52 protein-coding genes and 2 pseudogenes (1 of these 54 running past the window's edge) are annotated in these 57,671 nt (G+C 56.4%); 41 read left to right on the top strand and 13 right to left on the bottom strand.

What is annotated here, in order from left to right; all coding sequences use genetic code 11:
• The 3 genes from E308F_RS01980 to E308F_RS01970 form a co-directional block, all read left to right on the top strand.
• Positions 1-684, top strand: the 3' portion of a protein-coding gene (locus E308F_RS01980; protein WP_172613505.1) for a tripartite tricarboxylate transporter permease. It extends 807 nt beyond the left edge of the window; only the last 684 of its 1,491 coding nucleotides appear in the window; its start codon lies off the left edge, out of view; the stop codon is at positions 682-684.
• A 170-nt stretch (positions 685-854) separates the two neighbouring features.
• Positions 855-1,994, top strand: a complete 1,140-nt coding sequence (fbp, locus tag E308F_RS01975) for a fructose-1,6-bisphosphate aldolase/phosphatase (RefSeq protein WP_141263077.1) — start codon at positions 855-857, stop codon at positions 1,992-1,994.
• Between the two features lie 257 nt (positions 1,995-2,251).
• Positions 2,252-3,751 carry an aminotransferase class I/II-fold pyridoxal phosphate-dependent enzyme gene (locus E308F_RS01970; protein WP_141263074.1) on the top strand — a complete coding sequence of 500 codons (1,500 nt, stop codon included), beginning with the start codon at positions 2,252-2,254 and terminating at the stop codon, positions 3,749-3,751.
• A gap of 25 nt (positions 3,752-3,776) precedes the next feature.
• Here E308F_RS01970 and E308F_RS16090 read toward each other — a convergent pair whose 3' ends face one another.
• A complete protein-coding gene (locus E308F_RS16090) occupies positions 3,777-3,965 on the bottom strand; it encodes a hypothetical protein (RefSeq protein WP_216364429.1) in 189 nt (62 codons plus the stop codon).
• Positions 3,966-4,197: 232 nt separating this feature from the next.
• Between E308F_RS16090 and E308F_RS01965 the strand changes: the two genes are divergently transcribed.
• The 13 genes from E308F_RS01965 (at position 4,198) to cimA (ending at position 21,111) form a co-directional block, all read left to right on the top strand.
• On the top strand, positions 4,198-5,349 hold the full coding sequence (locus E308F_RS01965) for an HD-GYP domain-containing protein (RefSeq protein ID WP_172613506.1): 1,152 nt from the start codon (positions 4,198-4,200) through the stop codon (positions 5,347-5,349).
• Between the two features lie 23 nt (positions 5,350-5,372).
• Entirely contained in the window at positions 5,373-5,591 is a 219-nt protein-coding gene (locus E308F_RS01960) for an FmdB family zinc ribbon protein (protein ID WP_141263071.1), read from the top strand.
• Positions 5,592-6,088: 497 nt separating this feature from the next.
• Positions 6,089-7,762, top strand: coding sequence for an L-lactate permease (locus E308F_RS01955; protein WP_141263068.1), 1,674 nt, complete (start codon positions 6,089-6,091; stop codon positions 7,760-7,762).
• Positions 7,763-8,030: 268 nt separating this feature from the next.
• Positions 8,031-8,909: a branched-chain-amino-acid transaminase gene (ilvE, locus tag E308F_RS01950; protein ID WP_141263065.1), complete on the top strand. Its 879-nt coding sequence runs from the start codon at positions 8,031-8,033 to the stop codon at positions 8,907-8,909.
• Positions 8,910-8,929: 20 nt separating this feature from the next.
• Positions 8,930-10,588 carry a dihydroxy-acid dehydratase gene (gene ilvD / locus E308F_RS01945; RefSeq protein ID WP_141263062.1) on the top strand — a complete coding sequence of 553 codons (1,659 nt, stop codon included), beginning with the start codon at positions 8,930-8,932 and terminating at the stop codon, positions 10,586-10,588.
• A 129-nt stretch (positions 10,589-10,717) separates the two neighbouring features.
• Positions 10,718-12,400: a biosynthetic-type acetolactate synthase large subunit gene (gene ilvB, locus E308F_RS01940; protein ID WP_172613507.1), complete on the top strand. Its 1,683-nt coding sequence runs from the start codon at positions 10,718-10,720 to the stop codon at positions 12,398-12,400.
• On the top strand, positions 12,400-12,918 hold the full coding sequence (ilvN, locus tag E308F_RS01935) for an acetolactate synthase small subunit (protein ID WP_141263060.1): 519 nt from the start codon (positions 12,400-12,402) through the stop codon (positions 12,916-12,918). Before ilvB (E308F_RS01940) ends, ilvN begins: the two co-directional genes overlap by 1 nt.
• Positions 12,902-14,584, top strand: a complete 1,683-nt coding sequence (gene ilvB / locus E308F_RS01930; RefSeq protein ID WP_141263057.1) for a biosynthetic-type acetolactate synthase large subunit — start codon at positions 12,902-12,904, stop codon at positions 14,582-14,584. The genes ilvN and ilvB (E308F_RS01930) overlap by 17 nt, the downstream gene beginning before the upstream one ends.
• Positions 14,585-14,609: 25 nt before the next feature.
• Positions 14,610-16,157, top strand: a complete 1,548-nt coding sequence (locus E308F_RS01925) for a 2-isopropylmalate synthase (protein ID WP_141263054.1) — start codon at positions 14,610-14,612, stop codon at positions 16,155-16,157.
• Positions 16,158-16,546: 389 nt separating this feature from the next.
• A complete protein-coding gene (gene leuC, locus E308F_RS01920) occupies positions 16,547-17,809 on the top strand; it encodes a 3-isopropylmalate dehydratase large subunit (protein WP_141263051.1) in 1,263 nt (420 codons plus the stop codon).
• 142 nt (positions 17,810-17,951) lie between these two features.
• Positions 17,952-18,452 carry a 3-isopropylmalate dehydratase small subunit gene (locus E308F_RS01915; RefSeq protein ID WP_141263049.1) on the top strand — a complete coding sequence of 167 codons (501 nt, stop codon included), beginning with the start codon at positions 17,952-17,954 and terminating at the stop codon, positions 18,450-18,452.
• Positions 18,445-19,518 (top strand): 3-isopropylmalate dehydrogenase, encoded by a 1,074-nt coding sequence (gene leuB / locus E308F_RS01910; protein WP_141263047.1) that lies wholly within the window; start codon positions 18,445-18,447, stop codon positions 19,516-19,518. The genes E308F_RS01915 and leuB overlap by 8 nt, the downstream gene beginning before the upstream one ends.
• A gap of 3 nt (positions 19,519-19,521) precedes the next feature.
• A complete protein-coding gene (gene cimA / locus E308F_RS01905; RefSeq protein ID WP_141263044.1) occupies positions 19,522-21,111 on the top strand; it encodes a citramalate synthase in 1,590 nt (529 codons plus the stop codon).
• A gap of 13 nt (positions 21,112-21,124) precedes the next feature.
• Here cimA and E308F_RS01900 read toward each other — a convergent pair whose 3' ends face one another.
• Positions 21,125-21,853, bottom strand: a complete 729-nt coding sequence (locus E308F_RS01900; RefSeq protein WP_141263041.1) for a DUF881 domain-containing protein — start codon at positions 21,851-21,853, stop codon at positions 21,125-21,127.
• Positions 21,853-22,587, bottom strand: coding sequence for a DUF881 domain-containing protein (locus E308F_RS01895; RefSeq protein WP_141263038.1), 735 nt, complete (start codon positions 22,585-22,587; stop codon positions 21,853-21,855). Before E308F_RS01895 ends, E308F_RS01900 begins: the two co-directional genes overlap by 1 nt.
• Before the next feature lie 156 nt (positions 22,588-22,743).
• Between E308F_RS01895 and cdaA the strand changes: the two genes are divergently transcribed.
• From cdaA to glmS, 5 genes are all read left to right on the top strand, one after another.
• Positions 22,744-23,577 (top strand): diadenylate cyclase CdaA, encoded by an 834-nt coding sequence (gene cdaA / locus E308F_RS01890; RefSeq protein ID WP_141263035.1) that lies wholly within the window; start codon positions 22,744-22,746, stop codon positions 23,575-23,577.
• A gap of 2 nt (positions 23,578-23,579) precedes the next feature.
• On the top strand, positions 23,580-24,545 hold the full coding sequence (locus E308F_RS01885; RefSeq protein ID WP_141263033.1) for a CdaR family protein: 966 nt from the start codon (positions 23,580-23,582) through the stop codon (positions 24,543-24,545).
• A 50-nt stretch (positions 24,546-24,595) separates the two neighbouring features.
• On the top strand, positions 24,596-25,930 hold the full coding sequence (gene glmM, locus E308F_RS01880; protein ID WP_141263030.1) for a phosphoglucosamine mutase: 1,335 nt from the start codon (positions 24,596-24,598) through the stop codon (positions 25,928-25,930).
• Positions 25,927-26,334: a hypothetical protein gene (locus E308F_RS01875; RefSeq protein ID WP_141263027.1), complete on the top strand. Its 408-nt coding sequence runs from the start codon at positions 25,927-25,929 to the stop codon at positions 26,332-26,334. Before glmM ends, E308F_RS01875 begins: the two co-directional genes overlap by 4 nt.
• 76 nt (positions 26,335-26,410) lie before the next feature.
• Positions 26,411-28,231: a glutamine--fructose-6-phosphate transaminase (isomerizing) gene (gene glmS / locus E308F_RS01870; protein ID WP_141263024.1), complete on the top strand. Its 1,821-nt coding sequence runs from the start codon at positions 26,411-26,413 to the stop codon at positions 28,229-28,231.
• A 192-nt stretch (positions 28,232-28,423) separates the two neighbouring features.
• Here glmS and hepT read toward each other — a convergent pair whose 3' ends face one another.
• The 6 genes and pseudogenes from hepT to E308F_RS16785 all read right to left on the bottom strand — a co-directional run.
• Positions 28,424-28,846: a type VII toxin-antitoxin system HepT family RNase toxin gene (gene hepT, locus E308F_RS01865; protein WP_141263021.1), complete on the bottom strand. Its 423-nt coding sequence runs from the start codon at positions 28,844-28,846 to the stop codon at positions 28,424-28,426.
• Positions 28,843-29,295 carry a type VII toxin-antitoxin system MntA family adenylyltransferase antitoxin gene (mntA, locus tag E308F_RS01860; protein ID WP_141263018.1) on the bottom strand — a complete coding sequence of 151 codons (453 nt, stop codon included), beginning with the start codon at positions 29,293-29,295 and terminating at the stop codon, positions 28,843-28,845. The genes hepT and mntA overlap by 4 nt, the downstream gene beginning before the upstream one ends.
• Before the next feature lie 51 nt (positions 29,296-29,346).
• Positions 29,347-29,994, bottom strand: coding sequence for a Uma2 family endonuclease (locus E308F_RS01855; RefSeq protein WP_216364428.1), 648 nt, complete (start codon positions 29,992-29,994; stop codon positions 29,347-29,349).
• Between the two features lie 29 nt (positions 29,995-30,023).
• Positions 30,024-30,476 (bottom strand): type II toxin-antitoxin system VapC family toxin, encoded by a 453-nt coding sequence (locus tag E308F_RS01850; protein WP_141263015.1) that lies wholly within the window; start codon positions 30,474-30,476, stop codon positions 30,024-30,026.
• Positions 30,473-30,742 carry a type II toxin-antitoxin system Phd/YefM family antitoxin gene (locus E308F_RS01845; RefSeq protein ID WP_141263013.1) on the bottom strand — a complete coding sequence of 90 codons (270 nt, stop codon included), beginning with the start codon at positions 30,740-30,742 and terminating at the stop codon, positions 30,473-30,475. Before E308F_RS01845 ends, E308F_RS01850 begins: the two co-directional genes overlap by 4 nt.
• Before the next feature lie 118 nt (positions 30,743-30,860).
• A pseudogene (locus tag E308F_RS16785) lies at positions 30,861-30,974 on the bottom strand (IS3 family transposase); the annotation flags it as partial.
• A gap of 243 nt (positions 30,975-31,217) precedes the next feature.
• On the opposite strand from E308F_RS16785, the gene E308F_RS01835 reads away from it, so the two are divergent.
• Complete coding sequence (locus E308F_RS01835) at positions 31,218-31,772, top strand: hypothetical protein (RefSeq protein WP_141263008.1); 555 nt, start codon at positions 31,218-31,220, stop codon at positions 31,770-31,772.
• A gap of 111 nt (positions 31,773-31,883) precedes the next feature.
• On the opposite strand, the gene E308F_RS15695 is transcribed toward E308F_RS01835, so the two are convergent.
• Positions 31,884-32,024: a hypothetical protein gene (locus E308F_RS15695; protein ID WP_172613509.1), complete on the bottom strand. Its 141-nt coding sequence runs from the start codon at positions 32,022-32,024 to the stop codon at positions 31,884-31,886.
• Between the two features lie 386 nt (positions 32,025-32,410).
• On the opposite strand from E308F_RS15695, the gene E308F_RS01830 reads away from it, so the two are divergent.
• From E308F_RS01830 to E308F_RS01760, 15 genes are all read left to right on the top strand, one after another.
• Positions 32,411-35,665 carry an ATP-binding protein gene (locus E308F_RS01830; protein WP_141263005.1) on the top strand — a complete coding sequence of 1,085 codons (3,255 nt, stop codon included), beginning with the start codon at positions 32,411-32,413 and terminating at the stop codon, positions 35,663-35,665.
• Between the two features lie 2 nt (positions 35,666-35,667).
• Positions 35,668-36,279: a DUF7680 family protein gene (locus E308F_RS01825; RefSeq protein ID WP_141263002.1), complete on the top strand. Its 612-nt coding sequence runs from the start codon at positions 35,668-35,670 to the stop codon at positions 36,277-36,279.
• Between the two features lie 11 nt (positions 36,280-36,290).
• Positions 36,291-39,503, top strand: coding sequence for a DUF1156 domain-containing protein (locus E308F_RS01820; RefSeq protein ID WP_141263000.1), 3,213 nt, complete (start codon positions 36,291-36,293; stop codon positions 39,501-39,503).
• A 36-nt stretch (positions 39,504-39,539) separates the two neighbouring features.
• Positions 39,540-43,454 (top strand): helicase-related protein, encoded by a 3,915-nt coding sequence (locus E308F_RS01815; protein ID WP_216364427.1) that lies wholly within the window; start codon positions 39,540-39,542, stop codon positions 43,452-43,454.
• 154 nt (positions 43,455-43,608) lie between these two features.
• On the top strand, positions 43,609-44,769 hold the full coding sequence (gene truD, locus E308F_RS01810; RefSeq protein ID WP_141262998.1) for a tRNA pseudouridine(13) synthase TruD: 1,161 nt from the start codon (positions 43,609-43,611) through the stop codon (positions 44,767-44,769).
• Positions 44,770-44,814: 45 nt separating this feature from the next.
• Positions 44,815-45,576, top strand: a complete 762-nt coding sequence (locus E308F_RS01805) for a pseudouridine synthase (RefSeq protein ID WP_141262996.1) — start codon at positions 44,815-44,817, stop codon at positions 45,574-45,576.
• Positions 45,577-45,718: 142 nt separating this feature from the next.
• Positions 45,719-46,204, top strand: coding sequence for a flavin reductase family protein (locus E308F_RS01800; RefSeq protein WP_141262994.1), 486 nt, complete (start codon positions 45,719-45,721; stop codon positions 46,202-46,204).
• Positions 46,205-46,215: 11 nt separating this feature from the next.
• Complete coding sequence (locus tag E308F_RS16410; RefSeq protein ID WP_084785368.1) at positions 46,216-46,416, top strand: DUF6485 family protein; 201 nt, start codon at positions 46,216-46,218, stop codon at positions 46,414-46,416.
• Positions 46,417-46,677: 261 nt separating this feature from the next.
• On the top strand, positions 46,678-47,889 hold the full coding sequence (locus tag E308F_RS01790; RefSeq protein WP_141262993.1) for a DUF401 family protein: 1,212 nt from the start codon (positions 46,678-46,680) through the stop codon (positions 47,887-47,889).
• Between the two features lie 92 nt (positions 47,890-47,981).
• A complete protein-coding gene (locus E308F_RS01785) occupies positions 47,982-48,239 on the top strand; it encodes a YkoF family thiamine/hydroxymethylpyrimidine-binding protein (protein WP_172613510.1) in 258 nt (85 codons plus the stop codon).
• 161 nt (positions 48,240-48,400) lie between these two features.
• Positions 48,401-48,745 carry an ArsR/SmtB family transcription factor gene (locus tag E308F_RS01780; RefSeq protein ID WP_172613799.1) on the top strand — a complete coding sequence of 115 codons (345 nt, stop codon included), beginning with the start codon at positions 48,401-48,403 and terminating at the stop codon, positions 48,743-48,745.
• 193 nt (positions 48,746-48,938) lie between these two features.
• Positions 48,939-49,286 carry an ArsR/SmtB family transcription factor gene (locus E308F_RS01775; protein ID WP_277997627.1) on the top strand — a complete coding sequence of 116 codons (348 nt, stop codon included), beginning with the start codon at positions 48,939-48,941 and terminating at the stop codon, positions 49,284-49,286.
• Between the two features lie 11 nt (positions 49,287-49,297).
• Positions 49,298-51,394 (top strand): heavy metal translocating P-type ATPase, encoded by a 2,097-nt coding sequence (locus tag E308F_RS01770; RefSeq protein WP_141262988.1) that lies wholly within the window; start codon positions 49,298-49,300, stop codon positions 51,392-51,394.
• 265 nt (positions 51,395-51,659) lie between these two features.
• The gene (locus E308F_RS01765) at positions 51,660-52,829 is read left to right on the top strand and encodes a permease (protein WP_141262986.1); all 1,170 of its coding nucleotides are present in this window, start codon (positions 51,660-51,662) and stop codon (positions 52,827-52,829) included.
• 30 nt (positions 52,830-52,859) lie between these two features.
• Complete coding sequence (locus E308F_RS01760) at positions 52,860-53,105, top strand: thioredoxin family protein (protein ID WP_141262985.1); 246 nt, start codon at positions 52,860-52,862, stop codon at positions 53,103-53,105.
• Positions 53,106-53,422: 317 nt separating this feature from the next.
• Here the strand turns inward: E308F_RS01760 and E308F_RS01750 are convergent, their stop codons facing one another.
• Both E308F_RS01750 and E308F_RS01745 read right to left on the bottom strand, forming a co-directional pair.
• Positions 53,423-53,965 carry a permease gene (locus tag E308F_RS01750; protein ID WP_141262984.1) on the bottom strand — a complete coding sequence of 181 codons (543 nt, stop codon included), beginning with the start codon at positions 53,963-53,965 and terminating at the stop codon, positions 53,423-53,425.
• Positions 53,962-54,444 (bottom strand): permease, encoded by a 483-nt coding sequence (locus E308F_RS01745; protein WP_141262982.1) that lies wholly within the window; start codon positions 54,442-54,444, stop codon positions 53,962-53,964. The genes E308F_RS01750 and E308F_RS01745 overlap by 4 nt, the downstream gene beginning before the upstream one ends.
• 111 nt (positions 54,445-54,555) lie before the next feature.
• Here E308F_RS01745 and E308F_RS01740 point away from each other — a divergent pair, with 111 nt between their 5' ends.
• Positions 54,556-54,966 carry a PadR family transcriptional regulator gene (locus E308F_RS01740; RefSeq protein WP_141262980.1) on the top strand — a complete coding sequence of 137 codons (411 nt, stop codon included), beginning with the start codon at positions 54,556-54,558 and terminating at the stop codon, positions 54,964-54,966.
• Here the strand turns inward: E308F_RS01740 and E308F_RS01735 are convergent.
• Complete coding sequence (locus E308F_RS01735; protein ID WP_141262977.1) at positions 54,963-55,151, bottom strand: DUF5320 domain-containing protein; 189 nt, start codon at positions 55,149-55,151, stop codon at positions 54,963-54,965. The two genes, E308F_RS01740 and E308F_RS01735, sit on opposite strands and share 4 nt — an antisense overlap.
• Positions 55,152-55,487: 336 nt before the next feature.
• On the opposite strand from E308F_RS01735, the gene E308F_RS01730 reads away from it, so the two are divergent.
• From E308F_RS01730 to E308F_RS16405, 3 genes and pseudogenes are all read left to right on the top strand, one after another.
• On the top strand, positions 55,488-55,877 hold the full coding sequence (locus E308F_RS01730) for an ArsR/SmtB family transcription factor (protein WP_141262975.1): 390 nt from the start codon (positions 55,488-55,490) through the stop codon (positions 55,875-55,877).
• Positions 55,878-55,949: 72 nt separating this feature from the next.
• The gene (gene arsB, locus E308F_RS01725; RefSeq protein ID WP_141262972.1) at positions 55,950-57,023 is read left to right on the top strand and encodes an ACR3 family arsenite efflux transporter; all 1,074 of its coding nucleotides are present in this window, start codon (positions 55,950-55,952) and stop codon (positions 57,021-57,023) included.
• Positions 57,024-57,480: 457 nt separating this feature from the next.
• Positions 57,481-57,671 (top strand): annotated as a pseudogene (locus E308F_RS16405) (group II intron reverse transcriptase/maturase); the annotation flags it as partial.

The raw sequence follows: 57,671 nt of genomic DNA, 5'->3' as shown, positions 1-57,671 counted from the left end.
ACAGGTGGTCCTATCGCAGCCTTTCTCTCTTATGAAACAAATAAACGCATGTCTAAGAATCCGGAAAAGTGGGGAACGGGTATCCTGGAAGGGGTGGCAGCCCCGGAGGCGGCCAATAACGGCGTTACCGGAGGCGCCCTCATCCCCATGTTGACCCTGGGTATTCCCGGCGACCCGGGCACAGCAATTTTGCTAGGAGCCCTGCTTATTCACGGGTTACAACCAGGACCCCTGCTTTTCCAGAAAAATGCTGATATTGTTTATGGTATATTTGCCGCCTTGTTCATTGCCAATATCCTAACCTTAATTGTTCAATGGTTTGGCATTCGCCTTTTTGTAAAGATCTTGCAGATCCCCAAAACAATTTTGCTGCCAGTTATAATGGTATTAACCATAGTTGGCTCCTTTGCGGTGCGTAATAACCTTTTTGATGTCTATGTAATGGCGGTGTTCGGGGTAATAGGTTACTTTTTAGAGCGCTATGACTTTCCTACGACGCCGGTTATCCTGGCCATCGTCCTGGGGCCAACTCTAGAGACAGAAATGCGGCGGGCAATAATTGCAGAAGGGACTTATACTGCTTTCTTTACCCACCCAATTAGTGCTGTATTTATTTTCTTAACCCTGGTAATGCTATTTGGTCCTATTGTTAAAGATAAAATTGCTGCCAGGCGAGCGGCTTGAAGTTTGCAGTAATAACCATAGTAAATAGATAACATTTTTGCCCCGTATAAGGGGCATATTTTTTTGCCAAAAATGTTTACTTCAAAAGATAATTATGCTATTCTATTTCTAGTAAAACTACATATAGTATAACATAAATGCTTTATAACATAAAAAGGGGGACGTGTGCTTTGGGCGAGAAGATTACTTTAAGTGTCATTAAAGCTGATATTGGCGGCTATGTAGGCCATTCCAGCGTCCACCCGCGCCTTTTGGAGACAGCGGAACGTTACCTTGCCGCCAGCAAGCTGTTGATAGATTACCGGGTAACCCATGTAGGGGATGATATTAACCTCATTATGACTCATAAATATGGCGTTGACTGCCCGGAAATTCACCACCTGGCCTGGAATGTTTTTCTGCAATGTACCGAGGTGGCCCGGGAGCTGAAACTTTACGGTGCCGGGCAGGACCTCCTTTCCGACGCTTTCTCCGGCAACGTCAAGGGTATGGGCCCCGGGGTTGCCGAAATGGAATTTGAGGAACGTAAGAGTGAGCCGGTGATTGTCTTTGCTGCCGACAAGACAGAACCCGGCGCCTGGAACTTCCCCCTCTACAAGATGTTTGCCGATCCCTTCAATACCATCGGCCTGGTTATCGACCCCAAGATGCACCAGGGCTTCCGTTTTGAGGTTTACGACCTGATTAAAAATGAACGGGTGGAGTTTTCTTTACCCGAAGAACTCTACGATCTCCTGGTCTTCATTGGCGCGCCGGGGCGCTATTGCATCAAGGCCGTTTATTCTAAAACCACAGGCGAAATCGCCGCCGTGTCCAGTACCCAGCGCCTGAACCTCATGGCCGGGCGTTATGTGGGCAAAGACGACCCGGTGTGCATTGTCCGCTGCCAGAGCGGCCTGCCGGCCGTGGGAGAGGCCCTGGAACCTTTTGCTAATCCTCACCTGGTAGCCGGCTGGATGCGCGGTTCCCATATCGGGCCTCTGATGCCTGTGGGCCTTAATCAGGCAGCGCCGACACGCTTTGACGGTCCGCCGCGGGTGGTAGCCATGGGCTTCCAGCTGGCCGGCGGACGCCTGGTGGGTCCCCAGGATCTCTTCGCCGATGTAGCCTTTGATAAGGCACGCCAGACGGCCAACGAAATTGCCAATTACCTGCGCTCCCTGGGGCCCTTCGAGCCTCACCGCCTGCCCCTGGAGGATATGGAATACACCACCATGCCCGAAGTTATGGCAAAACTTAAGAGCCGCTTTGTTAAAGTGGACAGGGACGCGGACAGGAAAAGGATTGCTGCTGAACTGGGTGCGAAGTAGAAAAGGGGTAGGGGCAACCCGCTGTTCCGGATGCTGGGGAGGCCGTGGCGAAGCAGAAGAGCAGGGGGGACAGAGCCGCGTAGCGATGCCAAAACAAAACCTGCAAAAGCGGGAGTCACCTGGTGGCTCCCTTTATTTTTAGGGGTAACCCGGCATGGCTAAAGCCCATAGAAATATAAAGAAAGATTATGCTTGCATTCCAGCACCTTTTGTGGTGTAATAAATTCTGTTGCAGCGCGTGATAGGGGGCGTTTGCCATGCTGGACCAGACCAGGACACCGGTTTTTACGGCTATCAAGCAGTATATTGAAGAAGGGGTTATTCCCTTTCACGTTCCCGGCCACAAGCAGGGCCGGGCCCTGGCGGAATTAAAAGAGTATGTCGGCGAGCGGATCCTGGCCATGGACCTTACCTGTGTACCCGGGTTGGATAATATCTGCAATCCCCGCGATGTTATCCGGGATGCCGAGGCGTTGACGGCGGATGCCTACGGGGCGGATTATGCTTTTTTCCTGGTAAACGGTACAACCTCCGGTATCCAGGCCATGATCATGTCCGTTTGCCAGCCGGGAGAGAAAATTATTATCCCCCGCAATGCCCACCGCTCAGCCCTGGGCGGCCTTATTTTGAGCGGGGCTCACCCTGTTTATATCGAACCGGAGATTAACGAGGATTACGGTATTTCCATGGGGGTTACGCCGGAGAAGGTGGAAAGGGCGTTAAAGGAACATCCCGACGCCAGGGCGGTTTTTGTCATCAACCCCAATTACTACGGGACAGTACCGCCTTTGAAGGAAATAGTAGAAGTAGCGCATAGATATAACGTACCTGTTCTCGTAGATGAAGCCCACGGCGCCCATTTGCCGTTCCACCCGGCGTTGCCTCTGTCGGCCATGGCGGCGGGGGCGGATCTGGCGGCAGTGAGTGCCCATAAATTAGCTGGTTCTATGACTCAGAGTTCTTTTCTCCTTCTCCAGGGCGAAAGATTGGACGCCAAGCATATTAAGGCCGTACTCAATCTTTGCCAGACCACCAGTCCTTCGTATATTTTACTGGCCTCCTTGGATGTAGCCCGGAAACAAATGGCCCTCCGGGGACGGGAGTTTTTGGAGCGCACCTTAGAAATAAGCTGGTGGATACGCCGGGAACTTTCCCAAATCGAAGGCCTGAACATCATGGGCGAGGAAGTAACCTCCCTGCCCGGCTGTACCGCCCTGGACCCGACCAAAATCACCGTCAATGTCCAGGGGCTGGGCCTTACCGGATATGAGATGGAAGCCATCCTGCGCCGGGAATACAAGATCCAGGTCGAGCTTTCCGATCTCTACAATGTCCTGTTGCTCGTTTCCATTGGTGATGACTGGGAAACAGCCGGCCGCTTGGTTGCTGCCTTCCAGGATATTGCCAGGAAACGCTCTCTAAAAAACGTGGTTCGTTTTTGCCCGCCCCTGCCTGCCATCCCGCGGATGGCCGTGTTGCCCCGGGCGGCCTTCTACAGCCAGACGCGCAGCATAGAGCTGGAGTACGCCGAAGGGGAAATCAGCGCCGAAGCCATTACAGCTTACCCGCCGGGTATTCCCCTGGTCTGTCCGGGGGAGGTTATTACCCGGGAAATTATAGATTATGTCAATCTGCTAAAAAAAGAACATGCCGACCTCCAGGGCCCGGAAGACCCGGAAATGAAATACATCCGCATCCTGAAAGATACGGTGAGCCTTATGGAACACGAGAAGGCCAGCCGCGTCGGGCTGGCTTGAGCGTTGACACCAACCGGCAGGTTTTTTATACTAAAACCGGTGGTAGGATGCGGGAGGATATCATCCTTGTAGCGCCGGTGACAGGTAGCTGAAACAAAAGCGGGGGTGATCGGCAGTGATTTACGGGATAATAATCCTCGGCGGAGCGGTACTGGCTCTGGGCTATTACCTCTACCGCCAGCATAAAGACCCGGGTTATAGCATTTTCCCCCATAATCAGCAAGCTCGATAAAAAGCAACCACCCTGGTAAAGGGTGGTTAATTTTTACCGGGGTAAGCTGCCGGCCGCTGCCAGGTGTTGTTTTCCTGCTTAAGCCAGGACGTCTCCGGTCGATATTACATATTACCGGTTTTTTAGGCAGGCAAAGTATAGCCGCCCTGACAGGAAGGATTTTACTTTATTGGTGTCGAAATATCGGTGCGGTGGGAAAAGGGGAGTGCCGGTATTGCGCAAGCTATCGGTAGATAGTTTAAAACCGGGGATGGTGGTAGCCCGGGCTATTTACAGTGCCGACGGGCAGGTATTACTCAATAAAGGTGTAGTTTTAAAGCCCAGCTACATAATTCGCTTAAAAGAACTGGGTGTGCCGGCGGTATATATTCGTGATGAACTCCTGGGGGACCTGGAAGTAGAAGATATAGTCAGCGAGCAGACCCGCCTGGCGGCCGTTAGGGCTGTGAAGGAACTCTTCGGCAATTACCAGAGCCGGGGAATGGGCCATGTGCCCCTGCTGGTAGATTCGGCCCGCATCCAGCGGATAGTCATCAGCTTGCTTGAGGACCTTTTAGACCGCAAAGAGCTTATGGTTAATCTTACCGATATCCGCGCCCTGGATGATTATACCTTTGCCCATTCGGTTAATGTCTGTATTTTAGCCCTGGTTACTGGTTTAACCCTGCGTTACAGCCGTGAGGACCTGCTGCACCTGGGCGTAGGAGCCCTGCTCCATGATATCGGTAAGACCTGCGTGCCCCTGCATATATTGAATAAACCCGGAAAACTGACCATGGAGGAATATGAACTGGTCTGTCGCCATGCCCGGTGCGGTTTTGATATTCTCCGGATGCAAAAAAGTGTCAGCCTGGTTTCGGCCCGGGTGGCCCTTGAGCACCATGAGCGCTATAACGGCAGCGGCTATCCCCAGGGGTTGAAGGGTGAGGAAATCCATGAATTTGCCAGGATTACCGGCGTGGTGGATGTTTATGATGCCCTGACAGCCGACCGGGTCTACCGCCGCGCCTATCCGCCTCATGAGGCCTACGAAATGCTGGCCGGGTCGGGTAATTTTACCCATGATTTCGAGATAGTAAAAGCCTTTTTGGCCAATGTGGCTGCTTACCCGGTGGGCACCCTGGTGCAACTCAACAGCGGTGATGTCGGTGTAGTTACGGGCACGGCCCGGGGACATTCGCATCGGCCCCGGGTACGTCTTCTTTATCGGCCTTCCGGGGAACCTTACGGCGAACAACTGACCCTTGACCTGGCGGTAGAAATGCACTATTACGTAAGCCAGATCCTGCCGGCGGAAGATTTACCACCCATAACCTGTAAGCCTCAGGTTGCTGAGGGTGACAGGGAGGGTTACCGGGTGTTATAATTATTGGGGAAGGAGATGAAAACATGCCGACATATGATTTTAAATGCAAAGAATGCGGGCACCTGTTCAGTCAGTTTGTAGCCATTAAGGATAAAGATAAGGTTCGCTGTCCGGAGTGCGGCGGCCAGGTAAGCCAGCGGTTTACCGGTTTTTTATATGTCCGCAAAGGTGAACCGGGCGCGGCTATTTCCGGCAGCAGTTGCAGCGGCGGCAGCTGCAGTAGCTGTAGCGGTTGTCATTAAAAAAGCCCCGGTTAGGGGCGACCACCACACCCGGGTTTTTCCCGGGTTATTATCCTTGGTTTAACACTTACCCCCAAAATTTACGGGGTTACTTTTTCTTTAAGATTGCCTTAGGAAGAGCTACCTTTTCTGGATTAGATTTGCAGACTGCGGTTCATAGAAGGGTTGTTTGTATGTGGAGGGATAGTGAATGTTAGTACATAAACAATAGCAAGAAAATTTTTAATCAAAGAGGATTTTATGATTTAATGTTGAATATATTATTACTGGATGGTTTAATTGTCAGACCTGTCGATCATTAAACAGAAACAAGTCAATGGGGGTGAAATAGCGACTAAGAGAGGCTTAAAATGTAGCCATAGGCTAAGAGGCAATTCTGTTACGAAGCGCTAGTTGCATGAAATTTTTTAAAGAAAGGAGAGAGGCAAGAGGCGAAATAATATTGCAGGTAAAACACTAAAAAATACTTGCATTACTCATTACAAGGGGGATTGCGGATGAGCACATATGTTCTAGCTTTTTTAGCCTTTTTACCCATATTAGTCGCAATGTTCCTATTGGTAGGACTTGGATGGGGCGCTCGCCAGGCCATGCCTTTTGGTTATGTTACTGTCTTTATCATTGCCATAACTGTTTGGAAAATGAAATTAATTGACGTTTTGGCCGCAACAATCCAGGGGTTATGGATTGCAGCGACCCTGCTATGGATTATTTTTGGCGCTCTCCTGCTGCTTGCCACCCTGAAACACAGTGGCGCTATCGCCACCATACGGTCTGGCTTCATGAAAATCAGCCCGGACCGTCGTATCCAGGCCATTATTGTTGGTTTCTTATTTGGCAGCTTTATTGAAGGTTCTTCTGGGTTCGGTACCCCGGCAGCTATCGTCGGCCCTCTTCTCCTGGCCTTTGGCTTCCCGGCCTTTGCAGCCGTGATGGTGGGTATGATTACTCAGAGTGTGCCGGTTACCTTCGGCGCCGTGGGTACGCCGGTGCTCCTTGGTGTTAATGCAGGTTTGACCGGTGCCGCGGTGGTTGAGGCTCACGCTAAATCTTTGGGGTTGACCTGGCCCCAGTATATTGCCAGCATCGGGGCACGAGCCGGCACCCTCCATGCTATAATCGGTTTTGTTATGCCTCTTATAATCTGTATGATGCTGACGAGGTTCTTCGGCAAGAACAAGTCCTGGAAAGAAGGTCTTGAGGTTTGGCCCTTTGCCCTTTTTGCCGGCCTTGTCTTTGTTATTCCCTATGTCCTCCTGGCCAATTTTGTTGGCCCTGAATTCCCTTCCATGATTAGCGGTCTGCTGGCTGTTGCCATTACAAGTTTTGCTGCCAGCAGGGGTTTTCTCCAGCCGAAGAAGATTTGGGATTTCCCGCCGGAAAAAGAATGGGAACCCGGCTGGATGGGAACTGTTAGCGGCGACCCCGGAGAATTAAGGGCCAATATGCCTTTACTTAAAGCGTGGGTTCCTTATGTATTGGTCGGTATCTTCCTGCTCCTTACCCGGATGAACCCTGCCATTAAAGGTATATTAACTAAGATTACCATTGATCATAAAAATATCCTGGGAACATCTATCAGCCACAGCTGGCAGTGGGTTTATTCTCCGGGAGCAATAATTGGCTTGGTTGCTGTTATTACCTGGATTATATTCCAGATGAAGGGCGATGAAATAAAAGGAGCGGTAAAGGAATCCGCCTCGCAGCTACTTGGTGCTTCTGCTGCCCTCGTTTTTACCGTTCCTATGGTTCGTGTCTTCATTATGTCTAACCTCAACGCGGCAGGATATGACAGCATGCCTATCGTCATGGCCCGCGCCGTAGCTGATTTAGCCGGAGGCGCCTGGCCGGCCTTTGCTGCCGTTATCGGAGCTATTGGCGCCATGATCGCCGGTTCCAACACCATCAGTAACATGACGTTCTCTTTGTTCCAGTGGTCGGTTGCCGATTTTATCGGGGTTTCCCAGCGCCTGGTGGTCGCTATTCAGGCGGTTGGTGGTGCCGCCGGTAACATGATTTGCGTTCACAACGCTGTTGCCGCCGCCGCTGTCGTGGGCATGATCGGTAAGGAAGGTCTCATCCTCCGTCGTACGTTCTTGCCAACAATCTACTACTTGGTAGCAGTCGGCGTATATGGTATGTTAGCTATATATGTACTGGGACTCCAGTAACCATCGTTAAACGTTAATAAAAAAGTTAGGGGGGCGAAAACCGCCCCTCTTTTATGTGTGCCCGGTATGGGCGTTGAGCTGGCACAACACAGCGAAATCCCAGGCGGACTTGTGTTAGGGCCACTTTCGCGCCATGCGGTATAGGTAATTTTGAAAAATCCTTGACACTTAATTTACGGTTATTTATACTGAAACATAAACATATTTTGCGGCTTTTGTCGCCCGGCCTAAAAATGCCACTGACCGGTAGAAATGAGGAGGAAGAAGCGTGGGGCTCATTATCTATCTTGACGGCCAGTATGTGGATGAAGAAGAGGCAAAGTTGTCTGTTTTTGATCATGGTTTGCTCTATGGCGATGGGGTTTTTGAAGGGATACGCGCCTACCACGGGCGGGTCTTCCGCCTGAAGGCGCACATCGACCGCCTTTATGAGTCCGCACGGTCCATTAACCTCGATCCGGGTCTGACCAGGGAGGAAATGACGCAAGTAGTCCTGGAGACCTGCCGGCGCAATAATTTAAGGGATGCCTATATCCGCCTGGTAGTTACCCGGGGCAAAGGGGATCTGGGACTGGATCCCCGCAAGTGTCCCCGGCCCTCAGTATTTTGTATCGCTGCGGCCATAGAACTTTACCCGGCGGAATTATATGAAAAAGGTCTCGAGATGGTTACCCTGGGTACCCGCCGCAATGCTCCCGACGCCCTGGACCCGCGGATTAAATCCCTGAACTACCTGAATAACATCATCGCCAAAATGGAAGCTACGCGGGCGGGAGCCCCGGAAGGACTGTTTCTCAATAAAGAAGGCTATGTAGCCGAAGCTACAGGCGATAATATTTTTATTGTCAAAAACGGCCAGCTGATTACCCCGCCGCCCTTTGTGGGCTTGCTGGAAGGCATTACCCGTAATGCCGTTATGGAGCTGGCCGCCGGGGCCGGGATACCTGTTTATGAAAAGGTCTTTACCCGTCATGATGTTTATACTGCCGACGAATGCTTCCTCACAGGCACGGCGGCAGAGGTCATTCCGGTTGTCAAGGTAGACGGTCGCGCCATTGGAGATGGCCAGCCGGGCCCCATCACCAGGGATCTCATTGCAAGGTTCAGGGAACTGACAAAAACAGATGGCCCGGAAATCTTTGTTTAGTTAAGGTTAGGGGAGATACTATGCGCAGTGATGCTATGAAAACAGGACTGGCCAGGGCCCCTCACCGGTCGCTTTTGAAGGCCATGGGCCTCACCGACGCTGAAATTGAACGCCCGCTTATAGGTATTGTTAACGCCCATAACGAACTTATTCCCGGTCATATTCACTTAAATACCTTAGCCGAAGCAGTTAAAGCCGGGGTTCGCCTGGCCGGCGGGACGCCCCTGGAATTTCCCACTATTGGCGTCTGCGACGGCTTAGCCATGAACCATGTGGGCATGAAGTATTCCCTGGCCAGCCGGGAACTCATTGCCGACATGATTGAAGTAATGGCCATTGCCCACCCCTTTGACGCCCTGGTATTTATCCCTAACTGCGATAAAATCGTCCCGGGGATGCTCATGGCCGCGGCCCGTTTAAATATCCCATCTATTTTCGTCAGCGGCGGCCCCATGCTGGCCGGTCGCTACCGCGGCAGGGATGTCTCTCTAAGCACCATGTTTGAGGCTGTAGGCGCCGCTCAGGCGGGTAGAATGACGGAAACCGAACTGGCCGAGCTGGAGGAGTGCGCCTGCCCGGGTTGCGGTTCGTGTGCGGGGATGTTTACAGCCAATACCATGAACTGCATGACGGAAGCCTTAGGGATGGCCCTGCCGGGCAACGGTACCATCCCGGCCGTCAGCGCGGCCCGCGTACGGCTGGCGAAGCAGGCCGGAATGCGCATTATGGAATTGCTGGAGGAAAATATTCGACCCAGGGATATCATGACAACAACTGCTTTTCTCAATGCCGTAGCTGTAGATATGGCCCTGGGTGGCTCCACCAACACCTGCCTCCACCTGCCGGCCATTGCCAGGGAAGCAGGTGTGGAACTTGATTTGAGCACCTTCGACGCCATCAGCAGGCGGACGCCTCAGATCTGTAAACTGAGCCCGGCCGGCAGCCAGCATATCCAGGACCTGGATGAGGCCGGCGGCATCCCGGCGGTTATGCACGAGCTTTACCGCCATGGCCTGATTGATGGCAGCGCCCTGACGGTAACCGCTAAAACGGTGGCGGAAAACGTTAGCGGCCGGGAGGTAAGGCGGCGGGAAGTCATCCGGCCCGTCGAGGACCCCTACAGCCCTGAAGGAGGACTGGCCGTCCTGTACGGGAATCTCGCCCCGGAAGGAGCGGTGGTTAAAAAAGGTGCCGTCCTGCCGGAAATGATGCAGCATGAAGGGCCGGCCCGGGTCTTTAACAGCGAGGAAGACGCCTTTGCGGCTATTATGGGGCAAAGGATTAAGCCCGGCGATGTTGTCGTTATTCGCTATGAAGGGCCCAGGGGCGGGCCGGGCATGCAGGAAATGCTCAGCCCCACAGCCGCCCTGGCCGGTATGGGCCTGGATAGCTCCGTGGCTTTGATTACCGACGGTCGCTTCTCCGGTGCCAGCCGGGGCGCCTCCATCGGCCATGTCTCGCCCGAGGCGGCGGCAGGAGGCCTCATTGCCCTGGTGGAAGAAGGCGATATCATTGCCATTGATATTGAGGCCGGCAAGTTAGAATTGAAAGTGCCGGAAGAAGAAATTGCCCGCCGCCGGGCCAGGTGGCAGGCGCCGCCGCCGAAGATCACCAGCGGCTACCTGGCCCGCTATGCCCGGATGGTGGGCTCCGGGGCCAGGGGCGCGGTATTGGAGTAAAGTTCTGGTTGACCGCGAACCTGGAAGGTTTTATTTGGAAACGAGCGTAAAACAAACCCTTCCAAATCAGGAAAAAGTGAAAGAATCTATCTTAAAGCGCAAAGGAGTGCTTCAACCATTGGGGATCGCGTGGAAACAAAAAAATTAACCGGTTCCGAAATCATCATTAAAGCCCTGCAGGCGGAAGGTGTGGATACTGTATTTGGTATTCCGGGAGGAGCGGTTTTACCCCTATATCATGAACTGGCAGTATCCAGCATCCGCCATATTTTAACCCGCCATGAGCAGGCAGCCGCCCATGCCGCCGAAGGTTATGCCCGTGCCACCGGGAAACCCGGTGTTTGTATAGCCACTTCCGGACCGGGGGCTACCAACCTGGTAACGGGGATAGCTAACGCTTATATGGATTCTATTCCCATTATTGCCATCACCGGCCAGGTCGGTGTAGCCATGATCGGCCGGGATTCCTTCCAGGAAGCCGATATTACCGGCATTACCCTGCCCATTACCAAAGCCAACTACCTGGTCAAAAACGTCAGGGATCTGGCGGCAACCATCCATGAGGCCTTCTACGTGGCAACTACCGGCCGGCCCGGCCCGGTCCTCATCGATATTCCCAAAGATGTCACCACCCAGCGGGCGGCCTTTCACTACCCCCCCAGGTTACGCCTGCCCGGCTACCGTAGCCGGGTGGAACCCCATGCCCTGCAGGTGGCCCAGGCTGCTGCTGCCATTCTTGCTGCCGAAAAACCCCTGCTCTTTATCGGAGGCGGGGTGATTACATCCGGGGCCCATGAAGAAGTACGGCAGCTGGCTGAAGAACAGGATATTCCCGTAATCATGAGCATGATGGGCAAGGGGGCCTTCCCGGAAACCCATCCCCTCTTTGCCGGCATGGTCGGGATGCATGGTACGGTCGCTGCCAACTACGCCGTCTGTGAGACGGACCTGATTATCGGTGTCGGTGTCCGTTTTGACGATAGAGTAACGGGGAAAATCGAGGCCTTTGCCCCGCAAGCGAAAATCATTCATATCGATATTGATGCCGCCGAGATCGGCAAAGTTGTCCCGGCCCATATCCCCATCGTCGCCGATGCCAGGCAGGCCCTGCAGGCCTTGCTGGGAAGGCTCACTGAAAAAAGGGAGCACCCGGCCTGGCGCCAAAGAATTCGGCGCTGGCAGGAAGAGCATCCCTTACGCTATGATAAGTGCGGCCTGAAACCCCAGTATGTGATTGAAGAAATCTATCGCCTAACCCGGGGCCGGGCCATCATCAGCACCGACGTAGGCCAGCACCAAATGTGGGCGGTGCAGTATTATCCCGTGGACCGGCCGCGGGCCTTCCTCTCCTCCTGCGGCCTGGGGACCATGGGCTTTGGTGTCCCGGCAGCCATGGGGGCGGCTGTAGCCAGGCCTGATGAAACCGTCGTGGCCATCACCGGTGATGGCAGCTTCCAGATGAATATCCAGGAACTGGCCACCTTAAACCATTATCGTATCCCGGTAAAGATTATCCTTCTCAATAACGGTTATCTGGGAATGGTACGCCAGTGGCAGGAGTTCTTCTTTGAACGGCGCTATGCTTATTCCGAGCTGGCCGGTAACCCGGATTTTGTCAAGGTAGCTGAAGCTTACCGGCTGCCGGCCCGGCGGGTGGCTGCCCGGGAGGAGGTCGTCCCGGCCCTGCAGGAGGCCCTGGAGACAGATGGGCCCTTCCTGGTGGATATCTTAATCGACCCGGAAGAAAACGTCTTCCCCATGGTGCCCCCGGGTGGTACCCTGAACAAGATGGTGACGGGAGGTAGGCAGTAGTGAAACGTACCCTTTCGGTTCTGGTGGAAAATCGCCCCGGGGTTTTAACCCGGGTGGCCGGTCTCTTCAGCCGCCGGGGTTATAATATCGACAGCCTGGCTGTAGGCCGTACGGAGAACCCATCCGTTTCCCGCATGACCATTGTGGTGGATGGCGATGAGCAGATTATCGAGCAGGTCTGCAAGCAGCTCAATAAGCTCATCGATGTCATCAAGCTCAGCGATATAACCGATGATCCCCATGTGGGCCGGGAATTGATGCTCATTAAGGTTAATGCCGAGCCGGCGGTCCGGGGCGAGATTATGCAGATAGTTGACATTTTCCGGGCGCGGATCGTCGATATTGCTCGCAACAGCCTGATTATCGAAGCTACCGGCGATGCCGATAAGATTGATGCCCTGGAAAACTCCTTGCGCCCCTTTGGTATCCGGGAAGTAGTACGTACGGGTAAAATCGCCATGCTGCGGGGGGCGAAAACCAAAGGAATGGAGGCTAGCGGTAATGGGACAGGAGATTAGGGAACGCACCGGAGCTCGGGCCTTAATGGAGGTCCTCCAGGCTGAAGGCGTGGAACTGGTCTTTGGCTATCCTGGCGGTGCCGTCCTGCCCCTGTACCATGAGCTGGCGCAGACTCCCATTCGTCATGTCCTGGTGCGCCAGGAGCAGAATGCCGTCCACGCCGCCAGCGGTTACGCCCGCACCAGCGGCAGGACGGGCGTCTGCTTTGCCACCTCCGGTCCCGGGGCCACCAACCTGGTAACGGGAATTGCTACGGCCTATATGGATTCCGTCCCGGTAGTAATCTTTACCGGCCAGGTGCCCACAAGTATGGTCGGCAGCGATGCCTTCCAGGAAACCGATATTACCGGGATCACTATTCCCATTACCAAGCATAATTACTTGGTCAAGGATGTGGAGGAATTACCCCGCATTGTTAAAGAGGCCTTTTATATCGCCGGTACAGGCCGCCCCGGGCCGGTGCTGGTAGATATCCCTAAAGACGTAGCCCTGGCTCCCTGCCAGGCACCGGTTCCGGAGAAGGTTGAGCTGCGGGGCTATAAACCTACCTACCAGGGTCATCCGGGCCAGCTCCGTTCCCTGGCAAAGCTCCTCCAGGAAGCCGAGCGGCCGCTCCTGTTTGCCGGTGGCGGGGTGGTGGCTTCCGGGGCGGAACGATACCTGCAGGAACTGGCGGAAAAAATCCAGGCACCGGTGGCTACCTCCCTTACCGGCCTGGGGGCCTTTCCTGAAGATAACCCCCTTTCCCTGGGGATGGTCGGCCTGCACGGCAAACCCTATGCCAACCACGCCGTTATGGAATGCGACCTGCTGGTGGGCCTGGGGGTTCGCTTTGACGACCGGGTGACAGGGGCCATAGAAAAATTTGCACCCCAGGCTAAAATAGCCCATGTGGATATTGACCCGGCAGAAATCGGTAAAAACGTGCGGGTAGATCTGCCCCTGGTGGGGGATATCAGCTGTGTCCTGAAGGAACTCCTCCCCCTGGTAGAGACCGCCAGGCACCCGGAGTGGCTGGAGCGCATCAAGAGCTTACGCAATAATTATCCCCTCACCTACGGCCGGGGCGGTGAGGTGCGGCCCCAGTGGGTCATCGAGCGCCTGGGAGAAATGACCCGCGGCCGTGCCATTATTACTACCGACGTCGGCCAGCATCAGATGTGGGCGGCCCTCTTTTACGGCTATACCGAGCCCCGGACCTTTATTTCCTCCTGTGGCCTGGGCACTATGGGTTACGGCCTGCCGGCAGCCATTGGCGCCGCCCTGGCCCGGCCCGACAGGCAGGTGTGGGTCATTACCGGCGACGGCAGTTTCCAGATGGGAATGGCCGAGCTGGGTACGGCCGTGGAGCAGGGATTACCCTTAAAGATTTTGCTTTTCAACAACCAGAGCCTGGCCATGGTGCGCCAGCTCCAGCATTTTTACTACGAGCGCCGGTATACGGCGGTGAAATTTACGGCCAACCCCGATTTCGTCCGCCTGGCAGAGTGCTATGGGGCAACCGGCCTGCGTATTACTAAACAGGAAGAAGTGGTACCGGTGCTGGCGCGGGCAATGCAGGATGGTGGTCTCACCCTTATCGAATGCCTGATCAGCGAAGAGGAAATGGTTTACCCCATGGTCCTGAATGGAGCCGCCCTGAACGAAATGCTCCTGCCGGAATAAACTGGCCAAGGAAGGTTGATGTGACTTGACGGATACCAGCAAAAGGATTTATATCTTTGATACCACCCTGCGCGATGGCGAGCAGTCGCCCGGGGTAAGCCTCAACGTCGAGGAAAAGCTGAAAATCGCCCACCAGCTGGCCCGCCTGGGGGTTGACGTCATTGAAGCCGGCTTCCCTATTGCCTCCCCCGGCGACTTTGAAGCCGTACGGGCCATAGCCCGGGAAGTAGAAGGTCCGGTGATCGCCGGCCTGGCGCGGATCAATGACCGGGACATCGACCGCGCCTGGGAGGCGTTGCAGGAAGCCAGGCGGGCGCGGATTCATGTCTTTATTGCTACTTCCGACATTCATTTGCAATACAAGCTGCGCATGACGCGGGAAGAGGTCCTGGCCGCCGTCCGTAAAGGGGTGGCCCGGGCCAAAAGCTACTGCCAGGACGTGGAGTTTTCCCCGGAAGACGCTTCGAGAAGCGATATCGACTTCCTGTGCCAGGTGCTGGCGGCAGCCATCGAGTCCGGGGCCACCGTCCTCAATATTCCGGACACCGTCGGCTATGCCACCCCGGCCGAGTTCGGCCGCCTTATCGCCGAGATTCGCCGGCGGGTACCGGGGATTGACCGGGTGCAAATCAGCGTCCACTGCCATAACGACCTGGGGCTGGCGGTGGCCAATTCCCTGGCGGCCATTGAGAACGGTGCCCTCCAGGTAGAAGGGGCCATCAACGGCATCGGCGAGCGGGCCGGCAATACGGCCCTGGAAGAGCTGGTCATGGCCCTCTATACCCGCCGCGACTATTACGGCTGCCACACCGGCATTGTTACCGAGGAGATCTACCGCACCAGCAGGTTGGTGAGCAGCCTGACGGGCATGCCCGTCCAGTATAACAAGGCTATCGTGGGCAAGAACGCCTTCGCCCATGAAGCCGGCATCCACCAGGACGGGGTCCTGAAGGAGCGCACCACCTATGAGATTATGAACCCGACCATGATCGGCCTGGTGCAGAACAATATTGTTCTGGGCAAGCACTCCGGCCGCCATGCCCTGCGCAGCCGCCTGGAAGAACTGGGCTTTAAACTCAATGAAGCGGAACTCGACAAAGCCTTTGCCCGCTTCAAGGAACTGGCCGATCGCAAGAAGGAGATTACCGACCGCGACCTGGAAGCCATTGTCGAGCACGAAATCAAACAGATACCCGAAAAATTCGTCCTGGAGCATATCCACATTTCTACGGGTAACCGGGTGGTACCCACGGCCACCATCGGGCTCCGGATGGATCAGGAATTAAAGGAAGAGGCGGCCTGCGGCGAAGGACCGGTGGACGCCGCCTTCAAGGCCATCGACAAGATAACGCGCATTCCTGTTTGCCTTAAATCCTACGCCCTAAATGCCGTTACCGGCGGCAAAGACGCTGTGGGCGAGGTAACCGTCAAGGTTGAGTATGCCGGCCGGGTGTTCATCGGTCGGGGCATCAGCACCGACGTCCTGGAAGCCAGCGCCCGCGCCTACGTGAACGCCATTAATAAGGTCGTCTACGAGATTGGGGAAGAGAACCTGCAGGTTTTGGAAGCATGAAACAGGAAGTTTGAATCGGAGCACAGGAAGGAGCGAACCATGATAGTTCAGGACGGCTCTTGTTTGCAGCTGAGTATTGGGCTGATGGGTACAGGCGGAAGGCGACTTGGTTCGAGGCGTTAGCAAACTCAGCGAAGCCGCAGGGAGGCGGCGGTGAACGGGATGGGGAGCGCAACGTGACTTTAGGAACGAGAAGTATCGTGCTCCGTTATTATTGCTCAAATCGATAAAGCCGGGCCACCCCCGCCGCCGAGCAAGGCTGAGCGCATAGTTTGCTAGCCGAGAACCACCGGAGCCTGCCGCCTGTACCCGCCAGCCAGTAGCAAAGTGTGCGCCAGCAATAACCTTTTTTGAGTAGAACCCTATTTTCGGAGGAAGAAGGGAACGCCATGGGCATGACCATCACCGAAAAGATCCTGGCCGCCCACGCCGGCTTAGAGAAGGTGGAGCCGGGCCAGCTCATCAACGCCAGGATAGACCTGGCCCTGGGGAACGACATCACCGCACCGCTAGCCATCCAGGAGTTCAAGAAACTCGGCCTGAAGCGAGTCTTCGACCCGGAGCGGGTGGTCCTGGTGCCGGACCACTTCACCCCGGCCAAGGACATCAAGTCCGCCGAGCAGGCGAAAATCCTGCGCGATTTCGCCCGGGAGCAGGGGCTTGCCCACTACTTCGAAATCGGCCGCATGGGCATCGAGCACTGCCTGCTGCCCGAGGCGGGGCTGGTCGGCCCCGGGGACCTGGTCATAGGGGCCGACTCTCACACCTGCACCTACGGGGCCCTGGGGGCCTTCGCCACCGGCGTCGGCTCCACGGACCTCGCCGCCGCCATGGCCACCGGCGAGCTGTGGTTTAAAGTACCCGAGACCATTCTCTTCCGCTACCACGGCAAGCTTAAGCCCTGGGTCGGCGGCAAAGACCTCATCCTCTACACCATAGGACAAATCGGCGTCGACGGCGCCCGCTACATGGCCATGGAATTCACCGGCGAAGCCATAGCCGAACTTTCCATGGATGGCCGCTTCACCATGGCCAACATGGCCATCGAAGCCGGGGCCAAGAACGGCATCTTCCCGGTGGACGAAAAGACCATAGCATACATCCAGGGCCGGCTGCAAAGGGAATACCGCATCTACCAGAGCGACCCCGACGCCGGGTATGCCCGGGAAATAGACATCGACGTATGCAGAATCGAGCCCCAGGTAGCCCTGCCCCACCTGCCCGAGAACGCCCGGAGCGTAAGGGAAATAGGAGAGATCAAAATCGACCAGGTAGTCATCGGCAGCTGCACCAACGGCCGCCTGGAGGACCTGCGGGTGGCGGCGCAGATTTTAAAAGGGCAAAAGGTCCACCCGGAAGTAAGGCTCATCGTCATACCCGGCACCCAAAAGATCTACGCGGAAGCCCTGGCCGAAGGGCTCATCAACATCTTTATCGAAGCCGGCGCCGCCGTATCCACGCCCACCTGCGGCCCCTGCCTGGGCGGGCACATGGGGATCCTGGCCAAAGGCGAGCGGGCCCTGGCCACCACCAACCGCAACTTCGTGGGCCGCATGGGCCATCCGGAGAGCGAAGTCTATCTTGCCGGCCCGGCAGTAGCCGCCGCCAGCGCCGTTAAAGGGAGAATCGCCGCTCCCGAGGAGGCTATTTGAGAAGTGAGAAGTGTGAGGTGGGAAGTGGGAAGAGCAAGTGTACAGCTGATGCCGGCCCCCTATTGTCTGCCTATTTTGTGAAGAAGCACATCCCACCTCTAACTTTCCACATCTCACATCTCATTTACGGAGGATGATCCAGATGCTCATAGCAGGCAAGTGCCACACCTTCGGCAACGACATCGACACCGACGCCATCATTCCGGCCCGTTACCTGAATACCTCGGACCCCGAAGAACTCGCCCGCCACTGCATGGAGGACGCCGACCCCACCTTTGCCGGGCGGGTGCAAAAAGGGGAGATTATCGTGGCCGGGAAAAACTTCGGCTGCGGCAGTTCCCGGGAGCACGCGCCGGTGGCCATCAAAGCCGCCGGGGTGGCGGCGGTCATCGCCGCCTCCTTTGCCCGCATCTTCTACCGCAACGCCATCAACATCGGCCTGCCCATCTTTGAGTCCCCGGAGGCAGCGGCGGGGATCAAGGCCGGTGACGAGGTAAAGATTGATGCCGGAAAGGGAGAAATAGTCAACCTCACCAGGGGGGAGACCTATCCGGTGGCCTCATTCCCACCCTTTATGCAGGAACTCATAGCCGCGGGGGGGCTGATGCCCTACGTGGCCAGGAAGGTGAAGGTGCATGTATAAAATCGCCGTTTTGCCCGGTGACGGTATTGGTCCCGAGATTGTCCCGGAGGCGGTAAAGGTCCTGGAGGTTGTCGGCCGCCGCGCAGGGATAGAGTTTCAATTTACCGAGGCCCTGGTAGGGGGAGCGGCCATTGATGCCCGCGGCCAGGCTTTACCGCCGGAAACCCTGGACCTCTGCCGCCAGAGCGATGCCGTGCTCCTGGGGGCGGTGGGCGGTCCTAAATGGGATGCCCTGCCGCCGGAAGAGCGCCCGGAAACGGCCGCCCTCCTGCCATTGCGCAAGGAGCTTGGCCTTTATGCCAACTTAAGGCCGGCCTACCTCTTTGAACCCCTGGCGGAGGCTTCGCCTTTAAAACGGGAAATAGTCACCGGTACCGACCTGATTATTGTCCGGGAGCTTACGGGCGGCCTTTATTTCGGACCGAAAAAGCGGGAAAAAACGGATACAGGCGAGGTAGCCTACGACACTATGCTCTATTCCACGGCGGAAATAGAGCGCATTGCCCGCCTGGCTTTTGCGATAGCCCGTAGCCGTCGCTGCCACTTAACCAGCGTTGACAAGGCCAACGTTCTCACCAGCTCGCGGCTGTGGCGGGACACGGTAGAGAGGCTTAAGGGCGAGTTCCCCGAGGTCACCCTGGAGCACATGTATGTGGACAACTGCGCCATGCAGCTGGTCCGCCGGCCTACCCAATTTGATGTGATTGTGACCGAAAACACCTTCGGCGATATTTTAAGCGACCAGGCTTCCGTCCTGACAGGTTCCATCGGCATGCTGCCCTCGGCCAGCATCGGCGGGACGACCGCCCTTTATGAACCGGTCCACGGCTCGGCCCCGGATATTGCCGGGCAACAAAAGGCCAATCCCCTGGCGACCATCCTCTCGGCGGCCATGATGCTCAAGTACTCCTTCAAGATGGACGGGGCGGCGGCAGCCGTGGAGGCCGCCGTCGGCCGGGTGCTGGCCCAGGGTTACCGTACCGCGGATATCTACGTGCCGGGGACCACCCTGGTGGGCACGGCGGAAATGGGTGCCCTGGTGCGGCGGGAACTGCAAGAGGGATAGCCCATGGCGGAGAAGATCTACGTCTACGACACCACCCTCCGGGACGGCAGCCAGGGTGAGGGCATCAGCCTGTCGGTAGAAGACAAGTTAAAGATTGCCGCCCGCCTGGACCGGCTGGGTGTGGATTATATCGAAGGCGGCTGGCCCTGGGCTAACCCGAAAGATATGGAGTTTTTCTTACGGGCCAGGGAGATTGGATGGCAGCGGGCAAAACTCGCAGCCTTTGGCCGCACCCGGAAGCCCGGCGGGAAAGCTGAGGAAGATGCCAACCTGCTGGCCATCAAGCGGGCCGGGGTGAAGGCGGCCACCATCTTCGGCAAGGCCTGGGACCTTCATGTAACGGCGGCCCTGGAGACGACCCTGGAGGAAAACTTGGCCATGATTGCCGACAGTATCGCCTTCCTGGTGGCGGCGGGTCTGGAAGTAATCTTTGATGCCGAGCATTTTTTTGACGGCTTCAAGGCCAACCCCGATTATGCCCTGGCTACCTTAAAGGCCGCGGCGGCTGCTGGGGCGAGCTGGGTGGTCCTGTGCGATACCAACGGCGGCTGCCTGCCTGGTGATGTCGCCGCCGCTGTAGCCCGGGTACGCCAGGAGCTCCAGGTCCCCCTGGGCATCCATACCCATAACGATGGCGACCTGGCCGTGGCCAATACCCTGGCCGCCGTAACCGCCGGCTGCCGCCAGGTGCAGGGGACCATCAACGGTTTCGGCGAGCGCTGCGGCAATGCCAATTTATGTTCGGTACTGCCCAACCTGGAGCTGAAAATGGGCTACCAGTGCCTGCCCCCCGGGCAATTGAGCTTTCTCACGGAAGTCTCCCGCTATGTCAGCGAGATTGCCAATGTGGTGCCGGCCGGCAACCAGCCCTTTGTCGGCTACAGCGCCTTTGCCCACAAGGGCGGTATCCATGTGAGCGCTGTCTTAAAGGCTTCCCAAACCTACGAGCACATCCGTCCCCAGCTGGTGGGCAACGAGCGGCGCATACTAATGTCGGACCAGGCCGGGGCCAGCAACCTGCGCTGCAAGGCAGAAGAGATGGGACTGGAACTTTCTCCGGAAAAGGAGCAAGCCCTAATAAACGGCATCAAGGAAATGGAACGCCAGGGCTACCAGTTTGAAGGGGCCGACGCTTCCCTGGAATTATTTTTACGGAAAACAACGGGGGAATACCGACAGCCCTTTGAAGTAGAGTATGTCAAGACCCTGGTGGAAAAGCGGCCCGGCCAGGAAGCCATCGCCGAAGCCATCGTAAAACTCAAGGTGGGTGACCAGGTAGTCCATACGGCGGCCGAAGGCAACGGCCCCGTCAATGCCATGGACAACGCCCTGCGCAAGGCCCTGGAGGAAGTTTTCCCGGCCATCGGCCGCATGCGCCTGACGGACTACAAGGTGCGCGTCCTGGATGAGAAGGATGCCACCAGCGCCAGGGTGAGGGTCCTTATCGAGTCCCGGGATGGCAACAGCTCCTGGAATACCGTCGGCGTCTCTACCAACATCATCGAGGCCAGCTGGGAAGCCCTGCTGGACAGCATGGAATACGCCCTCTTAAAGCAGTCCCGGGAGTTAAACAAAAAAGCGGCAGCCACGTAAAAAAGCCAGGCCTTTATTTTGCCTGGCTTTCCTTTGGCGCTTGTTTATCAGGGGGCACGGGCTTAGCATACTGCCAGCGGGGCAGGGAAGTTCCCGGCAGCTGCAGGTCCTGCTCTTTTTTAATGTCAGGGTAAATATTGAACATGTTGTTGAGGGTCTCGATTAACCCGCCGGTGAAGGTTAAACCCTTTTCCAGGGTATGGGGGTCGCCGATGGCTTTGATGACAATGGGGTAGAGGAGCTTCTCACCGTCGACGGTGATGTAAACCCGCGACCCCTCTTCTTTATCGGCAATGGCAGTAAAGGCGCTGATGCGGTGGTCGTTGATGGCGATGGCTTCGGCTCCGGAGGCCCAGAGTTCGTTAACGATGTCCACCAAATCCTCGTAGAGGAGAGGGGCGTCGCCGGTAATGGTAACCGTAATCCCCGGGCCTTTGACAGGAATGATGCCGGTAATTACCTGCAGGCGGGTCAGCTCCTTTTCCAGGGCCGTTTCGGCGTCACTATCCTGGCCGGAACCGGCTTTAAGGGTAAAGAGTTGCTGCTGGAGCTGGGCGATCTCGTCCTGGAGCTGGCTGCGCTTGCTGCTCAAATTTTTCCACATGGCCACCAAATCTTCGGTTTTCTGGGCTTCCAGGGAGCTGGCCAGGAGCCGCTGGGTACGAAACTGGAGCGATAAAAGTAAACCCAGGATTAAGAAGACAACGGTCAGGGAAACAGGCCAGCGTTTTCGTGTCATCATTACTGCTGCCCCCCAGCTTTAACCAGCCGGACGTAGTCCTGGGAGAAACCGCCTTTATACGCGGGCAGGGTCAGGTGCAGGGATTTGGTCACCTTGACCGGGAAGTCGCGGCTCTTCAAGAAGGAGAAGTCCACCGACCTTTGGACGGCCGCCTCCAGGACATCGGGATTGCCAATGGCCTGAACCTCGTAAGGCGGGGCCAGGCGGGTGGAATTCACCAGGATGACGGTGCCGACGCAACGGATGTCCGTGCTGGTGACAACCCGCTGGCCGTTGACGGCAATAGCCTCGGCGCCGGCTGCTTTTATTTCATTGACCAGGTAGAGGACATTTTTATCATGAATTATATAGTCTTCCGGCTTGTAAGTTGTCGGTGAGCTGTTTTTGGCCGCCTGGGCGCCGGCAATATTATCATCCAGGGTAACGATGATCCCCGGCCCAGTTACGGGAGTTAGGCCGGCAGCCAGTTTTAGGGCTTCAATTTCCTGCTGCAGCTGGGCCAGGCGCCCCTTTCCTTGGGAGCGTTCCTTCTGGATGGCTTCAATCTGGCTGCGCAGGGTAGCGATGGTATTTTCCAGGGAGGCGTCTTCTTTTTCCAGGGAATGAATAATATCAATAAGTGCGGGGTCTTGCTGTTCCAGAGCTGCGGTGGCCAGATGGGAACGCCACTGCCAGGCTACCAGGAGCCCGGATAAAAGGCTGATGAGGAGCAAGGAGAGATAAATTTTGCGCACCACGGACTCCTCCTTTAGCGCTATTTTATATGAAGTACCGTCCAGTGGCAACTAGTAAAAACGGGTAACTTGAAAAAAGAAGGGATTCACCTCTTGGTTGTCGAATGAAGTGACCGGACCTCCATATACTAACTAAAGCCGGCGGGAAAATTTGGGGTGAATGATTTGGCGGCCCTGTGGCGCTACTTGTTATCGTTAAACATAATCGAGCTTTTGCGGATAACCCTTGATATCAGTATCGTCGCCTTTGTCATTTATAAATTTATCATGCTCATCAGGGGTACACGGGCCGTTCAGCTTATCAAGGGCCTGGTGGTGCTGGTGGTAGCCTCGGTCATTGCCGAGCGCCTGCATCTGACCACCATTAACTGGCTTTTAAGCCAGTTGCGCCTGGTGATTGTCGTGGCCCTGCCGGTAGTCTTCCAGCCGGAACTACGGCGGGCCCTGGAGCAGCTGGGCCGGGGCAAGTTTTTTGCCCGTCCCTTGACGGCCCTGGGTGCCGAAGATATGGAAAAGCTCATTAATGAACTGGTCAGGGCCGCCCAGGTACTCTCTAAAAACCGTACCGGTGCCTTGGTTGTTATCGAGCGGGAAACAGGTCTCAACGATTATATTGAAACGGGCATCAGGGTAGACGGCGTCGTTTCCGCCGAGCTGTTAATCAATATCTTCGTACCCCTGACGCCCTTCCACGACGGGGCAGCCATTATCCGGGGGGACCGGGTGGTAGCCGCCGGCTGTTTCCTGCCCCTTTCCGAAAGCCCCTATTTAAGCAAGCAGCTGGGGACCAGGCACCGGGCGGCTTTGGGTATCAGCGAAATATCTGATGCCGTGGTACTGGTTGTGTCGGAGGAAACGGGCACCATTTCCGTTGCCGAAGGGGGTAAGCTGACCCGCTTCCTGGACGAAAAAAACCTGAAGGAACTCTTACAGAGTCTATTATTACCGCAGGTTAACCATAATACATCCTTCTGGCCCTGGAGGTCGTAAAAATGCGGGAGCATTTTCGCCAGGATTGGATTTATCGCCTGCTGGCAGTCGCAATGGCCATTATTCTCTGGATATATGTAACCGGTGAGCAGAACCCTACCGGGGAAAAGGTGGTCCGGGTCCCCCTGGAGACAGAAAACTTGCGGGAGGGCCTGGTGGTTGCCGACCGCCCGGCGGAAGTCCAGGTGCGTGTGGAGGGGCGCAAGGCCGCAGTAAGTACCTTGCTGCCCAGGGATGTCCATGCCTATGTTAACCTGCGGGAGGCTAAAGTCGGTGATAATCTGTTACCCGTCCGGGTCGAGGTGCCGGAAGGGATAAATGTAATTCATGTCAACCCTGCCCAGGTGACGATAAAATTAGATAAGATTGAGCAGATGCAGCTGCCGGTGCAGGTGAACCTCCTGGGGACGCCGGCCAGCGGCTACCGGGCGCTAGAACCGGTCATCAAACCTTCCCAGGTGATTGTTTCCGGTTCTGCTGCAACCCTAAAAAGCATTGGCCGGGTCTATGTGGAGGCCAAAATCGACCAGGCCAGCGGCAATTTCCTGGCCCAGCTGCCGGTAAAGCTGGCCGACCGGGAGGGCCACCCCTTGCAGGAATGGTTAACCGTCACCCCGGAAGTGGTAGAAACCTTTATACCCGTAGTTCAGGACATGCCCAGCAAAATCCTGGCGGTGCGTCCCCAGCTGGCAGGGGAGCCGGCCAGTGGCTATGCCATTGACCGGATAATTCTCCAGCCGGAAGTGGTGGAGGTCTTTGCTCCCTATAACCATTTAGCGGCCCTGGATTATATCAATACGGCCCCAATTAATATTGCCGGGGCTACGAAGAATGTTACGGCGGAGACGAACCTGGAAATACCCGCCGGCGTGCAGGTCAGCAGCTTCCCGCGGGTAAGGGTGGTAGTGGAGATAGGCAAGGCTAGCGACCCTGGCGGAGGGGCTGCCAATCCTAGCAGCACGCCGTGACAGTAGCGATTTTCCAGCAAGAACATATAATGCAGTAAACAGGTGAGAGCATGGCAAAGTTATTCGGTACTGACGGAGTCCGCGGGGTGGCCAACGCCGGCCTTACCCCGGAGTTAGCCTTTCGCCTGGGACGCGCCGGCGCCGCCGTGCTGGCGGGGCCGGAAGGCCGGGCCAGGGTGGTGGTGGGCCGGGACACGCGTATTTCCGGCGATATGCTGGAAGCCGCCCTGGTGGCCGGCATTTGTTCTGTCGGGGGGGACGTCCTGAAGGTAGGGGTGGTGCCTACCCCGGCGGTAGCCTGGTTGACCCGGGCCCTGGAAGCCGATGCCGGCGTAGTGATCTCGGCGTCCCACAATCCCGTGGCGGACAACGGCATTAAATTCTTCAGCGCCAGCGGGCACAAACTGCCCGACCCGGTGGAAGAAGAGATTGAACGGCTGGTGCTGGAACCGGAAGATAACCTGCCCCGGCCGGTTGGCATGGAGCTGGGGCGGGTGCGGGAGCTGGAGGAGGCTGCCGAGCGCTACATTGCCCATATCTGCAGTACCGCCGGGCGGGGCCTGGCCGGCCTGCGGGTGGTGCTGGACTGCGCCTATGGTGCCGCCTGCCGGGTCGCGCCGGCGGTTTTCCAGCGCCTGGGGGCGGAAATTTACCCCTTGCATAATACCCCCGATGGGACTAATATAAACGTCGGGTGCGGTTCCACCCACCCGGAGGTTCTCCAGGCTGAGGTTGTCGCCCGGGGGGCCGATGTGGGCCTGGCCTTTGACGGCGACGCCGACCGGGTGATTGCCGTGGATGAAAAGGGGCAGGTGGTCGATGGCGATGCCATCATGACCATCCTGGCCCTGTACCGCCAGGAGCAGGGAGGCCTGCCCGGCGGCCAGGTAGTGGTGACGGTGATGAGCAACTTCGGCCTCCACCAGGCCCTCACGGCAGCGGGCCTGCGTGTGCACCAGACCCGGGTCGGCGACCGCTATGTCCTGGAGGAGATGCTACGGACGGGTGCCGTTCTGGGCGGCGAGCAGTCAGGCCACATTATCCTCCTGGAACATAATACTACCGGTGATGGCCTGCTTACCGGGGTGCAGCTGTTACAGGTCATGGCCGCCACCGGCCGGCCCCTGTCGGAACTGGCGGCTGCCATGCCCCACCTGCCCCAGCTACTGGTCAATGTAACGGTGGCTGATAAAGAGGCCGCCATGGCCAGCCCTGCCCTCCTGGCAGCCGTAGCGGCGGCCCGGGAGCAGCTGGCGGGCCGGGGCCGGGTCCTGGTCAGGCCTTCGGGAACAGAACCCATTATCCGTCTCATGGTAGAAGGCCCGGACAGGGAAGAGCTGGAGGCCATTATGGCTGGCCTGCAGCGAGCTGCCGCCGGGTTGTGAGCCCTGCCGGCACAGGAGCCAGGGAACTGCCGGCTTGCCGCGCCGCTATTACCCGGCAGCCCCAGGGCACGAAAGGGCCAGGCTGTTTTAAGCCGGCTTATCACCGCCGTTACTACCTGGTGGCGCCGGGGCATAAGGAAATCCGTTCTGGGAAAAGGGGGGTGATTCTTACCCGGGCCGCAGGAGGTCCGGGTTATCCAGCAGGTTCAAGGGGAGAGATAAAGGATCAGGACAAAGGCAAGCGCCGGGACCAGCCGGCCCGCCGTTTATACCCGGGTGAGCCAGGAGGGCCATCCAGGCAGGCGGGTGCCGGAGGGTTGACGAGGCGGGGGTTAATCGAGGTATCGGCGGGTGCCCCCCGGTCTGGTTACGACCGTCAAAGGCGCTACAAAACCCGGGAGTAATCCCGGGGACAAAGGGCGTCGGGTAACCCTTTATCTCTCCCTTGTTAAAAAAAAATAAAGGGAGAGTGAGCTCTATATGTGCGGTATCGTTGGTTATCTGGGCCCGCGCCCGGCGGTCCCCATATTGGTTCAGGGACTGGAAAGGCTGGAATACCGGGGTTATGATTCTGCCGGTATAGCGGTATTGAACGGCGGGGGGTTGGTAGTAGAAAAGAGCGCGGGCAAGCTCCAAGTCCTGAAAAGCCGTCTCAATGGCAATCTTAACGGTGCCCGGGTAGGCATCGGCCACACCCGCTGGGCCACCCACGGCCGGCCGTCCGACGTCAACGCCCATCCCCACCTGGACTGCACGGGCAAGTTTGCCGTCGTCCACAACGGCATCATCGAAAACTACCAGGAACTGCGGGAAGAGCTTACGGCCGCCGGTCACCGCTTTATTTCCGAGACGGATACGGAAGTCCTGGCCCACCTGGTGGAACAATTTTATGAAGGCGACCTGCTGCAGGCAGTCCTCAAGATGCTGCCTAACTTACGCGGCTCCTATGCCCTGGCCGTGGCCAGCGCCTACCACCCCCAGGAGCTGGTGGGGGTACGCCAGGACAGCCCCCTCATTATCGGCCTATCCAACGGCGAGACCTACCTGGCTTCGGATATACCGGCCCTGTTGCCCTACACCCGTGATACTTACATCCTGGAAAACGGCGAGGTGGCCTGGATCAGGCCCGAAGGAGTAAATGTCTATGATGCCCAGGGTACCAAGCGGGCCAAGGAAGTTTTCCATGTGGCCTGGGACCTTCAGGCGGCAGAAAAGGGCGGCTATGCCCACTTCATGCTGAAAGAGATCCACGAGCAGCCGCGGGCCTTAAGGGATACCCTGGCGGGCCGCCTGCAGGGTGACGGCCGGGTGCGCCTGGAAGGCACTAACTTCACGCCGGAAGAAGCGGCGGCCCTGGAGAAAGTCGCCATCATTGCCTGCGGTACGGCCCATTACGCCGGCATGGTCGGCAGGTATATCTTCGAGAAATTGCTGCGCCTGCCGGTGGAAGACGACGTCGCTTCGGAATTTCGTTACCGGGAGCCGGTTCTCAACGAACGCACCCTGGGCCTGGTCATCAGCCAGTCCGGGGAAACGGCCGACACCCTGGCCAGCCTGCGGGAGGCTAAGAAAGCCGGGGCACCGGTGCTGGCCATTACCAACGTCGTCGGCAGCTCGGTGGCCAGGGAGGCGGACCACATCATCTACACCTGGGCGGGGCCGGAAATCGCCGTAGCCTCCACCAAGGCTTATTTAACCCAGGTGGGGGCCCTCTATCTCCTGGCCCTGTACCTGGGAGAAAGGCGCGGCGCGGCTCCCTGGGCACCCGGGCTGGCCCGGGGCCTCAAGGAATTGCCGGGCCGCGTGGAGGAAGTATTAAAGCTGGAGCCCCGGATACGCGAGCTGGCCGGCCGCATGGCTGCCCACGAACACGCCTTTTTCATCGGCCGCGGCCTGGATTACCCCGTCTCCCTAGAAGGGGCCTTGAAGCTGAAGGAGATCTCCTACCTCCATGCCGAGGCTTACGCGGCCGGGGAATTAAAGCACGGCACCCTGGCCTTGATCGAAGAAGGCACGCCAGTGGTGGCCCTGGCCACCCAGGCGGAACTCCTGGAGAAGATGCTCAGCAATATCAAGGAAGTTAAGGCCCGGGGCGCCTGGGTGCTGGCCCTGACCCAGGAAGGCAACACAGCGGTAGCCGCCGAGGCCGACGCCGTCCTCTACCTGCCGCCTGTACCGTCCCTGCTGGCGCCGGTGGTGACGGTAGTGCCCCTGCAGCTCCTGGCCTACTATACCGCCGTCGCCCGCGGCTGCGACGTCGATAAACCGCGCAATCTCGCAAAGAGCGTGACGGTGGAGTAGCAAGATAGAATAATTCTGTTATCCTGATGTGTTGACCTTGGTTCTTTATGCCAAGAAAAAGGCTCTCTTTCCAGATTGGGAAGAGGGCCTTTTCCTTAATGAACTGGCTGGAGGATGTTTATAAAAGCGGTCGTGCCCAGCTGCTGGTGTTATACGGCCGCCAGCGGGTTAACCTGCATCCAAAATAACAGGCTAACTCAAGTATCTCCGTATTACTGCAGCTATAAATGGTCTAAAATCATCGAGATGGTTCTGAATGACATTCCAGATTTCAGCAGCATCAATTTCGTCATAAAGATGGACTACCCGGTTACGGAAGCGGGCCATGGCTTTATAGGTATCTTCCAGCTGCTGCGGTATCAAGCCGTTGCGGGCCGCCAGCTCAACTGTTTCGACGTAGGACTTAGGTAATCCCCACCCTTCTCTGGAGATAATATGAGCACAAATGTCCAGCATAGCTTCGATGGCTACCTGCAGCATTCTTGTGGCGGCGGCTTCGTACAGGCTATTTGAGTGGAACTGGCTTAAATCCATACCTTGGAACTTTTTTAGCTCCCTCAATTCTTGCCGCATAAACTGCAACTTCTGGCGGATTTTTTCCATATCAACCGTCACAGAAATTCCTCCCGCAGGCTGGCATCAAAATCCCGGTACAGGTTCTTCAAGTCGGGTTCAAAATCACAATAACGGCGAATGACCCTTTCCTTGAAATCGGCTAGGAGTATTTCATCTTTAACATATAGGAGGCGCCCTGTTTCTAATACCCGCATTTGCAGGGTCACCGGAACGCGATGCAGGTTCACCAGGTTGATATCGTCGCTCCGTCCAATATGGCAAAACTCATCCAGCAGCTCCAATTCGCGCTTATAGTCCCACGAGGTTTCCGGCATCGGCAGTACAGCCAGATCAACATCCGATAGTGCCGTTTGCCACTCCGTACCGTAGGAGCCATATAAAAACAAGGCCAGGACATCCCCCTGCTGGCCTGCGAAACCCGCCATGCTTTTTAATTGCTTGGGAGAAAGGGTTATTTTTTCTAATTTACGGCTCAATCTGACCATCATATCACCCCATTTTTCCTTAAGTGGGTTACCGTCAACTCAAGGCAACGCCACTTATATTAAACTCATTTCCTTGAGGCAGGCTATAGCCGCCGGGGGAGGGTCCCGGAATAACCATTCAACTTTAAGCCAGAAGCCGGGGATTACCTCTGACCGGTAAATTCCGCTGGCGTCAGGTGCTACGGTGTGGTAACGACCATTATCTCCCAGACGGTAAAATTCTGCCTGCTGCCGGTCGGGGTCAATGAGCCAGTACTCCCTGACACCGGCAGCTTCGTATTCCACATACTTTTCGCCCCTGTCCCGGGCTAGGCTTTCGGGAGAAGTAATCTCAACGATCAAATCGGGAGCGCCGTCCATGTAGGTTGCTTTTAAAAGGTGGATCCTTTCGTTACTGACGTAAAGGAGGTCGGGCTCGCGCCCCCGGCGTAAGGTTTCCGGCAGTCGCACCAGGAAGGGGGCATCCAGAATTCGTCCAGTTTTTTTGTAATATAAGAACTCACGGATAACACTATATAAGAAACCCTTAACGTCCTGGTGCTTTCTCGCTGCTGGCGTCAAAACAACGACCTCCCCGTCCACCCACTCTGCCCAGGTGTCCTCGTCGCACCAGGCCAGGAACTCCTCGAAAGTCATTTTACCTGGCGGTAAGGGCTTACCATTATCGCAAGTTAAAGCTGCCTCCCGCACCACGGCATCCACCTGTTTCGTGCCCCCTTTCTTTAACTCCTTCAGTTCATACCGCCGCCAGGAAGTTTCTCCGGCAGCAAAGCAAAATTATTGGCGTTCAATGCTTGCCATAACCTTTTATCCCAGCAGGCTACAGTGATATTTTCTTTGACCTGTTGTTTGAGTATTAATGCTGCTGCCAGATGAACAGCATCAAAGCCACGCAATTGATGCAGTTCTGCTAATTCTCCGGCCAGCTTTATCAAGGTGTCTGATACTTCTATGGCGAAGTAATTACGCCAATCATCTTTGAGAGCTTCGACGGCCTGGGCGTATATTTCATCTTCGAGAGCTTTTTCCCGGTGACCCCTAGCCAGAGCGGCCCTTGCTTCGGCATAGGCAATTTTACTGGTAGCTACAAGGAGAGAATTGGTGACAAGTTCTTTTACTTCCGGAGAGCCTTCCTCATAAATATACAGCTTTATCAGAGCACTGGTATCGAGGTAACATATCACCCGCGATCTTCCTCCACGATGCTGGCAATGGAGCGGCCGTTTTTAACCGGTAAATATTTATTCACTCCAAGAGGTTTGCCGCCGGACCATGACGCCAAGCCTTTATCTAACATAGCAGTAATAGCAGCTGGAATTTTGTTTTCAAACGGTACCAGCCTGGCCACCGGACGGCCGCGATCGGTAATAATAAGAGATTCCCCCTGCTTAACTCGTTTTATATAGTGACTTAAGGAGGCTTTCATCTTTCTGATACCGACCTGTTCCATTATTTCCACCTCCATGTAGTTATATTATAACGCCAAAGAGACCACCTTTTCAATATATTGACAGATTACCTGTCATCGGCTGTGATATTGTCACCCTGTAAGCAGACTGAGAAAATGTCACGGAGACGCGTTCATAGCGATTAAGCTCAGAGGCCACTCTTTTTTTAAGCCAGGTCAGCCCGGTAGTCAAACGGCAAACCTCGGCATAAAGGTCCTGGATTTGTTGTTCGTATTGAATCAGACATGATTGCAGCCCAGACATCCCGTGAGGGTGTGACGTAAATTGGTGCGTATTCGAAAGCCTTTGCCCCTTTAAAACTTGAAGAAAAATTGCGAGAGAGTTTAATGTCGGGTGCATATGTCCAATCTGCGGGGGTTAATCCGCGTGGTGCATGAATTTTCCTGTAGTGGTTAAGGTTAAAGAAGAGCCCCAAATGTAATCCAATAATGTCTGGTGGAGTGAGGAGGCAGCAGGATGAGTCAGGGCAGTATTCCGATATTTGAGATCATATCGACGGCGGCAATAACCATTTTAGCCCTTCTTAACTATTTCTCGGTAAGGGCATCCCGGCAGATGGCCAAGGAGATGAGAGAAGTACGGTTGGCCCAGTTCAAACCCCTTTTACACCCCAGGTTGGAAACAGGAGGTGGAGTCATTGAAGGGGAGGAGGCTTCCGATATGAAGGGAGTTCTCAACCTGGTCGTTGAGAACATTGGTGAAGGCCCTGCCCTGGATGTAGACCTCAAAGTAAGCGGAGCAGTGATGGATTCGTGGCATACTGGCTTTCTGGCAGAGGGAAAGAACCTGTCAAAGAGAATACCCAGGCCCTCTCAACCCCATCATGGAGCAAAGGCGCCCGGGCAACCCGGCATGAACAAAGAGGGGCAAGCACCTGTCTCGGTTACAGTGGAGGCCAGCTACAAGGATCTTTTTGGCAATCCAATAAAAGTAGAGGTAACCTACTCTCTCGTTTATAACACAAAGGACCAGCCCGAAGTCCGATTAGTCCGCACAATTCTCAAGGGGTAGTATCTCCGTGAATAGTAGGATAGCCGTTTGACACCTTTTTGCTATAAACAATTTGTGCAGCTATTTTCCAGGCCGGCGGGAGTTAAAAAGAGCCCCGGCGGGGCTGGGAGGCTATTCTTCCTCTGGGCAGCATCTATCTAAAAGGGCGTCCATAAACTCGATGGAAAGGGCTTCCTCGGGCTCAACGGCTTGCCCGGCTTCAGGGGCACGTTTAAGTTCATTTTCACGGTTAGCTTTTTTGCGATCAGGCATGAGAACACCTCCAGCAGGTAGGATACCATAGTTTTAATTTTTTATGCTTAAATTGTGCTATCCTTGTTATCCTTAAAATCATCTACAAAAATATATCACTAGAGTTGCATAAAGAAAAATATCAGCTTGTCAAGGGCCATCGTGCCCTAAAATCAGCTAAATTCCTGAAATAACCTAGCCTTGCAATAAAAAACTCCTTATACCAGAGATTAAGGGCCCTTACAATTGCAACTGAATGCCGGGTTTTAAATGAATGAGGCGCGTAACTAGCCCTGTGAGTGAATTTTTTGCAGACGCGAATTAACCTTGACGTCTTCACGGCAGGAATTTGGCGTTTTTATGCCGAATTGGTCAATTCTAGAAGATGTGGACAGGGGGTATTAACTTTGCTATCGGTACTAGATACATGCCGGCCGCGTCCCGAGATCCTGGCCGGCACATTTAACCCCGAGGTTTTTACAGCATCCTTGAGTCCCATCATCGAGTATTACCGCAGCGGCCGGGGCGTCATAGATAATATTTACACCGACGCGGAACTTTTTTTCCGCGAGGCCACCTACCCGACACATGGCCTGCGCCTGACCCTGGGGGAAGTTTTTGGCCGCCTCGCTGGTGATATGACGGTGCCGGCTATCCACCGCCTGGAAACGGCTTTTGGTGGCGGTAAGACCCATACCCTGATCGCCTGCACCCACATTGCCCACCGGGGTACAGAACTAAGGGGCTTGATCGAAGATTTTCTCGACCCGCAGCTTCTCCCGGCGCCCGGTTCAGTCGCTGTCGTTGGCGTGGCAGGGGACGAGATCCCAGTACATAAACCGCAAGGCAATGCCCTGGTCCCCTATACCCTCTGGGGAGAGATTGCCTATCAAATCGGCGGCGAGGAGCTCTACCGCCAGGTGGAAGAGGAGGCCGGCTCCTATGCCGCACCCGGCAAGACGTATTTTGAGAGGGTGCTGGGAGGGCGGAGGGCCATTATCATGCTGGATGAGCTGGCCCAGTACGCGGCCCGCCTGGAAGCGGCCCGGCCCGATGGGGCCAACCAGCTTGCTGCCTTTCTAATGGGTCTGGACGGTTATGCCCGCAACCATCCCGGCATTGCCGTCATCCTTACCCTGGCCAGCGCCACCGATGCCTTTGCCCGCCAGACGGAGCATTTGGCCAGGCTCGTCAGCCAGGTGCGCGGTGAAGAGGTCAGTGAAGATGACGCCCTGGGGATTGGCGAAAAAGCCGTCAAGGGCGTAGCCAGCGTGGTGGCCCGCGACGCCGTCCAGGTTACCCCGGTGCATGCCGCCGAGATCGCTTCCGTCCTGGCCAAACGCCTTTTTTTATCCATAGACCGCGAAGCTGCCAGGGAGACGGCGGCGGAATATATCGCCATGTACCGCCGCAACGCTACCATGCTTCCCCAGGAAGCCACCAGCGATGATTTCCAGGGCCGATTGCTTGCCAGCTATCCCTTCCACCCCACCTTGATAGATTTCCTGAATAACAAGCTGGCCAGTGCCGAGAACTTCCAGGGCACGCGCGGCGTCCTGCGGGTGCTGGCCCTGGCCGTCCGCAGCCTGTGGCAAAAGCAGCAGGCCGTGCCCATGATCCACGCCTGTCACCTGGACCTGCGCTCGGATCGGGTGGTCAATGAGATCCTTGGCCGCACCGGCAGCTCCGACCTGCTTTTCGTCCTTAATGCCGATGTGGGCGGTGTCGATACCGACACTCTCGAGGGCGGTCGCAGCAATGCCGAGATTGCCGACCAGCGCAACCCCCACCCGGAGGGGCGCCCCCTTTACGAGTACACCTGGAAGACGGTTTTTCTCCACAGCCTGGTGGGGCGTGAAGAGGGCCTGGACTCCAAAATCTTCGGCCTCACCGAGGCCGAGGCCCTGTTCGCCGTATCCTTTCCCGGCCTGACGCCGACCCAGGTGCGCATGGCCTTAGAGGAGATAAACGAAAGCGCCTTTTACCTTCGCTACGAGCAGGGGAAATATTTTGCCAGCCCCGAGCCGACGATTAACAACATTCTTGCCAGGATCCGCAATACCATCACCGCGCGACAGGTACAGGATCTCCTTGAAGCTACGGCGCGCAAGATCATCACCGGCGGTTCAGGCTTGTTCCATATAGAACACGACGTCGCGCTGCCGGAACATTTGCCTGACGGCAAAGGGAGGCCTGTGCTGGGGGTCGTCGCCCTTGGTGCCGAAACCATTGATGTTGAGGCTATGGTGACTACCAGGGGGGTTAATACACCCCGGCAACAGCAGAACCTCATCTTTCTCCTGGTTCCTGAAACCGTCACTGTCCAAGGAATGTATGATGAGGGAGAGTTATTTGCAAATCGAGGTGTCCAGATACAAGAAGCACGCCAGCGTATCGAAACTATCGCCCGCCAGGTCCAAGCCATGCGCCTCTTGAGCGACAGGCCCCAGAGTTATGGGCTCAACCCCCGTCGGCTGGCGGAAGAAGATTTCCAAAAACGTTTCAGTGAGCGGGAGCAGGGCCTGGTCACCACCGTCGCCAGTATCTATACCCGCTTCTACTATCCGGGGGCAGGAGGGCATATTATCCGCCGCGACCTCAAGACGGCCGGCGGCGAGGGTGGCATACCTTTCATAGAGCAAATCCGCGAAATCTTAATTAAAGATGGCGAGCTTCTCACCGCCAGCAATACCACCCATGCGGACCTTATAAATTTAAGCAAGCTCTTCTTTGACCACGGCGATACCATAACCCTGGCCAAACTGCGGGATAATTTCGCCTGCGTGCGCAGCTGGCCGGTACTGGAGAATGCGGCCGTCTTCGAGCAGATTATCCGCGCCGGGGTGCAGAAGGGCGTATGGTGCCTTTACCGCATGGGCACGGCAGACAGCCTGAAGCCGGCTGAATTTTACCACCAGGAGAACGGCATACCCATGGGGGTCAACCTGGCTGCCGAAGGCTATGGCCTCATTACCGTCCAGGGGGCAAAACAGCGCGGCTGGATAGCCGCCCACCGGCCTGATTCTGACAAGATGGGTGATGACGTTTTCTCCACGGTAAGCGGCAGCGGGGCGGTCAAGATAGAGGAAGTTGCCGAAAACCTGACCGAAAAATACGGGGAAATCCCGGGACCAGACTTCCAGGAGGCTGTGGTGAACCTGGTTAAGAAAGGCCGCCTACTGGCCTTCCGCGGCACGCCGGACCAGCAAGAAAAGCCTGAACTCATCCAGGGGCCCGCTGCCGTCCTTTATACCCCCCAGAAAGGGGACGTGCTGATCACACCGGCAAAAGCGGCGGAACGGGGGTGGCTTAAAGCTAGCGGCCAAACCCTTACCCTGGAGGGCCGGGAAGGTACGGAAAAAATTTTACCCCTGCTGGGGCGGCTGGGCAGCATTTACAACCGGGGCGCCAGGACAACTATTAAAATGCTGGAGCTGACGGACCTGGAGCTTCCAGAAGGGGGGCTCATGCGCATAGAGCTCACCGATGTTACCCCAGGATCGATGAAGGCCCTCGGGGAGCTCTTTGAGGTGCTGGCGGGTGCTGTCGCCAAAGGGGAACGTACAGAGGCCTTCCTGGAAATCGAAAATCCTGACGAAGACTGCCCCTTTATCAAAGAGCTAAAGAAAAGTAAATCAGCCGACAAAGGTAGCGGGGGATAAATATGACAAAACAGAAGCCGACCGATGCCTTAGAGCTGGAACGGGATTTCCAGCAGCGCATCCGGCCTCTTTTGCCGCAGGCCCCCTGGGTTCTGCGGGTAACCGAATTTAAAGATAAACCCATTCCCGTACTGGTGGTCAAGGAGCGCTTGAACCCCGGGGCGGACCGGCAGAAAAACGGCGGGGCCGCGAGCAAAACAGCCCTCAAAGAGCGGGGGTACCTGTACGGCCAGCCCCTGCGCCGCTGTTTGCCTGTAATCCGCACCATTATCGGCGGCGTCTGCGACGCGGCCGGGATCCCCCTGGAGCTGCAGCGGTTCCTTGGCAATGGCCGCATTTCCTTCCGGGGTAACCTCCCTTTGGATGAGGAAGCAGGCGTAAAGCTGGCCCTTATTTTCAAACTCCAGGAAAGGGTGAAGGAGATGGACCGCGTCGAGCTCATGGCCTGGCGCGTGGCGCGTTTCACCCGCGAGGAAGCCGCCTACTGGCTGACGCGGGGGACCCAGTACGGCGAGGCGGCCAACCGCTGGGCGCTGGCCGGCATGCGTATCATGCTGGGCGGCCAGCCCGGCGATAAGGCGATCCTGCAACTCCTTGAGAAGCTGCGCAGATAGGGATGATGGTAATGCAGAACGGTAAAGCCAGGACTGACGTCCGCCTCATCGAAGCAGGCTTTCCCTGCCACCAGATCGGCGCCGAAACCCAGCGGGAACGCGGCGCCAGTTCCGCCCTTCCACCTCTTTATTTTCTCCACGTCTGGTGGGCGCGGCGGCCCCTGGTACCGAGCCGCGCCGCCATCCTCGCCTCCCTTCTGCCCGCCGGGACGGATCCCGAATGGTTTTTGCGCCAGCTCGGCATCGAGAAAGTGCAGGCTTTGGTCAACGGGGAACCGTGGACGCTGGATGAAAGACTAATTGATCGCATCGGCCAGGATGATTCGGGACGGGAGATATTAAAAGTTGATTCCGTGGTGGCGAGGGCGCTTCAACGGGAGCAGGATAACAGGAAAGAACAGAGAGGATTGATTAAAGAGATCGTCGGCGAGAACCCTTCTCTTAGCGACCATCCAGTCATCAAAAAATGGAAAGAGTTGAGTGAACCGCTGCCTGAACCGCTACCCCAAGAGGGCGAGGTTTTATATATTAAACGTGTAGCTGCCGATCCGGCCTGGTTTAAAGATTTGATGGAGATCGCGGCGAATAGAGGCGTTCGTATTCCAAACCTTTACGGGTATTCACGCGCCTACATACGTCAACCGGAATGGCAATACCATAACATTACGGTGCTTGATCCTACGGCTGGCGGGGGTTCCATCCCGTTTGAGGCATTGCGACTGGGGCACCGGGTGATTGCCAATGAGCTCAATCCGGTTGCGGCCGTTATCCTGTACACTACCCTCGATTATCCAGCCCGTTATGGCCCGGGGTTAAAAGCCGATATCGAGAAATGGGGACAAAAGTTAATTAATATCCTTGACAAGAAGTTAGAATCCATATTTCCCCGTGTTTTTCCATTGCCCCGGGATGAGCGGCGTGTCTTAGAGATGCACCTGAGTAAATGCCCGGAGTTAATTTCTGAGTATGATCGGGAAGATACGACCACCTACTTGTATGCCCGCCAGGTCACCTGTCCCCACTGCGGCGGCGAGGCGCCGCTGTTGAACACCTGCTGGCTGGCGAAGGAAGGCGATAAGTGGGGCGTGCGGATCGTCACCGACGGCCGCAAAAGGGGCGGGAAGGTCCGCTTTGAAACCTACCGCGTCAGGGGCAACCGGGGGCCAAACGGCGAGGATCCAAACTTTGCCACGGTTAAGGACGGCGTCGGTTTCTGCGTCCACTGCCGCCAGGCCATTCCCGCCGAAGAGATCAAAGCCCAGGCACGGGGGGAATCGCCCCACGGCAGGTGGCAGGACCGGCTGTATTGCGTCGCAGCCGTGCGTTACCAGCCCAAGCTGGATAAACACGGCAGACTGCAGCGCTATGCCAGCGGCGAGAGGGCCGGGGAAATTAAGACCGAGAAGGTGCGCTTCTTCCGGCCGCCCAACGACCGGGACCTGGCAGCCCTGGCCGAGGCCGAAAAGCGCCTCGCCGAGCGGTGGCCTGAGTGGGAGCGGCAGGGGCTTATTCCGACGGAAAGTTTTCCTCCAGGCAACGACATGCGTCCTGTTATATACGGCATGACGCGGTGGTGCGACATGTTTACCCCGCGCCAGCTCCTGGGGCACCTAATACTGGTCGAGGAGCTTAACCGCCTCAAGCACGAAATCATTAAGGAACTAGGCGAAGAACGCGGCCGCGCCGTAGTCACGTATCTACAGTTCATGATTGATAAAGGGCTTGATTATAACAGCAAACAAACACGTTGGGAATATACACGTGGTATCGTTAAAGGTACCTTTGGGCGTCATGATTTTTCCTTAAAATGGACATTCGGCGAAATGATCTTTACCGGCCCCCATTCCGGCGCGGCCTGGGCCCTGGCCCAGGTTCTGGACGCCTACGCCGGCATCGCCGAGCTGGTGGCGCCCCTGCATGAGCGCATTAACGGCGCCGCCCCGCCGGTGACCATCCGCTGCGGCACGGCGGCCAGCCTGGACCTGCCCGATGCTTCCGTCGAGCTCATCTGCATCGACCCGCCCTATTACAACAACGTCCAGTACGCGGAGCTGTCCGACTACTTCTACGTCTGGCAGCGGCGCACCCTCCACGACTTGTACCCGGACCTGTTCCGGCGGCGGCTTACCAACAAGAGGGACGAGGCCGTGGCCAATCCTGCCCGGGATGGGTCGGCCGCCGGTGCGGCCAGGGAGTACGAGCGCCTGATGGGCGAGATCTTTTTCGAGTGCCGCCGGGTTCTCAAAGACGACGGCATCATGACGATCATGTTTACCCATAAGACCCAGGAGGCCTGGGAGGCTTTGACGCGCTCCCTTATTGAGAGCGGCTGGACGATCACTTCTTCGCTGCCGGTGGAGTCCGAGGCAGCAGAGTCCATCCATCAGAAAGGCATGGCTGCCGCCGCCAGTTCTATCTTCCTGACCTGCCGCAAGCGGGAGGTAAAGGACGGCGAACCCGCCACCTGGAGCGGCTTCGGCGGCACCGGCGTGGCCCGGCTGGTGCGCGAGGCCGTGCGCCGGGCCCTGGAAGAGTTCGCCCCCTTGCACCTCAATCCGGTGGACGAGATGGTGGCCAGTTACGGCCGCGCTCTCCATGTGCTTTCCCAGCACTGGCCGGTGCTGGACGGCGATGAATTGGTCAGCCCCACCCGCGCCATGAACGAGGCCAGCGCCGTTGTTGCCCAGTACCAGATCACCCGTCTGACGGGGGGACGCCTGCGGGTGGAAGACCTAAACCCGGAAGCCGCCATGGCCCTCACCCTCTACGGCATCTTTGGCCTGGCTGAGTTTCCCTATGATGAGGCCCTGAACCTCTCCCGTTCCCTCAATATCGGCCTGGAGGGCAGGGCTGCCGGTTATAGCGTCAGCGGCCGCATGATCGGCATCAACGACGAAAGCCGCGGCGGACGTACCGGGCGTGCCGCTGCCGGGGACGGCGGCTACCACGCGCCCCTCGTCCGCCGGGGTTCGAAGCTGCGCCTGGCCCGGCCGGAGGAGCGCAGCAAAAAGCGGTTAGATAACCCGCAGACCGAGTGGGACCTTCTCCACGGTTTAATCCTCGCTTACCGGGAAGGCGATGTGCCCCTCGCCCGCGCCTATCTGGCCCAGTATGCCGGGGGACGGGAGCATGTGCTCCGCGATCTCCTTTTCGTCTGGGCGGCGCAGGCGGCCGACGAAAAGCTGCGCCAAGAAGCGGAGGCCATTCTCTTCGGCTTGCAGTAGAACTTCCGGATACCAGTAAGTGTGAGGAGATAGCTGATGCCCGAGCTCATGGAAAACCCTTCGCAAGGTAAGGGCCTGCGGTCCCGATCCTGGCTCCTGTCCTACCGGACGTCTTCTACCCTGATCGACGGCCGCCCCCTCGACATGCTGCACGATTTCTATGTGCCCGCCCTGAGCCTGGCGGTGCGCTACGACCGGGTAGCCGGCTACTTTCGCTCGTCGTCCCTGGCCGCCGCCTCGATGGGGTTTTCGGCTTTTGTCGGCCGCCAGGGAAAAATGCGCCTCATCGTCGGCGCCGACCTGGACCCCGAAGATGTGCGGGCCATCCTGGCCGGGGACAGGGAGCGGCTGGCGGCAAGGTTAAACGGCGAGCTTGAGGGGGAGGCTTCCTGGCCGGAAGGGGTGCGCAATGGCGTAACGCTCCTTGCCTGGATGGTGGCCCACGGCTATCTTGAGGTGCGGGTGGCCTTCCGCGTGCATAAAGAAACCGGTGAGCCCCTAGCCCTGGATGCTGTGGACGACGGCTATGTCCACGAAAAGTGGTTTGTCTTCTATGACGAGTTTGGCAACCGGATGTACGGGTCCGGGACGCTGAATGAATCAAAGACGGCCCTGATCCTGAACGCTGAAAATATTGACGTCCACTGCGATTGGTGGGGCGATACGGACCGCCGGCGGGTCGACGAAGCTGTAGCGGCCTTTGAGAACCTGTGGCATGGAAAAGTTCCCCACCTGCCGGTGCTGACCCTGCCGGAAGCAGTGCGGCGCCGCTTGATCCGCTTCGCGGAAGGGATTGACTTCCCGGCAGAAGTGGATGGTACCAGGGCTGCGGTGGGAGCGGTGCCACTGCCTGCGGCCATGGAGCGGCTGCGCTTCGCCATCTTGCGCGACGCGCCCAGGATGCCGGGCGGCCGTTACGTGGGCATGGAGACCGCACCTGTAGAGCCGTGGCCCCACCAGGCCATCGTGGTGCGCCGGCTGATTGAAACCTGGCCCTATTCCTACATTTTGGGCGACGAGGTGGGCCTGGGGAAGACCATCGAGGCGGGGCTGGCCTTTCGTTCCCTGTACCTGGCGGGCCTGGTAAAACGCATCCTCATTGCCGCGCCGGCAAGCCTCATCAGCCAGTGGCACCGCCAGATGGCAACGAAGATGCTCCTTTCCTTCGGCCTGGCGCGCACCACGCCGGAAACTGCCCATGAATATATCTTCCCGGTGGAAGAAACGCGGCCGGCAAGATCCCTTTACGAACCGGACCTGGTGATCATATCCACGGGGCTCTTTTATCGTCGTGAGCGGGCAGAGGCCCTTGCCCTGGCGGCACCCTTCGATATTGCCCTGGTGGATGAAGCTCATGCCCTGCGGCGGCATAATCCTGCAGCTGGCTGCGGGGTGCACCCGGACTATGGTAATCTCTATAAAGTTGCCAGGGATTACCTGCGCCCCAGGGCACGCGCCCTGTGGCTGGCCACGGCCACCCCGATGCAGATCCATCCGGTGGAAGTATGCGACCTCCTGGCCCTGACCAATCGGGTGGGCGCCTTTCAGTACGACCCGTCCCTGACACTGCAGTATTATGATATTATGGGCCGTCTGCTGGACGGCCAGGAACCAGGGGAACTGGAATGGGACTTCCTGCGGCGGGCTGTAAAGGCGGTACGCGGGCAGGACCCCATGCTCTGGCGTTTTATCGAGGAGAGCGTCATTGACGGACGCATTCGGGCAGCTTTGCACCGTTGGCTGGAGTACGGCCGTGTTCCCCGGGGCAGGGACCGCCGGTTGATGCGGCGCCTGTTATTCAGCGTCTCTCCCCTTTCCCGGGTGATGCTCCGCCATACCCGGCAGCTTTTGGAGATCTACCGTGACCGCGGCCGGCTGCGGCAAAACCTTCCCCGGCGCCATATCCTCTCCTTGCCCCGGATCGAATTTACACCACTGGAACAGCGTATTTATGATGAGCTGGAAAAATACTGCAATGGATTGAACGAGCAGATCAAGGCCCACGGCGACCGCCAGGCGCAGCAGATGTTGAGCTTTCTGTTGAGCTTTTTGCGGCTGCGCTTCGCTTCCAGCCTCTACGCCCTGCGCCGGACGCTGGAGCGCCGCCTGGCCAGGGTTGAAGCTACCCTGCGGCACCAGGGTGAAACGAAAACGAAAGCAGGGGAGCTTGCCCCCGCTGCCCTGGAAGAGGCGGTCTATGAAAGTGAAGACGAAGACGACCTCGAGGCGTCGGAAACGCTCCTCAAAGGTCGCGAGCGAGCCGATCTGGAATGGGAGCGGGAGCGGCTGCAGGTAATGCTCAACCTTTTGGTAGATTTGACCGAACTTCCTTCAAAGATGCAGGAACTTATGAATAGGCTCGATCGGCGCCGCGACCGCCGCACCGGTCGTATTCGCCAGACGGTAATCTTTACCCGTTTTTACGATACCCTCGTGGACATCGTTACCCGCCTGCGTCAGGCTGACCTCGGCATGCGCATCGGTACCTATTCCGGCCGCGGGGGCGAGTATTACGATCCGGCTACGGGCAGCATGGTGGCCGTAGACCGCGAAAGGGTAAAGGAGCTGTTCCTGCAGGGCGAGATCGACGTCCTGGTATGCACGGACGCCGCGGCGGAAGGTCTGAACCTGCAGACCGCCGACTTCCTCGTTAACTTTGACCTGGGCTGGAACCCTATGAAAATCGAGCAGCGGATCGGGCGGATTGACCGCATCGGTCAGAAGCACCGGGATGTTTATGTCCTTAATCTCTGTTATACCGGCAGCGCCGAGGAGATTGTATACGGGCGGCTGCTCTCGCGCCTGGCGCAGGCCAACCTTATCGTCGGCACCCAGCAGGTTTCCCTGCTGCCGGTGGAACCGGAGGATTTTCGCCAGCTGGCCGAGGGCACGCTGACCGAAAAGGAGCTGGAGGCGCGCGCATTCGAGAAGCTTAAGGAACAGCGCCGGCGTACGGAGAGCATGGAGATAAACCCGCAGGAACTTTATGAGATTTACATGCGGCTGGACCGGTTAGCTGAACGGCGGCCGTCGCCGGTAAACCTGGCGGCCATCTGGGAGGCCCTGCAGGGTTCGCCGTACCTGCGCCGCCTGGGGTGTGCCTTCGGGGATGAGGACGGTAAGCCTGTGCTGACCCTGGCTGGCATCGAGGGGGTGCCGGAAGGAGCAGTCTTAACCGTTTCCAGGGAGCTTTACGAGCAGGGACTGGCCGGGGACGGCAGGCGCGTTCATTTTGCCTCGTATGGCGATCCGTTTTTTGAGCGCGTTTTAGAACACATGAACAGTTTCGGGCTTCCCCGGTGTGTCCGGCGGCTGGCCGTGCCCGTTCCCGGGATGGATGGCGTTGAAGTGGTGGGCTATGCTGCGGCCTGCCGGGAAGCAGGAGACAGCCGCGTGGTCCGCCTTATACTATCCTGGAAGGATTTAGAAAACCTGCAGCTCGCGGAAGGAGAGACCCTGGGTGCCGAGGAGGTGGAACCGCTGCGGGAAAAGCTCGCTCAGTTGGCCCGGAAAGAATTTGAGCACTATCTGGCGGCTGAGCGGATTGAACAGGAAAACCTCTGCGCCGCCCGGGCCCAGGAGATCCTCGACTATCTGGTTATCCGGGACCTCCTTGAAGTTAAGGCCCGTCCGTGCGGAGCGGATGCATCTTTTTTTACCGTCCTGCGCGAAGTCGAAGTTCAGAGCGAGACGCGCGAAAAGTTGCTTATTGCCGGTTTGTCGGCGGAAACTTTAAAGCCCATTGCCGAATATCTGCTTTTCGACTGCCGGGTGCCCGTCGTGAGCGGCACGGTTAGCTTTCTGGCGCCGCGCATCCTAATCCGGGCGGCTATAGACGCCGCCAGCCGCCTGGCGGACGGCATGAAGGAGCGCAAGAGCGAGCTCCGACTCGCTGCCGTGCTAGCGCGCCTGCGGCGCGAAGCCGAAGCCAGGCGGCGGCAAATACATTAACCAGCTTTATAAATGATTTTCACCTGGTGCTTCCAGATACCGGGCCGGGCATGATGGTGCCCCGGCTTTTGTTTTCGGGCCGGCACATTTGCAAAGCGGCAGGGATTGTGGTACATATTTAGGGAGGCGATAAACAGGCATAAGGAGCAAGGCAATGAAATTAAAGGTGATCCCCGAGGATTTCGTGGTCCGGGAGCTGGCCCGCCTGCCTGTCCGGCCAAAGGGTCCTTACCGGCTGTATCTTTTGGAAAAGAAGGGATGGAATACCATTGATCTTTTAATGCGGCTGGCAAAGGCCCATAACCTTCCCTACCGCCTTTTTGCTTACGGGGGATTGAAGGACAGGCACGCCCATACCTTTCAGTACGTCACGGTAAAGCATGCTGCTGATTTAACCACTGAAGAAGAAAACTTTTCCCTGCGGAGCATTGGCTATATGGACCGGCCCATGGGGCCCGACCTCCTGGAGGGAAACGAATTTGCCATCACCCTCCGCTCCCTGGATACGGCAGAGGTATCCCGCATTACCCGTCGGGTTGATGAGGTGCGGGGTTTCGGCTACCCTAATTACTATGACGACCAGCGTTTTGGCAGCATGGACCGCCAGATGGGCTTCATGGCCGAAAGGCTGCTGAAGCGGCACTACAACGGCAGCCTGCAGATTTACCTTACCGGTATTTACCCGGAGGAAAAAAAAGAAGCCCGGGAGCGCAAGCTCTTTTTCCGCGAACACTGGGGTGACTGGGCGACCTGCCTCGCACGTGCCAAAACCACTATGGAAAATAAAATATTCGCCCTGCTCGCCGGGAAACCCAAGGCTTACATAGAGGCCTTGCAGATGATACCCCGCGAAGAGCTCTCCCTTTATTTTTCGGCCTACCAGAGTTTTCTCTTTAACGAATTGGTGAGAAGGATTTTGCAGGATATGGGCCTTGAGCTTACGGCCGTACCTGGCACCGCCGGGGCTTATCTTTTTTACCGGCGCCTGGAAAGGAAAGAATTGGCCTATTTGCGTTCCCTTTCTTTACCCCTGGCTGCCGGCCGCATGGAGTTTCCCGATGCCCGTACGGAACGGCTTTTTGCGGCTATTATGGAGGAAAGGGGCATCAAGGGCAGCAGTTTCAACCTGCGTAAAGTCCGGCAGGCCTTTTTTAAGTCTACGCCCAGGAACGCCGTAGTTTTTCCCGGCGATTTTAGTTTGCAGCCCGCGGAGCCCGATGACCTTTACCCCGGCAGGCAGAAAATGCGCCTCTTTTTCAAGCTGCCGCGGGGGAGCTACGGGACAATGCTTATCAAGAGGCTGACCATGCCATGACGACTGGCATAGCTGGCGTAAGGAAACAGTGGTGAGGCAAGAAAAATGGCGGTAAAAGAGCGGCAGCGCCTGGATAAACTGCTGGCCAACATGGGGTTGGGCACGCGTAAAGAGATAAAGAAGCTGATAAAAGAAAAAAGTGTGCAGGTCAACGGCAAACCGGCCGGTGATCCGGGTTTACATGTTATCCCCGGCCGGGATCATATCCTAGTCAACGGTAAACCCCTTGAGTACAGGCGGTACATTTATTTAATGCTGAATAAACCGCAGGGTGTCCTGTCCGCGACGGGAGATAGATTCGCGAAAGTAGTAGTTGACCTGCTCCCTCCCCGGTACCGTGCCTTTCATCCATTTCCTGTCGGGCGGTTGGATAAAGATACCGAAGGACTGCTATTACTTACCAATGACGGCCGGCTGGCCCACCGGCTTCTGTCACCCAGGAAACATGTACCTAAAACGTATTATGTTGTGGTACACGGGATGGTTACAGGAACAGATGTAGAAGCGTTTCGCCGGGGGGTAATCTTAGATGACGGTTACTGTACCATGCCGGCTGAGTTAAAGATTCTTCGCCAGGAATTGGAGTCGGAAGTTGAACTTACCATTTATGAAGGAAAATATCACCAGGTAAAGCGAATGTTTGCTGCGGTAGGCAAGAAAGTGACCTATCTCAAGCGAATTGCCATGGGACCGCTGGTGCTGGACGAACAGTTAAAACCCGGGGAATACCGGGAATTGACGGCAGGAGAGATCGCCGCGCTGCAGGGAATTAACCCGCCGGAGAGCGGTGGGCACCGGCCATGGTAATGTGTTCTTTCGACCCGGGAAAAGTGTCGCCGATGCGGGGGTCAATGTGGCAGTGGGTACAGCAACGTTGCTTTACAGTATGTTTTCAACTAAAATATAAACGTCAGGAAACTTTTCCTTTGCAGGAAGGAGTTGAAACGTTGTGAGCAGCGATATTACCCGCGCCTTGAGCAAAATTGCCTGCCCTTGCGGCCTGGTGGGTGTAAAACACGGGGAGAAGCATGACCTGACCACCGTGGCCTGGTTTACCCAGGAATCTTCCAACCCGCCCCAGGTGATGGTGGCCCTGCATCCCCATCGTTACGTGCTGGAACTGATGGATGCCGCCGGGGAGTTTGTCCTTTCCATCCTGGCCCACGACCAGGAGAATATTGCCGCCTTCTGCGGCAGCCATTCGGGACGAAATGTCGATAAAATCAAGGAACTTGGTGTTGCTACCGAACCGGCGGCGGTGGTTGCCACCCCCGTGGTCAAAGATGCCCTGGCCAACCTGGAGTGTAAGGTTTCCGGCCGCTACCAGAGCGGCGATCATGTCATTGTTGTCGGCCAGGTGGTGGCGGCCAATGTGAAGAGCAACAAAAAACCCCTTCTTTACTTTGAACATAATTTCATACGCTGGGGCCAGTAAGGGGTGAGAAAATGGCACAGTGCAATCTGCAAGCCAATAAGGAAAGGTGCACCTGTACCTATGAACCCTGCAGCCGCAAAGGTAAATGCTGCGAATGTATAACCTATCACCGGAAATATGGAGAGCTGCCTGGCTGTCTCTTTCCACCGGAAATAGAAAGAACTTATGATCGCAGCATTGCACGCTTTATAGCCTGTAATAGTCGTGCCTAGTCTCACAAACGAAAGGCAAACCTGGCGAGAAGGTAGAAGGAAAAGATGGGGCCTCAGCCCCGTCTTTTTTCTTAAAATTTCCGGCACCCTGATAAACTCCGCCATCCCGGCTGCCAGGCAGGGGTGACGCCATCCATGAGGGTTTCTTCCCTTGACAGGTGCCCGGAATTTCCTGCTCTCTAGAAGTAATACCCCTTGATTTATTGTTGCGGCGTGATTATTATAAGTGGTAACTGTAACAGTACAGAGAAGGGAACGTCGTTGGAAGGACTCAAGCTGTTGCTGGTGTTCGGGATAATGATGGTGCTCCTGGGGCGGCGGGCGCCCCTGGGACCGGTGATGCTTGGCAGCTCGCTCCTCCTGGCCGCCCTTTACCACATCGGTCCCGTTGCTTTCCTGGGCATGGCCTGGCAGGCCACCAGAAGCCCCGCTACCCTGGAGCTGGAGGTTATCCTGGCTCTCATCATGCTTTTTGAACACCTCCTGGGAGAACAGGGTTACCTGGAGAGGATGCTGCAAGGGCTGCGCGGCCTCATACGCAACCGGCGGCTAGTGATGGCTCTGTTGCCGGCCTTTATCGGCCTTATGCCTTCGGCAGGGGGCGCGCTGTTTTCCGCTCCCCTGGTGGGGCAGGCGGCGGCGCGTACTGCTATAGCCGCCGAAGAAAAGAGCTTTATTAACTACTACTACCGTCATATCTGGGAGTACTTCCTTCCCCTTTACCCCGGGGTCCTGCTGGCCTCCCGCCTCAGCGGGATCCCTTTACCCCACCTGATTGCTGCCCTGGCTCCCTATGGTTTGCTGGTCATCTTACTGGGTATACCAGCCCTGCGACGAGTAAAAATCGAGCCGGAGGGAGAAGGAAGGGAAGGCTTGCCGGCCGGTCGCCGCACCCTGGCCAGGGAACTCTTCCTCAGCATCCTGCCGGTACTGGTAGTGGTGGCCCTGGTGCTGGTTTTTCACGTGGAGGTCGGCCTGGCGGTGGGAGTAGTACTCCTTTTCCTGCTGGTGCGGCACCGTTATACACCGTTAAAATTCTGGCACCTGTGCCGAGAGGCCATAGCCGTAAAGACCCTCCTGCTAGTGTGGGGGGTAATGCTCTTCAAGGAGGTACTTGTAGATACCCGGGCGGTCGATGGCCTGCCTTCTTTACTGGCCATGCTGCCTGTACCCGAATTTTTGATTTTCGGCCTTATAAGTTTCCTGGTGGGAATGCTTACCGGCCTGACGGTAGCTTATGTCGGGATCGCCTTTCCCATTGTCATGACTGCCGTGGGCGGGCAGATAAGCCTGCCCCTGGCGGTATTCATTTTTGTAGCCGGCTTTACCGGGAACATGTTAACTCCCATGCACCTCTGCCTGGCCCTCACTGTGGACTTCTTCAAGGCCGACCTGCGCAAGGTGCTCAGGATGATGGTTGGCCCGGAAGCGGCCCTCCTGGCGGTAGCTGTGGCGGCATATTTGGCTTTCTGAACTTCCGCCGGGACAGGCCAGTGGGTATTTTAGATGTGAATAGCTAACTTTATTTATTTGGTACCAAATTTAAAAAGGGAGGTTCATGCATAATGATGCTTGCCTGCCAGTTGTCCCTCTACCCCTTGGGGACGGCCGCCTATACGCCGGTAATCAAGGAAGCGGTAGCGGCTCTGGAGCAGAGCGGGGTGGAAGTAGAGGTCAATGCCATGAGCACCATTATCCGCGGTGAGGAGGAGGCCATCTGGCGGGCAGCCCGGCAGCTTTTCCGGGTGGCGGCGGACCGGGGCGAGGCTGTCCTAATTATGACTGTGTCTAACCGCTGCGGCTGTAAGGTGGCGACGGGTTAGGGAGACATAATACCGTTTTATAAGGTCAGGCCATAAGGCCTTTATTTTCGGGAAATTGCCGGAAGCCCGTTTACCGCCCGGCTGGAGCCTGGTCCTTGACAATCCAGATTTTAAAGCATAAACTAATATATGCAGAAATTCGCATATAAGGAGGACATTCTTTGGCTGAGAGACTCTACAGCCTGAAGGCGGAATTTTTCAAAGCCCTGGCCCACCCGACCCGGGTGAGGATCCTGGAACAACTGCGCCAGGGGGAGAAGTGTGTCTGCGAGTTTATAGAAAACCTGGAACTGGAGCAGCCGAATATCTCCCAGCACCTGGCCGTGCTGCGCAAGGAGGATATCGTCGTCTCCCGCAAAGAAGGGTTAAAGGTTCTTTACCGGGTCAAACATCCAGAAATCTTTGAAGTTCTGGACCTGGTGGGCAGTATTTTGACCCGCGAAATAGCTACCACCATGGCGGAACTGCAGGGGCGACATGGTAAAGATGAAAGTAAGGGAAGTTAGACCGGGTTGCAACCCCTGGCGCGGGTAACTACCGCAAAAGATATGTCTCGGGGGAAGCTATAAGCTTCCTTTTCTATTTTCTCCAAGAATTATAAAACGTAGTGCGATAATTGAACTTCCTGAGCTTGACATTGAAGGAGTAGATAAATATACTATAATTAAACAATTGATTAATCGTTTGGAGTGGTTATCCTTGCCTAATAATGACCTCTGTGATAGCTTCTGTCCTTCCGGCCACCTTGAGCACCTGAAGGACAAGGTGCTGGATGTAGCCGGTTTATCGGAAATTTTTAAGGTCCTCGGGGACGAAACCCGGACCAAAATCCTCTATCTGCTGGCCCATCAGGAACTTTGCGTGTGTGATCTGGCCGCGCTCCTGGACACGAGTTTACCTGCCGTCTCCCACCACTTGCGCCTGCTGAAAGCTTTACGCTTGGTTAAGTATCGCCGGGACGGCAAGATGGTCTATTATTCGCTGGATGATGAGCACATCTTAAACCTGATCCGTGAGGCTCAGGCCCACTTTGCTGAGGGGAGATAGGAGGCCAAGGTATGCGTTACACCCTGGAGGGACTGGACTGCGCCAGTTGCGCTGCCAGGATTGAGCGGGAACTGCGTAAAGTAAAAGGTTTAGAACAGGTTACCGTTAACTTCGCCAACCAGAGCTTAGACCTGCCCCCGGAACTGCTACCGGCGGCCCAGGAGGTCATCGCCCGGGTCGAACCCGGCGTGAATATTGTAGATACTACCAGCCAGAGGCCGGAGTCTCAATTATATATCATCTTAGTTGCAGGCCTTCTCCTGGCAATAGGGTTTATTTTTAACCAGCAGCTTCATCGCACTCCTTACGCGTTGGCCGAGTATACGATTCTTTTGTCTTCCTACTTCCTGGTAGGCTGGCGGGTGCTCACGACAGCCGTGCGCAATCTGACCCGGGGCCAGTTTTTTGACGAAAACTTCCTGATGACCATTGCCACTATTGGCGCCATTGTCATTCACCAGCTACCCGAGGCGGCAGCGGTGATGCTCTTTTATGCTGTAGGCGAGTATTTCCAGGAGCGGGCTGTCAATCGCTCCCGCCGTTCCATTGCTGCCCTGCTGGATATCCGGCCGGAGTACGCCAACTTGAAGCTAAACGGGGAAACAAAACAGGTACGGCCGGAGGAGGTAGAGGTGGGTCAAACTATTGTTGTCAAGCCGGGCGAGAGAGTACCCCTGGACGGCGAGGTAGTGGAGGGCGTTTCCTTTGTCGACACCTCGGCCCTGACGGGGGAAGCCGTGCCCCGCAAAGTGGAAAAGGGTGAAAAAATCCTGGCCGGGATGATTAACGGCCAAGGCCTCCTGACCGTCAAAGTGACGAGGCCCTTCCGCGAATCCTCTGTGGCTCGTATCCTGGAGCTGGTAGAAAATGCCGCGGCCCGTAAAGCCCCGACGGAGCAGTTTATCACTGCCTTTTCCCGTTACTACACCCCGGCAGTGGTCTTGGGAGCCCTGGTCCTGGCTATCATCCCGCCCTTGGTCCTGCCCGGGGCTACCTTCTCTACATGGGTGTACCGGGCTCTGGTTTTACTCGTCATCTCCTGCCCCTGCGCCCTGGTAGTTTCTATCCCCCTGGGATACTTCGGTGGCATCGGCGCGGCTTCGCGCCAGGGCATCCTGGTCAAGGGCGCCAACTTCCTGGACGCCCTGACCGGGCTGCATACCGTGGTTTTTGATAAAACCGGTACCCTGACGAAAGGAGTTTTCCGGGTGACGCAGGTGGTTCCATACAACGGTTTTCAGGAAGACGAACTCCTGGCAGCTGCCGCCGCCGCCGAGGTCTACTCCAGCCATCCCATCGCCCAGTCCATCCGGACGGCCTACGGCCAGGAGATTGCCCCCGAGAGGATCGATGAATACCGGGAAATTCCCGGCCACGGTATCAGCGCCGTGGTCGATGGGAAAAGGGTCCTGGCCGGTAACGATCGTTTAATGCACCGGGAAGGAATCGCCCATGAGGTTTGCAATGTGGCAGGCACCGGCGTCCACGTGGCCATTGACGGTACCTTTGCCGGCTACATCGTCATTTCCGACGAGGTGAAGTCTGATGCCAGGGAGGCAATTAATAGGCTTAAGGAGCTGGGTATAAAGAAAATAGTGATGCTTACCGGCGATGAGGAGGCGGTGGCCCGCCGGGTGGCTGAAGAAGTGGGCGTCGACGCTTACTTTGCCGAGCTCCTGCCGGAAGGCAAGGTGGCGAAGGTGGAGGAATTGCAGGCCGCTCTGCCTGACCGGCGCCGGAAACTCGCCTTCGTGGGTGACGGCATCAACGACGCCCCGGTCATCACCAGGGCCGACGTGGGGGTGGCCATGGGCGGCCTGGGGAGCGATGCCGCCATCGAGGCCGCCGATGTGGTTCTCATGGAGGACGCCCCTTTCAAACTGGCCACGGCTGTGGAAATTAGCCGACATACGGCCCGGATCGTGAAACAAAATGTGGCCCTGGCCTTAGGCGTAAAGGCCTTCTTCCTGGTCCTGGGGACCTTCGGTGTGGCTACCATGGGGGAAGCTGTTTTTGCCGATGTAGGCGTGGCCCTGGTGGCCATCTTCAACGCTACCAGGATACTGGGGTATCGCAGTAAAGGTAGCGCCCCGCCAGGCCCGGTTTAACATTTGCTACAATGGAGATTAAAAAACGGAGAAGGGCGGTTACCCCTTCTCCATTTTATTTCGCATACATAAAACGTCCAGTTTATGCCAAATACCTATTGACAAAGCCAAATATAAAAGCTAAGCTTAATATAGCAAAATTATAATGTACTAATAAAACCTCTGTCACCCCCTGCTGCATGCCCGGCGCTGGCCAGGGTAATGGTGAGCCTGGTTGATACTTTCGCTGTTAATGCCAGCATGGTAAAAAAGGAGAGGCTTTTCTGTGAGCAAGCAGGGCAAATTGCTGTTGATTGTCGCCGTGTTTTTAGCCGCCTATTTCCTGCCCTTCCAGCATCCCAGGATGCAGGGCGCCATTCTGGAAGCCTTTTACATGCTGCAGGAATACGCCAGGGAACACGTGCTTTTCTGCCTGGTGCCAGCCCTTTTCATCGCCGGGGCCATGAGCAATTTCCTTTCCTCCCAGGCGGTTATGAAGTACCTGGGACCGGAAAGCAAAAAAGTTACGGCCTATGGCGTGGGTGCCGTATCGGGGGCGATACTTGCCGTCTGTTCCTGCACCGTCTTACCCCTGTTCATGGGGATATATAAACGCGGCGCCGGCCTGGGACCGGCTATAGCTTTCCTGTATTCCGGGCCGGCCATTAACGTCCTGGCCATTATCCTTTCGGCCCGGGTGCTGGGCTGGCAGATCGGCCTGGGCAGGGCCCTGAGTGCCGTCCTGTTTTCGGTAATTATCGGCCTTATCATGGCCCTGCTCTTCCGGGGCGAAGAAAAGGAGCGGGCCAAAGGGTTGCTTATGCCGGAAGGAGAAAAGCCTCCCCGCACCCTGGGACAGACGGCCGTATATTTCCTGGTCCTGGTCCTGATCCTTGTCTTTGCCGCCTGGGGCAAGCCGGCGGAACAGGCCGGCTTCTGGTACGCGGTTTACAGCGTCAAATGGTACCTGGTTATCGCCCTTTTGTTAGCCCTGGCCGTGATTTTAAAGGCCTGGTTCAAGCGGGAAGAACTGGCGGCCTGGGTGGACTCGACCTGGGATTTCAGCATTAAAATTTTGCCTCTCCTGTTCGGCGGCGTGTTGGTGGCCGGCTTCCTCATGGGTAGGCCCGGGGTCGACACCGGCATCATCCCGGCCAAATATGTGGCCATGGTGGTTGGTGGCAATAGCCTGCTGGCCAACTTTACCGCCTCCATCGTCGGCGCCTTTATGTATTTTGCCACTTTGACGGAAGTGCCGATAATCCAGGGACTTATCGGTTCCGGGATGGGGCAGGGGCCGGCCCTGGCCCTTCTCCTGGCGGGACCGGCCCTGAGCCTGCCCAACATGCTGGTGATTAACAGCGTGTTGGGGTTCAAGAAAACCTTTGCTTACGTATCCCTGGTTGTCATTATGGCAACCCTGACAGGGATGGTGTTTGGTATCATAGTAGGGTAAAATTTAAATTAAAGAAGGAGATGGGGATAAATGGTAATCAAAGTCTTAGGTACAGGATGCGCCCGGTGCAAGGCACTGGAGCAAAACGTGATGAACGCCCTGGCGGAAATGGGCGTGGCCGCCGACGTGGAAAAGGTGACGGATTTAAACAAGATCACCGATTACGGCGTCATGATGACGCCGGGACTGGTAGTTAACGAAAAGGTTAAAGTGTTCGGCCGGGTACCCGATAAAGAAGAGATCAAGAAATGGATCCAGGAGGAAATAGGCCAGTAAAAGGTAGATGAGCTGGTGATGGCGAAATGTACCTGCAAACCGGCGGAAATTATGCTCTTTCCCTGCGCAGGAGGTTCTAACGTAGGCTAGCTTGCCTGGCCCTGTTTGAAAACCCTGGAAAAGGAAAGACCTACAGCGCTGCAAATATACAAATGGCTGCCCGGGAACAATTGCCGCCGGTGCGGCCAGTTGGCCTGCCTGGCTTTTGCCGCAGGTTGCTGAGCGGTGAAAACGTTTTGGGTGGATTGCCCGCCCCTGGCGGAGGAGGAAAATAGTGAACGGTTCAACGCCCTACCAGGGGTTGCTGGGGTAAGCCGCTATGGATTTGCCATCTGGCGCCGGTAGAATTCCGCTTTGTTTTCCGCTCCTATGAGGCGGTCGATAATATAAGCAATCGCCAGTATCCCGGGGACATTGACCAGCCAGCGGGTTAGGGCGAACTTTATGCCCAGGGCTGACATTTCAAACAGGAACATGGGGATTTTTAAAGTCGACCAGGAACAGAGGAAAATAATAATGTTGCTGTATTTGGTGCCTTTCTTCGCCATGACGCCGGCCACTGGGAAGGCACCGTAAAGGGGTCCGGCGGCGGCCGCTCCCAGTACTATGCTCAGGACAATGCCTTTTAGGCCGGAGCCTTCGCCCAGGTAGCGGATAATCGTTTCCCGCGGTACCCAGACATCCAAGAGGCCCAGAAGGAGGAATATAGGCGGGATAATGGCGAGCATCTCGGCAAAGTTACCGGCGGTGTATTTAAAAATTGTCAAGCCGGTGCCGGGATGGAAGACGGTTATTACCACATCAAAGAGGATGATTAATAAAAAGTAGCGGTAAGTCTTAATTAAGTTAAGAAAGTTCACGCTCCCACCACCATCCCGATGATCATAGCCACGATAAAGGAAAAGATATAGCTTAAAGAATTACGGAGGATAGTTTCTCTTCTACCGAAATACCTGCTTTCCAGGGGGGCGGTGACGACGCCCACCATCATCAAGGTGGAAACAAAGACGGCAATCTGCATGATACCGGCGCCCCGGTCGAGCAAAGATTTGGCCAGGGGAAAGGCGACAAAACCGGGAATTAGGGTGATGGACCCGGCTATGGAGCTGGCCAGTATGCCCGGGAAGCCGCTGTTTTTGCCCAGCAGGGCGGCAATGGTATGAGGTGACAGGTAAGTCAGCATGATCCCTATCAGGGCCAGGACGACAGCAAAGTCAGGTAAGATGTTGGTAAAGGCCTTCCAGCCTTTCATTAAAGCCAGCTGGGTTTTATGGCGGTCTTTCCAGAAAGAAATCAACAGCCCGCCCAGGGCCAGCAGGTAAAGAAGCAGGGTAAACATGGCATCTCTCCTTTATGTGTTATAGCGCCTTGTTGACGGGATGGAATTATTGGTTTATCCTATTATTGTATATTAACATACATATGTAAATAGCAGATAGGGAGTGAATCTATGTGCGGTTATGAACCAGGCGGGCACCACAATCGCTGCGATTGTCGCGGCGTCCGCAGGGAAAGTTTTTTGCAGCCCTGCCTGTTGCTACTGCTCTGTGAAAAATCCACCCACGGTTACGAGCTGATGGAAAGCATGAACCGCCTGGGGTTATGGGAGGGCGTTCCCGATGCCGGGGCCGTTTACCGCAACTTAAGGCGTCTGGAGGAGGAAGGCCTGGTGCGGTCTCACTGGTCGACCAGCGGCCCGGGACCGGCCCGGCGGCGGTATGAAATAACTCCGGAGGGGGTAGATTACCTCCATGACTGGGCGGTGACCATCCGGCGCAATAAAGCCGCCCTGGAAACTTTCCTGACGCGATATGAAAAACTTTTTAGCGGGCACGACACGGATGCGGCGAAGGGGTATTAAGCCCCTTCGCCCAGTTCCTTCAGCCTTTCCTCCACGGCTTTTACTTCGGCCTGTAGTTCCTTAAGGTATGCTTCCAGCCGGTCTTTTTTCTCCACTGCAGTTAGATAGTGACGGTGGAAGCCCCCAGGGTGATGGCCATGGCAGCAACATCCACCCCGCGGACTGCAACTCTGGCCATTACACATTGTTTATCCCCCCCTCTTTTTTATTAGCTTATATATGTTGACAACATATATAAGCCACTTTTAGAATACAGCTAACACGAGCCCCTGTCAAGGGGGAAGCCCGCTTATTATCGATTATTACCAGCCGGCTCTAATCTGGCCGGGATGGCCACATTTACCCTCACCACCAGGGCCGGCGGTAATTTGTCAAGCAAAAATTCGCCTGAAATTAATGGGAGCGAAAAACTTCTAATGTAAAGGTTAAGAGATGAAGTAAAGCTTTAATAAATTCACCTTGACAAAGTTGCTAAAGCCAAATATTATATAATTAATCACTTATCCAAGGGGGTGAAGGGGGTGACTTTAAAGGAGTGGGAAAAGGCCTTTAAGGCCCTGGGCCAGCACCTGCGGCTAAGGATTATCGCCCTGCTGGCCGAACAGGAGCTGTGCGTCTGCGAGCTGGAAGAGATCCTGGGCATTACCCAGCCGGCCATCTCCCAGCACCTGCGGGTCCTGAAGGAAGCGGACCTGGTCTGGGAGGAAAAAGTGAGCCAGTGGGTATTTTACCACCTTAATAAAGAAAAACTGGCCGCTGTCCTCCAGGGCTGGCTGGCCTATTTGGATGTGCCCCTAGCGGAAAAGAAAGAGTTTACTGCCGACTACCATAAGCTGCTGCAGCTACTGGAGAACCCCAAGGTTGCCTGCCGCCCGCCCCGGAAGAGGGGTAGTAAAGACGGTGACCGTTAGGGAAAGAGATCAGATGATCCCACTTCGCACTTTCTACCTCTCACCTCTAATAACATGAGGAGGATTTAAATCATGGCACCAGCAAATAACTATCAGCCCGTGGGCAGGTTATCCCTGCTGGACCGTTTTTTGACCCTGTGGATCTTCCTGGCCATGGCTTTTGGCGTGGCCCTGGGTTATGTGGTGCCCGAAATGGCGCAGGCCCTGAATAAAATGTCGGTGGGAACAACTTCCATCCCCATCGCCATCGGCTTGATCGTCATGATGTACCCGCCCCTGGCCAAGGTGAAGTATGAGGAACTGGGCAAGGTGTTCCGTAATGGAAAAGTTATGGCCCTGTCCTTAGTTCAGAACTGGATTATCGGTCCCATCCTGATGTTTATCCTGGCCATCATCTTTTTACACAATTACCCCGAATACATGGCCGGCCTCATCTTAATCGGCCTGGCGCGCTGCATCGCCATGGTTATCGTCTGGAACAGCCTGGCCCGGGGTGATGCCGAGTATGCCGCCGCCCTGGTGGCGTTAAACTCCATCTTCCAGGTTATCTTTTATTCAGTTTACGCCTATATTTTCATCACCCTGCTGCCGGCGTGGCTGGGCTTTCAAGGGATGAAAGTCCACGTTTCCATCGGCGAGGTGGCCACCAGCGTGGCCATCTACCTGGGCATTCCCTTTGTGGCCGGCTTTTTGACCCGCTTCATCCTGGTGCCGGCGAAGGGCAAGGAATGGTACGAGAAAAACTTTGTCCCGAAAATCAGTCCCCTGGCTCTAATCGCCCTGTTATTTACCATTGTCGTTATGTTTTCCCTGAAAGGGCAGTATATCGTCTCTCTACCCATGGATGTGGTCAGAGTAGCCATTCCCCTAATCTGTTATTTTGTCCTCATGTTCTTAATCTCCTTTTTCCTCAGTATGCGCCTGGGGGTCAATTATGAGCAGACCACGACCCTTTCCTTTACGGCCGCCAGCAACAACTTTGAGCTGGCCATCGCCGTTGCCGTGGCCGTCTTCGGCATCAATTCCGGCCAGGCCTTCGCCGCGGTCATCGGTCCCCTCATTGAAGTGCCGGTGATGATTGGCTTGGTGAACGTGGCCTTAAGCTTTCAGCGGCGGTATTTCGGGGCGGCAGCGGGCAGGAAATAAACAGAAAAAGCGTTAAAACGGGTAAAAGGAGGCCGCAAGCCTCCTTTTTCGTGCGCCCGGCATGGGCGTTAACTTGGTGGTGAAAGTCCACTGCAGGCGAGGCAGCACGAGTCTGCTAGCCAAAGGCAAGGGTGCCCATCGCGAGGTGGGATCCGGAGGAAGCCGGAGGCAAAGTCACGGCCCGATGAACAAGAACCCCATAGGAGGCTAGACCATCCGGATGAGCTGGCGAAACACAGCGAAATCCCAGGCTGCCAAGGGATGGTAGAGTATATGGGGCGGGCGCGGGGCGAAGGTTAACGCTCTTACCCGGGGAGGCCTGCCGGATAAGCCAGGAAAAGCTGGCAACCCGTGTCGAAAGGCACGGCTGAACCGGCAGGAGTCAGCAGAAGGCATAGTACCCTGGGGGTCATGAACTCCAGGGGAAGGCCCGAACATCAAGTCAGAGGTGAGACCGATGCGTTCGCGAGAAGGGCGAAGACAGCAGAAACCCCCGGAAGGGGCCTGCCCGCGGGAGGAAGTGGTGAAGCCACAGGGGACCGCGGGAGGGCCGAGTTCTTCTCCGGCACAAAGCGGGACGTCACCTCGCGGAGGCCAAGGTAGCGGCCTGATGGAACAGGTGGTGGAAAGGCAAAACATGCTGGCCGC

This window comes from Moorella sp. E308F (genome assembly GCF_006538365.1).
Lineage (GTDB): Bacteria > Bacillota > DSM-521 > Neomoorellales > Neomoorellaceae > Neomoorella.
The sequence above is the reverse complement of the archived record's forward strand: the minus strand, read 5'-3'. Positions and strand labels throughout refer to the sequence as shown.

Coding starts and splice junctions, on each gene's coding strand:
- E308F_RS16090 (WP_216364429.1), bottom strand. CDS start 3,965: ATGGGGGAAAATGCTATAACCCGGGTCTTTATGCTGGCGGTAGAGGTA.
- E308F_RS01900 (WP_141263041.1), bottom strand. CDS start 21,853: ATGATGACACGAAAACGCTGGCCTGTTTCCCTGACCGTTGTCTTCTTA.
- E308F_RS01915 (WP_141263049.1), top strand. CDS start 17,952: ATGCTCATAGCAGGCAAGTGCCACACCTTCGGCAACGACATCGACACC.
- E308F_RS01820 (WP_141263000.1), top strand. CDS start 36,291: ATGCAGAACGGTAAAGCCAGGACTGACGTCCGCCTCATCGAAGCAGGC.
- E308F_RS01745 (WP_141262982.1), bottom strand. CDS start 54,444: ATGTTTACCCTGCTTCTTTACCTGCTGGCCCTGGGCGGGCTGTTGATT.
- truD (WP_141262998.1), top strand. CDS start 43,609: ATGAAATTAAAGGTGATCCCCGAGGATTTCGTGGTCCGGGAGCTGGCC.
- E308F_RS01785 (WP_172613510.1), top strand. CDS start 47,982: ATGATGCTTGCCTGCCAGTTGTCCCTCTACCCCTTGGGGACGGCCGCC.
- mntA (WP_141263018.1), bottom strand. CDS start 29,295: ATGATGGTCAGATTGAGCCGTAAATTAGAAAAAATAACCCTTTCTCCC.
- E308F_RS01955 (WP_141263068.1), top strand. CDS start 6,089: ATGAGCACATATGTTCTAGCTTTTTTAGCCTTTTTACCCATATTAGTC.
- E308F_RS01805 (WP_141262996.1), top strand. CDS start 44,815: ATGGCGGTAAAAGAGCGGCAGCGCCTGGATAAACTGCTGGCCAACATG.
- E308F_RS16410 (WP_084785368.1), top strand. CDS start 46,216: ATGGCACAGTGCAATCTGCAAGCCAATAAGGAAAGGTGCACCTGTACC.
- E308F_RS01770 (WP_141262988.1), top strand. CDS start 49,298: ATGCGTTACACCCTGGAGGGACTGGACTGCGCCAGTTGCGCTGCCAGG.
- E308F_RS01845 (WP_141263013.1), bottom strand. CDS start 30,742: ATGGAACAGGTCGGTATCAGAAAGATGAAAGCCTCCTTAAGTCACTAT.
- E308F_RS01960 (WP_141263071.1), top strand. CDS start 5,373: ATGCCGACATATGATTTTAAATGCAAAGAATGCGGGCACCTGTTCAGT.
- E308F_RS01760 (WP_141262985.1), top strand. CDS start 52,860: ATGGTAATCAAAGTCTTAGGTACAGGATGCGCCCGGTGCAAGGCACTG.
- ilvB (WP_141263057.1), top strand. CDS start 12,902: ATGGGACAGGAGATTAGGGAACGCACCGGAGCTCGGGCCTTAATGGAG.
- cimA (WP_141263044.1), top strand. CDS start 19,522: ATGGCGGAGAAGATCTACGTCTACGACACCACCCTCCGGGACGGCAGC.
- E308F_RS15695 (WP_172613509.1), bottom strand. CDS start 32,024: ATGCCTGATCGCAAAAAAGCTAACCGTGAAAATGAACTTAAACGTGCC.
- leuB (WP_141263047.1), top strand. CDS start 18,445: ATGTATAAAATCGCCGTTTTGCCCGGTGACGGTATTGGTCCCGAGATT.
- E308F_RS01825 (WP_141263002.1), top strand. CDS start 35,668: ATGACAAAACAGAAGCCGACCGATGCCTTAGAGCTGGAACGGGATTTC.
- leuC (WP_141263051.1), top strand. CDS start 16,547: ATGGGCATGACCATCACCGAAAAGATCCTGGCCGCCCACGCCGGCTTA.
- E308F_RS01835 (WP_141263008.1), top strand. CDS start 31,218: ATGAGTCAGGGCAGTATTCCGATATTTGAGATCATATCGACGGCGGCA.
- glmM (WP_141263030.1), top strand. CDS start 24,596: ATGGCAAAGTTATTCGGTACTGACGGAGTCCGCGGGGTGGCCAACGCC.
- E308F_RS01815 (WP_216364427.1), top strand. CDS start 39,540: ATGCCCGAGCTCATGGAAAACCCTTCGCAAGGTAAGGGCCTGCGGTCC.
- E308F_RS01885 (WP_141263033.1), top strand. CDS start 23,580: ATGCGGGAGCATTTTCGCCAGGATTGGATTTATCGCCTGCTGGCAGTC.
- arsB (WP_141262972.1), top strand. CDS start 55,950: ATGGCACCAGCAAATAACTATCAGCCCGTGGGCAGGTTATCCCTGCTG.
- glmS (WP_141263024.1), top strand. CDS start 26,411: ATGTGCGGTATCGTTGGTTATCTGGGCCCGCGCCCGGCGGTCCCCATA.
- E308F_RS01740 (WP_141262980.1), top strand. CDS start 54,556: ATGTGCGGTTATGAACCAGGCGGGCACCACAATCGCTGCGATTGTCGC.
- E308F_RS01970 (WP_141263074.1), top strand. CDS start 2,252: ATGCTGGACCAGACCAGGACACCGGTTTTTACGGCTATCAAGCAGTAT.
- E308F_RS01735 (WP_141262977.1), bottom strand. CDS start 55,151: ATGTGTAATGGCCAGAGTTGCAGTCCGCGGGGTGGATGTTGCTGCCAT.
- ilvD (WP_141263062.1), top strand. CDS start 8,930: ATGCGCAGTGATGCTATGAAAACAGGACTGGCCAGGGCCCCTCACCGG.